Origin of the sequence: Janthinobacterium goodfellowi (assembly GCF_051380695.1) — a bacterium.
In the GTDB taxonomy this organism is placed as follows: domain Bacteria; phylum Pseudomonadota; class Gammaproteobacteria; order Burkholderiales; family Burkholderiaceae_D; genus Janthinobacterium.
The window spans coordinates 724131-778344 of sequence record NZ_JBNYXN010000002.1 but is presented as its reverse complement, the minus strand read 5'-3'; the positions used below and the strand labels follow the sequence as shown (position 1 = coordinate 778344).

General features: G+C 62.9%; 55 protein-coding genes (1 of these 55 running past the window's edge). 24 read left to right on the top strand and 31 right to left on the bottom strand.

The window, feature by feature from the left end; translation table 11 throughout:
* Positions 1-47, top strand: partial view of a DNA polymerase III subunit delta' gene (locus ACQ4WQ_RS11535; RefSeq protein ID WP_070218347.1) — the final stretch only. The gene continues 982 nt to the left of window position 1, outside the view; 47 of the gene's 1029 nt are visible here — the last part of the coding sequence; its start codon lies beyond the left edge, outside the window; its stop codon occupies positions 45-47.
* Between the two features lie 59 nt (positions 48-106).
* On the opposite strand, the gene ACQ4WQ_RS11530 is transcribed toward ACQ4WQ_RS11535, so the two are convergent.
* Positions 107-460, bottom strand: coding sequence for a hypothetical protein (locus tag ACQ4WQ_RS11530; RefSeq protein WP_436497126.1), 354 nt, complete (start codon positions 458-460; stop codon positions 107-109).
* Between the two features lie 153 nt (positions 461-613).
* Between ACQ4WQ_RS11530 and ACQ4WQ_RS11525 the strand changes: the two genes are divergently transcribed.
* From ACQ4WQ_RS11525 to ACQ4WQ_RS11495, 7 genes are all read left to right on the top strand, one after another.
* Positions 614-1000: a VOC family protein gene (locus tag ACQ4WQ_RS11525; RefSeq protein WP_436497124.1), complete on the top strand. Its 387-nt coding sequence runs from the start codon at positions 614-616 to the stop codon at positions 998-1000.
* 57 nt (positions 1001-1057) lie between these two features.
* Positions 1058-1690, top strand: a complete 633-nt coding sequence (locus tag ACQ4WQ_RS11520; protein WP_436497122.1) for a carbonic anhydrase — start codon at positions 1058-1060, stop codon at positions 1688-1690.
* A gap of 92 nt (positions 1691-1782) precedes the next feature.
* The gene (locus tag ACQ4WQ_RS11515) at positions 1783-2562 is read left to right on the top strand and encodes a TatD family hydrolase (protein ID WP_436497120.1); all 780 of its coding nucleotides are present in this window, start codon (positions 1783-1785) and stop codon (positions 2560-2562) included.
* 16 nt (positions 2563-2578) lie between these two features.
* On the top strand, positions 2579-3229 hold the full coding sequence (locus ACQ4WQ_RS11510) for an ankyrin repeat domain-containing protein (RefSeq protein ID WP_436497118.1): 651 nt from the start codon (positions 2579-2581) through the stop codon (positions 3227-3229).
* A 254-nt stretch (positions 3230-3483) separates the two neighbouring features.
* Entirely contained in the window at positions 3484-4407 is a 924-nt protein-coding gene (locus ACQ4WQ_RS11505) for a class I SAM-dependent methyltransferase (protein ID WP_326457420.1), read from the top strand.
* Between the two features lie 100 nt (positions 4408-4507).
* Positions 4508-4756: a hypothetical protein gene (locus tag ACQ4WQ_RS11500; protein ID WP_086136860.1), complete on the top strand. Its 249-nt coding sequence runs from the start codon at positions 4508-4510 to the stop codon at positions 4754-4756.
* Positions 4757-4908: 152 nt separating this feature from the next.
* On the top strand, positions 4909-5106 hold the full coding sequence (locus ACQ4WQ_RS11495) for a hypothetical protein (RefSeq protein WP_070218341.1): 198 nt from the start codon (positions 4909-4911) through the stop codon (positions 5104-5106).
* Between the two features lie 66 nt (positions 5107-5172).
* Here ACQ4WQ_RS11495 and ACQ4WQ_RS11490 read toward each other — a convergent pair whose 3' ends face one another.
* Positions 5173-6291: a phospholipase A gene (locus ACQ4WQ_RS11490; protein ID WP_436497115.1), complete on the bottom strand. Its 1119-nt coding sequence runs from the start codon at positions 6289-6291 to the stop codon at positions 5173-5175.
* A gap of 299 nt (positions 6292-6590) precedes the next feature.
* On the opposite strand from ACQ4WQ_RS11490, the gene fusA reads away from it, so the two are divergent.
* The gene (gene fusA / locus ACQ4WQ_RS11485) at positions 6591-8699 is read left to right on the top strand and encodes an elongation factor G (RefSeq protein ID WP_436497113.1); all 2109 of its coding nucleotides are present in this window, start codon (positions 6591-6593) and stop codon (positions 8697-8699) included.
* 54 nt (positions 8700-8753) lie between these two features.
* Here the strand turns inward: fusA and ACQ4WQ_RS11480 are convergent, their stop codons facing one another.
* The 4 genes from ACQ4WQ_RS11480 to ACQ4WQ_RS11465 are packed head-to-tail and all read right to left on the bottom strand — an operon-like array spanning position 8754 to position 13404.
* Positions 8754-9926, bottom strand: coding sequence for an HlyD family secretion protein (locus tag ACQ4WQ_RS11480; RefSeq protein ID WP_436497111.1), 1173 nt, complete (start codon positions 9924-9926; stop codon positions 8754-8756).
* Between the two features lie 21 nt (positions 9927-9947).
* Positions 9948-11393 (bottom strand): efflux transporter outer membrane subunit, encoded by a 1446-nt coding sequence (locus ACQ4WQ_RS11475; protein WP_436497109.1) that lies wholly within the window; start codon positions 11391-11393, stop codon positions 9948-9950.
* Positions 11394-11398: 5 nt separating this feature from the next.
* A complete protein-coding gene (locus tag ACQ4WQ_RS11470; protein WP_436497107.1) occupies positions 11399-12973 on the bottom strand; it encodes a DHA2 family efflux MFS transporter permease subunit in 1575 nt (524 codons plus the stop codon).
* A complete protein-coding gene (locus tag ACQ4WQ_RS11465; protein WP_436497105.1) occupies positions 12970-13404 on the bottom strand; it encodes a MarR family winged helix-turn-helix transcriptional regulator in 435 nt (144 codons plus the stop codon). The genes ACQ4WQ_RS11470 and ACQ4WQ_RS11465 overlap by 4 nt, the downstream gene beginning before the upstream one ends.
* A gap of 130 nt (positions 13405-13534) precedes the next feature.
* On the opposite strand from ACQ4WQ_RS11465, the gene ACQ4WQ_RS11460 reads away from it, so the two are divergent.
* Entirely contained in the window at positions 13535-14065 is a 531-nt protein-coding gene (locus ACQ4WQ_RS11460) for an SRPBCC family protein (protein ID WP_099374433.1), read from the top strand.
* Positions 14066-15286: 1221 nt separating this feature from the next.
* On the opposite strand, the gene ACQ4WQ_RS11455 is transcribed toward ACQ4WQ_RS11460, so the two are convergent.
* The 4 genes from ACQ4WQ_RS11455 to ACQ4WQ_RS11440 all read right to left on the bottom strand — a co-directional run bounded on the left by ACQ4WQ_RS11455 (position 15287) and on the right by ACQ4WQ_RS11440 (position 17618).
* Positions 15287-15580, bottom strand: a complete 294-nt coding sequence (locus tag ACQ4WQ_RS11455) for a YrhB domain-containing protein (RefSeq protein ID WP_436497103.1) — start codon at positions 15578-15580, stop codon at positions 15287-15289.
* A gap of 89 nt (positions 15581-15669) precedes the next feature.
* Positions 15670-16110, bottom strand: a complete 441-nt coding sequence (locus ACQ4WQ_RS11450) for a hypothetical protein (protein WP_436497101.1) — start codon at positions 16108-16110, stop codon at positions 15670-15672.
* A gap of 59 nt (positions 16111-16169) precedes the next feature.
* The gene (locus ACQ4WQ_RS11445) at positions 16170-16691 is read right to left on the bottom strand and encodes a demethoxyubiquinone hydroxylase family protein (RefSeq protein ID WP_436497099.1); all 522 of its coding nucleotides are present in this window, start codon (positions 16689-16691) and stop codon (positions 16170-16172) included.
* Between the two features lie 12 nt (positions 16692-16703).
* Positions 16704-17618 (bottom strand): alpha/beta hydrolase, encoded by a 915-nt coding sequence (locus ACQ4WQ_RS11440; RefSeq protein WP_436497097.1) that lies wholly within the window; start codon positions 17616-17618, stop codon positions 16704-16706.
* Positions 17619-17758: 140 nt separating this feature from the next.
* On the opposite strand from ACQ4WQ_RS11440, the gene ACQ4WQ_RS11435 reads away from it, so the two are divergent.
* Positions 17759-20959, top strand: a complete 3201-nt coding sequence (locus tag ACQ4WQ_RS11435; protein ID WP_436497095.1) for a PAS domain-containing protein — start codon at positions 17759-17761, stop codon at positions 20957-20959.
* On the opposite strand, the gene ACQ4WQ_RS11430 is transcribed toward ACQ4WQ_RS11435, so the two are convergent.
* The 4 genes from ACQ4WQ_RS11430 to ACQ4WQ_RS11415 are packed head-to-tail and all read right to left on the bottom strand — an operon-like array spanning position 20953 to position 29412.
* The gene (locus ACQ4WQ_RS11430; protein ID WP_436497093.1) at positions 20953-23832 is read right to left on the bottom strand and encodes a hybrid sensor histidine kinase/response regulator; all 2880 of its coding nucleotides are present in this window, start codon (positions 23830-23832) and stop codon (positions 20953-20955) included. The genes ACQ4WQ_RS11435 and ACQ4WQ_RS11430 overlap by 7 nt on opposite strands.
* A gap of 7 nt (positions 23833-23839) precedes the next feature.
* A complete protein-coding gene (locus ACQ4WQ_RS11425) occupies positions 23840-25030 on the bottom strand; it encodes a hybrid sensor histidine kinase/response regulator (protein WP_436497091.1) in 1191 nt (396 codons plus the stop codon).
* Positions 25020-25901: a CheR family methyltransferase gene (locus ACQ4WQ_RS11420; protein ID WP_436497089.1), complete on the bottom strand. Its 882-nt coding sequence runs from the start codon at positions 25899-25901 to the stop codon at positions 25020-25022. Before ACQ4WQ_RS11420 ends, ACQ4WQ_RS11425 begins: the two co-directional genes overlap by 11 nt.
* 28 nt (positions 25902-25929) lie before the next feature.
* Positions 25930-29412, bottom strand: coding sequence for a response regulator (locus ACQ4WQ_RS11415; protein ID WP_436497413.1), 3483 nt, complete (start codon positions 29410-29412; stop codon positions 25930-25932).
* Positions 29413-29693: 281 nt separating this feature from the next.
* Between ACQ4WQ_RS11415 and ACQ4WQ_RS11410 the strand changes: the two genes are divergently transcribed.
* On the top strand, positions 29694-30146 hold the full coding sequence (locus ACQ4WQ_RS11410) for an Hsp20/alpha crystallin family protein (RefSeq protein WP_326457405.1): 453 nt from the start codon (positions 29694-29696) through the stop codon (positions 30144-30146).
* Positions 30147-30246: 100 nt separating this feature from the next.
* On the opposite strand, the gene ACQ4WQ_RS11405 is transcribed toward ACQ4WQ_RS11410, so the two are convergent.
* Positions 30247-31593, bottom strand: a complete 1347-nt coding sequence (locus ACQ4WQ_RS11405) for an MFS transporter (RefSeq protein ID WP_326457404.1) — start codon at positions 31591-31593, stop codon at positions 30247-30249.
* 217 nt (positions 31594-31810) lie between these two features.
* On the opposite strand from ACQ4WQ_RS11405, the gene cyoA reads away from it, so the two are divergent.
* From cyoA to ACQ4WQ_RS11370, 7 genes are all read left to right on the top strand, one after another.
* A complete protein-coding gene (gene cyoA, locus ACQ4WQ_RS11400; protein WP_326457403.1) occupies positions 31811-32794 on the top strand; it encodes a ubiquinol oxidase subunit II in 984 nt (327 codons plus the stop codon).
* Between the two features lie 84 nt (positions 32795-32878).
* Positions 32879-34882, top strand: coding sequence for a cytochrome o ubiquinol oxidase subunit I (gene cyoB / locus ACQ4WQ_RS11395; RefSeq protein WP_326457402.1), 2004 nt, complete (start codon positions 32879-32881; stop codon positions 34880-34882).
* Positions 34875-35513, top strand: coding sequence for a cytochrome o ubiquinol oxidase subunit III (cyoC, locus tag ACQ4WQ_RS11390; RefSeq protein ID WP_086144570.1), 639 nt, complete (start codon positions 34875-34877; stop codon positions 35511-35513). The genes cyoB and cyoC overlap by 8 nt, the downstream gene beginning before the upstream one ends.
* Positions 35510-35896, top strand: a complete 387-nt coding sequence (gene cyoD, locus ACQ4WQ_RS11385) for a cytochrome o ubiquinol oxidase subunit IV (RefSeq protein ID WP_071323579.1) — start codon at positions 35510-35512, stop codon at positions 35894-35896. The genes cyoC and cyoD overlap by 4 nt, the downstream gene beginning before the upstream one ends.
* Entirely contained in the window at positions 35893-36726 is an 834-nt protein-coding gene (locus ACQ4WQ_RS11380; RefSeq protein WP_436497085.1) for an SURF1 family protein, read from the top strand. The genes cyoD and ACQ4WQ_RS11380 overlap by 4 nt, the downstream gene beginning before the upstream one ends.
* The gene (locus tag ACQ4WQ_RS11375) at positions 36710-38059 is read left to right on the top strand and encodes an ATP-binding protein (protein ID WP_436497083.1); all 1350 of its coding nucleotides are present in this window, start codon (positions 36710-36712) and stop codon (positions 38057-38059) included. The genes ACQ4WQ_RS11380 and ACQ4WQ_RS11375 overlap by 17 nt, the downstream gene beginning before the upstream one ends.
* On the top strand, positions 38049-38585 hold the full coding sequence (locus tag ACQ4WQ_RS11370) for a response regulator transcription factor (RefSeq protein WP_034788474.1): 537 nt from the start codon (positions 38049-38051) through the stop codon (positions 38583-38585). The genes ACQ4WQ_RS11375 and ACQ4WQ_RS11370 overlap by 11 nt, the downstream gene beginning before the upstream one ends.
* Positions 38586-38674: 89 nt before the next feature.
* Here ACQ4WQ_RS11370 and ACQ4WQ_RS11365 read toward each other — a convergent pair whose 3' ends face one another.
* The 14 genes from ACQ4WQ_RS11365 to ACQ4WQ_RS11300 all read right to left on the bottom strand — a co-directional run bounded on the left by ACQ4WQ_RS11365 (position 38675) and on the right by ACQ4WQ_RS11300 (position 48861).
* Positions 38675-39073, bottom strand: coding sequence for a hypothetical protein (locus ACQ4WQ_RS11365; RefSeq protein WP_436497081.1), 399 nt, complete (start codon positions 39071-39073; stop codon positions 38675-38677).
* Between the two features lie 38 nt (positions 39074-39111).
* On the bottom strand, positions 39112-39552 hold the full coding sequence (locus ACQ4WQ_RS11360; protein ID WP_436497079.1) for a hypothetical protein: 441 nt from the start codon (positions 39550-39552) through the stop codon (positions 39112-39114).
* A gap of 66 nt (positions 39553-39618) precedes the next feature.
* Positions 39619-39753, bottom strand: coding sequence for a hypothetical protein (locus tag ACQ4WQ_RS11355; RefSeq protein WP_436497077.1), 135 nt, complete (start codon positions 39751-39753; stop codon positions 39619-39621).
* A gap of 33 nt (positions 39754-39786) precedes the next feature.
* Positions 39787-40272 carry a GNAT family N-acetyltransferase gene (locus ACQ4WQ_RS11350; protein WP_436497075.1) on the bottom strand — a complete coding sequence of 162 codons (486 nt, stop codon included), beginning with the start codon at positions 40270-40272 and terminating at the stop codon, positions 39787-39789.
* Positions 40273-40295: 23 nt separating this feature from the next.
* Positions 40296-40646, bottom strand: coding sequence for a hypothetical protein (locus ACQ4WQ_RS11345; protein ID WP_436497073.1), 351 nt, complete (start codon positions 40644-40646; stop codon positions 40296-40298).
* Between the two features lie 239 nt (positions 40647-40885).
* On the bottom strand, positions 40886-41527 hold the full coding sequence (locus tag ACQ4WQ_RS11340; protein WP_436497071.1) for a putative DNA-mimic protein: 642 nt from the start codon (positions 41525-41527) through the stop codon (positions 40886-40888).
* A 57-nt stretch (positions 41528-41584) separates the two neighbouring features.
* A complete protein-coding gene (locus tag ACQ4WQ_RS11335; RefSeq protein WP_436497069.1) occupies positions 41585-41950 on the bottom strand; it encodes a hypothetical protein in 366 nt (121 codons plus the stop codon).
* A 25-nt stretch (positions 41951-41975) separates the two neighbouring features.
* Entirely contained in the window at positions 41976-42776 is an 801-nt protein-coding gene (phnE, locus tag ACQ4WQ_RS11330) for a phosphonate ABC transporter, permease protein PhnE (RefSeq protein ID WP_436497067.1), read from the bottom strand.
* Entirely contained in the window at positions 42773-43585 is an 813-nt protein-coding gene (locus ACQ4WQ_RS11325) for a PhnE/PtxC family ABC transporter permease (protein WP_436497411.1), read from the bottom strand. The genes phnE and ACQ4WQ_RS11325 overlap by 4 nt, the downstream gene beginning before the upstream one ends.
* A gap of 17 nt (positions 43586-43602) precedes the next feature.
* The gene (locus ACQ4WQ_RS11320) at positions 43603-44415 is read right to left on the bottom strand and encodes a phosphonate ABC transporter ATP-binding protein (protein WP_436497065.1); all 813 of its coding nucleotides are present in this window, start codon (positions 44413-44415) and stop codon (positions 43603-43605) included.
* Between the two features lie 125 nt (positions 44416-44540).
* Positions 44541-45410, bottom strand: a complete 870-nt coding sequence (locus ACQ4WQ_RS11315; protein ID WP_436497063.1) for a putative selenate ABC transporter substrate-binding protein — start codon at positions 45408-45410, stop codon at positions 44541-44543.
* A 26-nt stretch (positions 45411-45436) separates the two neighbouring features.
* Positions 45437-46501 carry a selenide, water dikinase SelD gene (selD, locus tag ACQ4WQ_RS11310; RefSeq protein WP_436497061.1) on the bottom strand — a complete coding sequence of 355 codons (1065 nt, stop codon included), beginning with the start codon at positions 46499-46501 and terminating at the stop codon, positions 45437-45439.
* 46 nt (positions 46502-46547) lie between these two features.
* Entirely contained in the window at positions 46548-47639 is a 1092-nt protein-coding gene (mnmH, locus tag ACQ4WQ_RS11305; RefSeq protein ID WP_436497059.1) for a tRNA 2-selenouridine(34) synthase MnmH, read from the bottom strand.
* Between the two features lie 79 nt (positions 47640-47718).
* Entirely contained in the window at positions 47719-48861 is a 1143-nt protein-coding gene (locus ACQ4WQ_RS11300; protein WP_436497057.1) for an FAD-dependent oxidoreductase, read from the bottom strand.
* An 89-nt stretch (positions 48862-48950) separates the two neighbouring features.
* Here ACQ4WQ_RS11300 and ACQ4WQ_RS11295 point away from each other — a divergent pair, with 89 nt between their 5' ends.
* Positions 48951-49634 (top strand): TetR/AcrR family transcriptional regulator, encoded by a 684-nt coding sequence (locus ACQ4WQ_RS11295; protein ID WP_436497055.1) that lies wholly within the window; start codon positions 48951-48953, stop codon positions 49632-49634.
* On the opposite strand, the gene ACQ4WQ_RS11290 is transcribed toward ACQ4WQ_RS11295, so the two are convergent.
* Both ACQ4WQ_RS11290 and ACQ4WQ_RS11285 read right to left on the bottom strand, forming a co-directional pair.
* Positions 49631-50320, bottom strand: a complete 690-nt coding sequence (locus tag ACQ4WQ_RS11290; protein WP_070288450.1) for an LrgB family protein — start codon at positions 50318-50320, stop codon at positions 49631-49633. The genes ACQ4WQ_RS11295 and ACQ4WQ_RS11290 overlap by 4 nt on opposite strands.
* The gene (locus tag ACQ4WQ_RS11285) at positions 50317-50775 is read right to left on the bottom strand and encodes a CidA/LrgA family protein (protein WP_436497052.1); all 459 of its coding nucleotides are present in this window, start codon (positions 50773-50775) and stop codon (positions 50317-50319) included. Before ACQ4WQ_RS11285 ends, ACQ4WQ_RS11290 begins: the two co-directional genes overlap by 4 nt.
* Positions 50776-50877: 102 nt before the next feature.
* Here ACQ4WQ_RS11285 and ACQ4WQ_RS11280 point away from each other — a divergent pair, with 102 nt between their 5' ends.
* The 4 genes from ACQ4WQ_RS11280 (at position 50878) to ACQ4WQ_RS11265 (ending at position 54211) form a co-directional block, all read left to right on the top strand.
* The gene (locus ACQ4WQ_RS11280) at positions 50878-51786 is read left to right on the top strand and encodes a LysR family transcriptional regulator (RefSeq protein WP_436497050.1); all 909 of its coding nucleotides are present in this window, start codon (positions 50878-50880) and stop codon (positions 51784-51786) included.
* Positions 51787-51812: 26 nt separating this feature from the next.
* The gene (locus ACQ4WQ_RS11275; RefSeq protein WP_326457382.1) at positions 51813-52631 is read left to right on the top strand and encodes a glutaminyl-peptide cyclotransferase; all 819 of its coding nucleotides are present in this window, start codon (positions 51813-51815) and stop codon (positions 52629-52631) included.
* Positions 52632-52712: 81 nt separating this feature from the next.
* On the top strand, positions 52713-53567 hold the full coding sequence (locus tag ACQ4WQ_RS11270; protein WP_436497048.1) for a hypothetical protein: 855 nt from the start codon (positions 52713-52715) through the stop codon (positions 53565-53567).
* Positions 53564-54211, top strand: coding sequence for a hypothetical protein (locus ACQ4WQ_RS11265; protein WP_436497046.1), 648 nt, complete (start codon positions 53564-53566; stop codon positions 54209-54211). The genes ACQ4WQ_RS11270 and ACQ4WQ_RS11265 overlap by 4 nt, the downstream gene beginning before the upstream one ends.
* The last annotated feature ends 3 nt before the right edge of the window (positions 54212-54214 follow it).

Below are 54214 nucleotides of genomic sequence, written 5' to 3'. Positions count from 1 at the left end.
TGTTCCTGGAAGACATGCTGCTCGACTACGCATCAAGCTGCCAATAAAATCAAGGGCTTACGTTACCAAGCTAATCCAGATTCTTTGATCTGGCGCGATTCGGGACTTAGCCGCAGGCGCGCGTGCAGCTGCGGTATTGCACTTCGCACGCTTGCTGGCGTTCGGCGCGCCGGGCGCGGAAGGCCTGGGCTTCGGTGGGGCGCAGCTGCTCCGCTTGCGCGTCGACATTCCTGCCAGCCGCGACGTAGGGATTGCTGCTGGGCTTCATCGACAAGATGGGGCTGGTATCGTTTTCCGTCGCGCCTTGCGCTTGCGCCCGGCAATCCTGGCGTGCCGACGCACACACGGGCGCGCACAGGCCAGCCTCGGGGATGGCTTTGGGCGTGTCGCGCTTGTCTTGCGCATGCGCTGTGAGGGTCAGGCAGGACAGCAGTATCAAAGGGCCTGTAACTTTCAGCATGAACTATCTCCAGGTAGCCGCGCGCAACCCCATGGTTGCGCTCCGGCAAGTCACTATATATCTTGATAAGGTTTTTGCCTACCGTTCATGTCCGATTGCCACGTTCCGACCCCGGTGTTACAGTCAAGGCACTGGACAGCAACGGAGGCGTGCATGCAACGAGTCACTGGCATTGGCGGTATCTTTTTCCAGGCGCAAGACCCGGCCGCGCTGCGTGCCTGGTACCAGCGCCACCTGGGCCTGGACGTGCAGCCCTGGGGCGGCGCCGCCTTCACCTGGACGGATAGCGCTGGCCAGCCCACTGGCGGCACCACGATCTGGTCCGTGGCGGCCAAGGACAGCGAGCAGTTCGCGCCCGGCAAGGCGTCCTTCATGATCAATTACCGGGTCGACGACCTCGATACGCTGCTGCAAGCGCTGCGCGACGAAGGCTGTAATGTGCTGGACAAGGCGCCGGACTCGGAATACGGCCAGTTCGGCTGGGTCATCGATCCCGAGGGCAACAAGGTGGAACTGTGGCAGCCGCCCGAAGGGCAATAGGCAATGCAGGCGCCAGATCAGCGATAATACGTGTTCGGCTAACCATTTCATTTACTTATGCGCGACATTATTGCTGGATTCCTACGTTTCCAAAAAGAGGTTTTTCCCGCGCGCCGCGAGTTGTTCAAGACCCTGGCCACGGGACAAACCCCGAAGGCCCTGTTCATTTCCTGCTCGGACAGCCGCATGGTGCCCGAACTGGTGACGCAGCGCGAGCCGGGCGAACTCTTCGTGATCCGCAACGCGGGCAACATCGTGCCCTCGTACGGGCCGGAGCCGGGCGGCGTGAGCGCCACGGTGGAGTTTGCCGTGTCGGCCCTGAACGTGACCGACATCGTCATTTGCGGCCATTCCGATTGCGGCGCGATGAAGGCGATCGCCACCTGCGCCTGCCTCGATCACATGCCGGCCGTGCGCAGCTGGCTGCACCATGCGGACGCGGCGCGCATGATCAACGAATCGGTCGACCATCCGACGGAACAGTCGCGCATCGACGGCATGGTACGCGCCAACGTGGTGGCGCAACTGAATAACCTGCGCACCCATCCCTCGGTGGCGCTGGCCATGGCGCAACATCGTCTGACCCTGCATGGCTGGGTGTACGACATCGAAAACGGCTCGCTCGACGCGCTCGACGAATCGACCGGCAACTTCGTTCCGCTGGCCGAACACCCGGCCTCGCAGATGTAATCGGCTGCCAGTATCCGAACCGCCCCGGCAGGGGACGCGCGCCGCCGCCGTTCCCCTGCCAGTTTTTGCTCCCTCCGGTACAATCCCGCCTTATGTATATCGATTCCCATTGCCATATCAATTTCCCCGAGCTGGCCGCTCGTATGCCCGAGATCCTCGCCAAGATGGCGGAGAACAAGGTGACGCACGCGCTGTGCGTGTCCGTCGACCTGCCGGACTTCCCGCAGGTGCTGGCCCTGGCCGAGCAGTATCCGCATATTTTCGCGTCCGTCGGCGTGCATCCCGACTACGAGGACACGCCTGAACCGTCGGTGGAAGACCTGGTGCGCCTGGCCGACCACCCGAAGATCATCGCCATCGGCGAGACCGGTCTCGACTATTTCCGCCTGACGGGCGACCTGGAGTGGCAGCGCGAGCGGTTCCGCACTCACATCAAAGCTTCAAGAATCACGCGCAAGCCCTTGATTATTCACACAAGAGCAGCCAGCGAAGACACGCTGCGCATCATGCGCGAAGAGGGCGCTGGCGTGGCCGACGGCGGCGTGGCCGGCGTCATGCATTGCTTTACGGAATCGCTGGAAGTGGCGCGCGCCGCCATCGACATGGGTTTCTACATTTCGTTCTCCGGCATCGTCACGTTCAAGAGCGCCAAGGATTTGCAGGCCGTGGCACTGGAAGTGCCGCTCGAGCGCATCCTGATCGAGACGGATTCGCCGTATCTGGCGCCTGTACCGTTCCGTGGCCGCATGAACGAACCGGGCTACGTGGCCCACGTGGCGGAATACCTGTCGGCCCTGAAAGGCATCCCTCTGGCCCAAGTAGCGCAGCAGACGACAGACAACTTCTTCAAATTATTCAATCAGTTGCCATAACTTCTTAAGGTAAAGCATGATGAAAAAACTCGCGCTGGCGATGTTGCTGTGCTGTGCCGCCGCCAGCCAGGCGGCGCCGGAACCGGACGCCTTCTTCCGCGCCGTGTCCGTCAACAACGCCAGCGGCGTGCGCGGCATGCTGGTTGAGGGCATGAATCCGAACCAGCCTGACGCGCAGCGCGGCGACATACCGCTCGTGCTGGCCTTGCGCGACGATGCGGACCGGGTTTTCCAGGTGCTGCTCGACGCTCCCGGCATCGATATCGAGGCGCGTTCGGCCAACGGCAACACGGCGCTGATGATGGCCGCCTACAAGCACAAGCTGGACGCGGTGAACGCCTTGCTGGCCAAGGGCGCCAAGGTCAACCAGAGCGGCTGGACGGCGCTCCACTATGCGGCCTCGGCGGGCGACTTGCCCATCATGAAGATTTTGCTCGACCGCGACGCCGTGGTCGATGCGCGCGCGCCCGCCAATGTCACGCCGCTGATGTTTGCCGCCCGCGAAGGACAGGAGGGCGCCGTCAAGCTGCTGCTGTCCTGGGGCGCGGACGCCAGCCTGAAGAGCGACCATGGCTGGACGGCCGCGCAGTTCGCCCAGGCCGGCGACAAGCCGGGCGTGGTGGCCATCATCGAAGCGGCCCAGAAGGCGCGCGCTGCCCGTAAATAGTCGTTCTGATAATATTTTCCATGCCAGCGCCAAAACTGGCATGGAATTGCCTCTCACCTCAGCCCTTTGTTCTCCTTGGCGATTAACGATAATGATCGTGTCGCATTAATCAGGAGATTTTTCGCATGGGCCATTCCACCACCGTCAGGCGCCGGCTGTATTGTCGCCGCCCCTCGCGCAGCCCGTGCGACATCACTGCTTTCTGGAATGACAAAACCGATCGGCCATCGGAGCCAGACTCCAAGAGGACAGACATGCTGAATGAACGAGAAATCGAGAGTTGTTACCTGGGGCAATTTATCCCCGTCCATTACCACCACAATATGCTGATGGACCAGAACCGCATGCACGGGTTCAAGTCGGCGATCGATTACGCGGTGAAACCCGGCATGAAGGTGCTGGAACTGGGCGGCGGCACGGGCGTGCTGTCGTGGTTTGCGGCCGCGCGCGCCGACAAGGTCTGGTGCGTGGAGTTCAATCCGGACATGGTCAAGGAAGCGCGCAAGATGCTGGCGCTCAACCCGAACGGTGAAAAAGTGGAAGTCGTCCACGCGGACGCCTTCGAATACCTGCCGCCCGAGCCCGTCGACGTGGTCATCTGCGAAATGATCCATGTGGGCATGCTGCGCGAAAAGCAGGTGGAAGTGATCGAATCGTTCAAGCGCCGCTACCTGGCCCGCTTCGGCGGCCCGCTGCCCATCTTCCTGCCCGAAGCCGTCATCATGGCCGTGCAGCCGATGCAGCAGGAATACGATTTCGAGGGTTTTTATGCGCCCATCGTGCAATTCCAGGAAACCACGGCCATCCACCCGGGCGTGCAGGAACTGGCGCCGCCGTCCGTCTACAGCATCATCGACTTCAGCCAGCCGACGGACAGCGTGTTCGGCTTCGACGGCAAGTTCGTCGTCGAGCGCAGCGGCACCCTGAACGCCTTGCGTTTCGTCACCAAGAACATCCTGGCCGTCGTGCCCGAGCGCTCGACCACCATCGACTGGCTGAACCACTACATGTGCCTGCCGCTGGCCGCGCCGGTGGCCGTGAAGGCGGGCGATGTGCTGCAGGTGAGTTTCCAGTACCGCGCCGGCGGCTCGATTCCTTCGCTGGAAGCGTCGATCCGCGCGCAGGTGATTTACGATGTCAACCTGCAGCCAGTGACGCAGAATCCTGTCTACGCCTGAGTATCATTGATTTAAAGATAACGCCGCAGCGATTTCATCCTGCGGCGTTTGTCCATTCAGGGTATATTCCGTCTTTTACCCACTGGACAGCTTTATTATCATGGAACAGATCGATCAGCGTTACCTCGTGCAACAGAACAAAATCAGCGATGGCGAGACCAGGCCACCCGTGTTTGCCAAGGTAATGCGCAGCAAGGAAGGCGTGTTTGAAGGCGTGTCCTTCATCAAGTCGAAGGACAAGGCTTCCGTCCTGACCATCGAAGAGGCCAACCAGGCCATCAAATGGGCCACCAGCAAGAAGCCGAACGCGCATGAATACATCACGAAAGTGATTTGCGTCGGCCAGTAAGTCCCCGTTCATTCCCGTTTTTGTACCGTTCATCCCCGTAGCAAGCAGTTCATCGCACGGCCGTTGCCGCCCCCGCGGCGCTTGGCTATAGTGCCGTCACGGTAGCGGGGCAAGCGCGGCTTGCTCCGCACATTTCATTCGAGGGGAACGCGATGCTGGGATTCGTGCTGTGGCTGCTGCTCTTGCTGGTGTGCTGGCCCCTGGCCTTGCTGGCCCTCGTGCTGTATCCGTTGGCCTGGCTGCTGTTGCTGCCATTCCGCCTGATCGGCATCGGCGTGGAAGGCGTGTTCGAATTGCTGCGCGCCATCGTCATGCTGCCGGCCCGCGTGCTCGGTGGCGGGCGGCACTGAACTGGATTTCCCATAAAAAAATGGCGCCGTCGGCGCCATTTTTTATGCATGTACCGTTTACACCGCTTACAGGTCGACCATGAAACCGGCGCCGATCGATTTCTGCGAATAGTTATAGTCGATCAGGCTCTGGCCGTAGCCGGAGAACAGCTGCAGATAGCCTTTCAGGTTGGCTTTCAGCGGGAAAGCCCAGCTTGCCTGCATCGAGCCATGCTTCTTGCTGAAATTGCGGCGCGCCGTCACCGCGTATTCATGGCCCTTGTTGCGGTAGCTCACGCGCAAGTCGCCATGGCCCATGTAATCGGTGATGTCGATATTGTCGTTGTCGGTCGCACTATTGTCGAGGCGGTGCCAGACGCGGCCCGTGATCGCCAGGTTGTCTTTTTCCACGCCCAGTTCCGCATACACGCGGTTCCAGCTGCGCGACAGGGTCGACGTCTGGCCATTCGACTGGTGCACGAGGCCCAGGTTCAGGTAATTGAATTCCAGGCCCGCGAAATTCTTGTTGATCGGCAAGATCAGCATCAGTTCAGGCTGGTAATTGGTCTCGCGGAAGGGGCTCGATGCCTTGCGGTTATACGCCTGCCAGAAACTTTGCTGCGTGTAGCCGAACCACATGTCGATGGGCGTGCCGGCGATGTCTTCCAGCAGCTTCATCTTGAAACTCAGCTGGAACGTCAATTCCACGTGCTGGCTTTTGATGCCGGCCGGCGTGAAGTCCTGGAACGGTTCGTCGTTCGAAGCGTCGCTGTAGTTGGCCAGCAGCAGATAGGTGTCGCGGTGCGGGCGGAAGTTGAACAGGCCCCGTTTCGAGGCATCGTTCAGTTCCCACGATTGCTGGGTGCGCGAAATCGGTGCTTCCGGCGGTGCCGCACCCGCCTGCGCGATGGCGGGAATGGCGGCGTTGACGGCTTCCGGCGTGGCCACGCCAGGCGGGCTGACGGGCGTGATGGGGGCGACCTCGGCGGCTGCCGCCAGGGTGACGGCAGCCGTGGCAGGGTCGCCGCCGGCGGCGATGGTGGCTTTTTCCGCCGCCTTGGCCAGGGTGTCGAAGCAGCCCAGGCGGGCACTGGCGTCACCGAGCACGGCGCAACGCTGCATTTGCTGTTCCAGTTCGCCGGCCATGGCCAGCGCCGGCGACGCCAGCAGGGAGGAGAGGATTATTTTTCTTAGTCGGATAGTCATAGGCTGAGTGGGGCATGTCATTCGGTGCGCACCTGGGCTGGCATGCCGGCGGCGTCGCCTTGCACGATAATTTACGGTGCGTATTGATTTTTATTAATCTTTGTTGAATTAAAGTTCAAAAATTAAAGTCCGGGAAGTATAGCTGAATCCGCAATTAGCCTCCGTGCGCCTGACGTGTGCGCGACGGCAAGTGTTGTACGCGTGGTAAACGGCCCGCTGCCGTGCCGCTCAAATCGATGTCTGCTACACTGGAAAACCGGTGCAAACACTGGCGCGCCGGGCTAGCCATGGAGATTGTGATGACCCGCAAAACACCTATCGAGCGCTACCGCAATATTGGCATCAGCGCCCATATCGACGCCGGCAAGACCACCACCACCGAGCGCATCCTGTTTTATACGGGGGTCAATCACAAGATCGGCGAAGTGCACAACGGCGCCGCCACCATGGACTGGATGGAGCAGGAGCAGGAACGGGGCATCACCATCACCTCGGCCGCCACCACCGCCTTCTGGAAGGGCATGGCTGGCAACTTCCCCGAACACCGCATCAACATCATCGACACGCCCGGCCACGTGGATTTCACGATCGAGGTGGAGCGCTCGATGCGCGTGCTTGACGGCGCCGTGATGGTCTACGATGCCGTCGGCGGCGTGCAGCCGCAGTCCGAGACCGTCTGGCGGCAAGCCAACAAATACCATGTGCCGCGCATCGCCTTCATCAACAAGATGGACCGGGTGGGCGCGGATTTCCTGCGCGTGCGCAAGCAGATCGCCGAGCGCCTGAAAGGCGTGGCCGTGCCCATCCAGCTGCCCATCGGCGCCGAAGAGCACTTCACGGGCGTCATCGACCTGCTGAAAATGCGCGCCATCACCTGGGACGACGCCAGCCAGGGCGTGCAGTTCAGCTATGGCGAGATTCCCGCCAGCTTGCTGCCGCAGGCGCAGGAATGGCATGAGCACCTGGTCGAACAGGCGGCTGAAGCGAGCCTCGACATGACGGAGCGCTACCTGAATGGCGACACGTTCACGGAAGCGGAACTGAAACAGGCTTTGCGTGCGCGCACCATCCGCAACGAAATCGTGCCCATGCTGTGCGGCAGCGCCTTCAAGAACAAGGGCGTGCAGGCCATGCTCGACGCCGTCATCGAATACCTGCCGTCGCCGCTGGAAGTGCCGCCCATCATGGGCCACGACGAGCACGACAACGAGGTGGAGCGCCATCCGGCCGACGACGAGCACTTTTCGGCCCTGGCCTTCAAGATCATGACGGACCCGTTCGTGGGGCAACTGACCTTCTTCCGCGTGTATTCGGGCGTGGTGAACTCGGGCGACATGGTCTACAACCCCACCAAGAGCGCGCGCGAACGGCTGGGGCGCATCCTGCAGATGCATGCGAACGAGCGCAAGGAAATCAAGGAAGTGTATGCGGGCGACATCGCCGCCGCCGTGGGCCTGAAAGCCGTCACCACGGGCGACACCCTGTGCGCCATCGACCACATCATCGTGCTGGAAAAAATGATCTTCCCGGAACCCGTGATTTCCCAGGCCGTCGAACCGAAGACCAAGCCGGACCAGGAAAAGATGGGCATCGCCCTGAACCGCCTGGCGCAGGAAGACCCGTCGTTCAGGGTGCATACGGACGAGGAATCGGGCCAGACCATCATGTCGGGCATGGGCGAGCTGCACCTGGAAATTCTGGTCGACCGCATGCGGCGCGAATTCGGCGTGGAAGCCAATGTCGGCAAGCCCCAGGTGGCCTACCGTGAAACCATTACGCGCGCGGTGGAAGACGTCGAGGGCAAGTTCGTCAAGCAATCGGGCGGCCGGGGCCAGTACGGCCACGTGGTGCTGAAACTCGAACCGCTGGAGCCGGGCACGGGCTATCAGTTCGTCGACGCCATCAAGGGCGGCGTGGTGCCGCGCGAATTCATCCCCGCCGTCGACAAGGGCATCATCGAAACCCTCAAATCGGGCGTGCTGGCCGGCTACCCCGTAGTGGACGTCAAGGCGACATTGACGTTCGGCTCCTACCACGACGTCGATTCCAACGAAAACGCGTTCCGCATGGCCGGCTCCATCGCCTTCAAGGATGGCATGCGCAAGGCGTCGCCCGTGCTGCTGGAACCGATGATGCAGGTGGAGGCGGAAACGCCGGAAGAGTTCATGGGCAACGTCATGGGCGACTTGACGGCCCGGCGCGGCATGGTGCAGGGCGTCGACGACATCCCCGGCGGCGCGGGGCGCATCGTCAAGGCCCTGGTGCCGCTGGCGGAAATGTTCGGCTATTCCACCACCCTGCGTTCGCTGACCCAGGGCCGCGCCACCTACACGATGGAATTCAAGCATTATGCGGCCGTGCCCAAGCATATCCTCGACCAGGTGGCGGCGGCGGGCAAGGCGAAGTGATACGGGTAGGTCGGATTAGCGCGCAAGCGCGTAATCCGACAGCATCGTTACATCTCAATTCAGAAGATTCTGCGCAATAATCGCATCGGCCATCTTCTCCGCCTCGCCCACGGGTTGCTCCAACACCTTGGTCGAGTAGACGGTGGACGCCACCATCGGCTGGTCCAGGGTCGCCCCTTCGCCGTGGCTGGTATCGACCGTCACCGTGGTCGACAGGCCGATGCGCAGCGGGTGGGCGGCCAGTTCCTTCGGATCGAGCGTGATGCGCACGGGCACGCGCTGCACCACCTTGATCCAGTTGCCTGTGGCGTTTTGCGCCGGCAGCAGGGAAAACGCGCTGCCCGTGCCGGCCGACATGCCCAGCACCTTGCCGTGGTAGACCACCTTGCTGCCGTACAAATCCGTTTCGATGGTTGCCGCCTGGCCCACGCGGATATTGCGCAATTCGGACTCCTTGAAGTTCGCGTCGACCCATAACTGGTCGAGCGGCACGATGGACATCAGGGGCGTGCCTGGCGTCACGTGCGTGCCCAACTGCACGCTGCGCTTGGCCACATAGCCCGAGACGGGCGCGACCACGGCGTTGCGCCGCACGGCCAGCCACGCCTGCAGCACGTCGCCCCTGGCCGACAGCACGGCCGGATGGCTGGCCAGGTTGACGCCGGTCACGCCCGCTTTGGCGGACTCGGCCTGGCGCTGGGCCACGATCAAGGCCGCTTTGGCGTCGTCGACGGCCTGTTTCGCATGAACAAGATCTTCGCCCGAGATCGTGTGATCCGCCGCCAGCGGCGCGCGGCGCGCCAGGTTGCCCTGCGCCGTTGCCAGTGCCAGGCGGCGTTGCTCGATGACGGCGTCGTACTGTCCCACGCTGGCATAACGCTCGCGTTCCTGGCGCACGACGTTGCCCAACCGCGCCTGCGCCTGGCTCAGGGCCAGGTCCGCATCGATGGCGTTCAGGGTGATCAGCGGTGCGCCCGCTTTCACCATTTGCGTTTCGTCGGCGCGGATGGCGTCGACATTGCCCGTCACTTGCGCGGACAGGGTGACCAGGTTGCCGCCCACGTAGGCGTTGTCCGTCACTTCTTCCCTGGACAGCACCAGTTGATAGTAGGCGGTCCAGGCGGCGCCGGCCACGAGAAAGGCGGCCGTGATGGCGATCAGGACGGCCTTGCGCTTGCCCGGCTGTTCGGTGGAGGAGGAGGTGGTGGCTGTGGTTTCGCTGCTCATGATGTGTTCCGTAATCGATCGTTATTGTTTAGTCGTCGTGGCGGCAAAGTCGCTGCTGCCCCGGTAGCCGCCGCCCAGCGCCACGGTCAGGTTGATTTCCGCGTTCTGGCGCTGGTTTTGCAGCTGCATGCCCAGGTCCACCTGGCCGCGCACGGTCATTTCCGCATTCAGCTGGGTGGCGCGGTCGGCCAGCCCCTGTTTCAGGCGCGCATTCGCGTTGCGCAGCTGCGCTTCGCTGGCGCGCAGGTTTTCCTGCTGCAGCCGCAGCTGGTTTTCCACGCCCTGCACCCGGGCGCCGGCCTGCGCCACGTCGCGCACGACATTGAAGACGTTCTGGTTGTAGTCGGCGATGATTTCATTGCGTTCGCTGCGCGCGCCGGCAAGCTGCGCCTGCAGGCGGCCGCTGTCGAACAGGGGCAGCGACAGGGCCGGGCCGATGAACAGGGTGCGGCTGCCGGACTGCAGCAGCTTGCCCAGTTTGATCGCATCGAGGCCGAACGAGGCGCCCAGGTCGATATCGGGGTAGAACGATGCCTGCGCCGCCTCGATCTTGCTCATCGATGCCTGTACCCGCCAGCGCGCCGCCTGCAAGTCGGGCCGGCGCGCCAGCAATTCCATGCCCAGCTTGCCGGGCAGGGCGTGCGGCAGCGCCTGGGCAACTTTTGGCTGCAGGCTGGCCAGCGCCGAGCTGTCGCCGCCGAGCAGGGCGCGCAAGGCTTCCCGTTCCGTGACGACCTGCGTCTCCAGCAGGGCAATTTGTTGCTGCAGCAAGCTCAAACGCGTTTGCGCGGACAGATGGTCGTCGCTGACGCCGAGGCCATTGGCGATGCGCTTTTCCTTGTCGACCACCAGTTGCTGCTGCAGGGCCACCAGCGCATGCAGGTTGTCCATGCGGGTCCAGCCGTTTTGCATGCTGAAGTAGTGGCGGGCAATCTCGGCGGCCAGCATCTGTTCCGCCATCGCGTATTCGGCGCGGCGGGCATTGACTTCACCGAGGCTGGCCGCGATCTGCGCCTTGTGCCTGCCCCACCAGTCCAGGTCGTAATGGGCTTGCACGCCCACCGTGACCTCATTGTAGTAATTGCCGCCGATGGGGGCGGGCATCAGGCCGTTGCCCGAATAGCGCTGGCGGCTGGCGTTCGCGCCCAGGTCCAGCCTGGGACCGCGCTCCGCGTGTTGCGCGTCGAACGCGGCAAGGGCCGAGCCGATGCGGGCATTCGCCACCGCCAGGTTCGGGCTGGCGGACAGCGCCTGTTCGATCAGCTGGTCCAGCTGCTCGTCCCGGAACTGGCGCCACCACTGGGCGGCGGGCCAGCCTTCGCTGGCCAGGTGGATGTCGGCCGCCAATTGCACGGTGGCCAGGTCTTGCTGCGGCAACTGTTGCGTGTCGGGCGCAATGCTGGCGCAGCCGGCCAGGGATAAACTGAGCGCCAGGACGCTCAGGGAGAGTTTCATCGGTGTGTGCATGAGGGTTACTCCATGGCCGCGTGGTCGACCACGACGGGCGCATTTTTCTTCGGTGGTTTAATCAGGAGCAAAAGCGGCAGCACAAGGATGGTCAGCCACATCATCAGCCAGAAGTCGTCGAGGTAGGCGATCATCGACGCCTGCCGCGTGATTTCGCCATTCAGCGCCGCCATGCCCGTGCTCGTGCCCAGGTCGAACACCTGGGCGATGCCGGGGTCATGCAGGGCCGGGTTGGCGATAGTGATGTGTTCCGTCAGGGACGCATGGGCGATCTGCGTATTGCGCACCAACAAGGTTTGCACGAGGGCGATGCCGATGCTGCTGCCGATATTGCGCACCAGGCTGTAGATGGCCGTGCCTTCCGCCCGCATCTGCGGCGACAGGGTGGCGAACGTGGCCGCGCTCAGGGGCACGAAGACGAGGCCCAGGCCGATGCCCTGGATGATGCCGTTCCATACGACCGTCTTCGGCACGAGGTCCAGGGTGAAATTGGCCATTTGCCACAGCGAAAATGCGGTAATCGAAAAGCCCACGCCCAGCAGGATGCGCGTATCGATCTTGCCCGTCAGCCTGCCGACGATCAGCATGGCCAGCATCGTGCCCAGGCCGCTGGGCGCCGTCACCAGGCCGGCAATGGCTGCCGGGTAATTCATCAAGCCTTGCAGCATCGACGGCGTCAGCGCGCGGGTGGCGAACAGCACCATGCCGACGATGAAGATGAACAGCAAGCCGCTCACATAGTTCGAGTTTTTCAGCAGGCGGTAATCGAGGAAGGACTTGCCGGCCGGGCGCAGCGCCGTGTGGGCGATGAAATAACACAGGCTCATGGCCAGCACGATGGCTTCGATCCACGTTTCCGTGGAGGAAAACCAGTCGTTCTGCTCGCCCCGGTCCAGCAGCATCTGCAGCGCGCCGATGGACAGGCTGAGCGTCGCAAAGCCGAACATGTCAAAGTTCATGCGGCGGTTGGGAGGGTCCTTGCGGATGTAGCGCCAGATGCCATAGAAGGCCATGGCGCCGATGGGAATGTTGATGAAGAAGACCCAGCGCCAGCTGTAGCTGTCCGTCAGCCAGCCGCCCAGGGTCGGACCGAGGATGGGGCCGATCATCACGCCCATGCCCCAGATGGCCATGGCCGAACCGTGTTTTTCGCGTGGATTGATGTCGAGCAAGACCGCCTGTGACAGCGGCACGAGGGCCGCGCCGAACACGCCCTGCAGCAAACGGGCGGCAACGATCTCGGACAGGGTGCCGGACAGACCGCACAGCACGGAGGCGAGCGTAAAGCCGGCAACAGACACGAGAAAGGTGTTTTTCTGGCCGAAACGGTCGCACAGCCAGCCCGTCAGGGGCGTGGCGATGGCGGCGGCGACGATGAACGAGGTCAGCACCCAGGTGATCTGGTCTTGCGAGGCGGACAGGCTGCCCTGCATGTGGGGCAGGGCGACGTTGGCGATGGTGCCGTCGAGCGCCTGGATGATGGTGGCGAGCATGATCGAAATCGTGATCATGCGCCGGTTCAGGGTCGGGTCCTGTGAAGCGGGCAGCGCCGGCGTGGCGCCGGCTGTGGCCGAACTCATGCGGATTTCTCCGTGGCCGCCTGTAGGGCTTCCAGCAGTTCGGTGGCGGCCCGCAGCTGAGCGGGATCAATGCCCTGTAACAGTTCCTTGCGGAAGCCGTCCGCTTCCTTGCGCACGGTCTCATAGACCTGCATGCCCGCCTCGGTCAGCACGACGAGTTTCACGCGGCGGTCCGTTTCCGACGGCTGGCGCTGCACGAAGCCCGATTTCACGAGGCGGTCCAGCATCGACACCATGGTGGGGTTTTCCACGCCCAGTTGATGGGCCAGCTCGCTTTGCGAGGGCGGCTGCGGCGATTTGGCGATCATGGCGATGCACATCCAGCTCGCTTGCCCCAGGTCCAGGTCTTTCAGGCGCCGGTCGATCGCATGGCGCCAGCCGCGCGCCGTCTTGTGGAGCGCGGCGGAAAAGCGCTCTTCGATAGAAATCATAAGGTGAGTCGTCTAATGGTTAGGTGTCTAACTAATATTCTAGCATGCTGGTTTGACAGGCGTACAGGCCTTTTCGTTTGTCGGCGCCGCTGGTACATTAACAGTCAGCCCACCACCATCAGGAGACAGCATGACGACGGAAAAACAGAAGCAGGACGGACAGCACCGCGACAGCAGCGACTTTGTCATCACGCAAACCTTCGACGCGCCGCGCGAGCTGGTGTTCCAGTCGTGGGTGGAGCCCGAGCGCCTGGCCCAATGGTGGGGTCCCGTCGGCTTCGAATTGAGCGTGCTGGCGCTGGACTTGCGGCCGGGCGGCGTCTTCCACTACGGCATGCGCGCCGACAATGGCTATGAGATGTGGGGCAAGTTCACCTACCAGGCCATCGAGGCGCCGGAAAAGATCGTCTCGATTTTGTCATTCGCCGACAAGCAGGGCAATGCCGTGCAGCACCCGGTCAGCGCGACTTGGCCTTTGGAATCGTTCAATGTCATGACGCTTACCGAGGAAAACGGCAAGACGACGATGACCTTGCGGTCGACGCCGCACAAGGCCACCGAGGAGCAGCATGAGACGTTCAAGCAGGGGTTTGAGTCGATGAAGGAGGGGTTTAAGGCTACTTTCGGCCAGCTGGCACAGTACCTTGCGCGTGTTCAGTGAGCGTATTGTTTTGAACGGCGGGCCAGAGCCGCGGGCCTGAGAAAATGGCCATGGCTGCGTTGCTTGGGCTCGCCGTACATGCGTACTGTCTTCGCCCGCGCGCCTTGCCCTGGCCATTTTTCAGGCTCGCTGGGCCCGGGGCGCCTGGGTTGAGTGGGCGGGCTTATTCTTCTTGCTTTTGCCAGTTCGCGGTGAGGGGCGTCCGCTGTCGCCCCAAAGCGGCCGCTTACAGATGTTGATCCCGCTCTATTCGCCAAATCTCATGACCAATGTCGCGAGCTACCGACATCTCAAGGTCGAAAACACCCATTATCAAAAGGAGGCATTCGCGTCGTTTGAATCCATCTTCCCGGGCCTTCCGATATACCTCCTCGGCAGAAGCGCCGCGCTGCTTCATCGCTAGGTAGGGAGATGGATCTTGGTTCATGTTACGAGTTTAATCCGAGGGAAAGTATAGGTGGTACGTCTGCTTCTGGCCGGTAGCGGCTGATGTGAACCTAACTACTCGATTCTACCCAAATCGACTTTCCAGGATGATGCTCTCTTATGGTGTCAATCGCGCGCTGAAGTACTGCCTAGGTTACACCTTCAAGTGGATACGTGAAGCGAGATATATTGATATCTGTCTGCTCAGCGAAATCAGCATCCGTCACCGCGTCACAACCACACCATACGACTGCCCCAATGTCGCTTGCAACTTTGTAAATTTCACGAAATCCATTGGCGCTAATTGCAAGATAAATCATAAATCCTCGTGTAAATGAATGCCCGCTTCCGGCCGGTTGCCGCCGTTGCCAGGTTCCGCGTGCGGCCATTCACCCCGCTGCAAGCACTATAAATCTTAGAGGCCCATAACAGCCTCGAAGAGATGACGAAGCCAATTTCTAAACGCGAGGCGTTTGGACTCTCGTTGCCTCAGCCGATGCATCAACAACCACGTTGTATACAAGGCGATCATAACGGCGCACGCTGCACTGATGATGGCTGTGAAGATCTGTATAGCTGGAAGCATAACCATCTGTCCTCATTCTCACTACGTCCGCTTGTGGCCCAGGCTGTGTAAAAACGTGAGGAAAAACCGCGAACAAAAAAATCGGCCTCTCAAAACGCTCGCTATGCGATTTTCTCAGGGTCGGGAAGGGTAACCCTACCCATGAAAATTTCAAGTTTTTGCGTTTTTACACAGCCTGGGCCGGCTGCTGGCGTTGGTGGCTTCCACCCCTAAGCGGACCTTTCAATGATGACCTCGAACTCGCGAACATAGTGTTCGGTAGGAAGAGCAGTTCCTGCTTCCTTGATCTCCCCAGTCAACTTGCTCACCATGAGCGGTCCATTGCCTGCTAGCGCATAGATATAGTCACCTGTAGCGACGAAACTCGCCGTGTTATAACCGTAAGCGAGAGTACCTGATGTCTCAAGTGGTTCAGGTATCAGCACTAATTCTTCTCCCCACTGTCGTGCCAACTTGAGCAAATACTGCTCGGCAAGAGCGCGGCACTCTACATTGCTAAGCATTTTGGGCTCCTTGTGAATGACTGCTTCTGGCCGAAGGCTGCCGTTAGCAAGCTACGCTCCGGCGCAGACTTTAGCAGAAAATGTCATGGTCACGGCCAGCTGTCAAGATCCGCCTTTGACGGGTCAAAGTTATCCTCCTCAATTTCCAGGATAAACTCATATGGTGATGAGGGCGCGAATTCGGAACGAAGAAAAACACAATCGCCCACGAGTGCTTTATCCAGGCGAGCTTCCATCAGTTGCGCTAACTGATGGATTTCACTGATGGGTCCGGCTATCCAGTGGTCAGTAATTTCTGTGGTCGGCCAAGTTCCAATTTCAAGATATTTGTACGGTCCGAAGTGTTCGTGTTCCGAAACAATCCTATTACGTGGGTTGGCGGCATATGCGCGTATCGCCTCGGCGAATTGTCGAAGTCCAGCTTTGTGGCCTCGCAATCGCCATTCTTTGAGATCGTCATCTCTCTCATAGAAAAAACCAAGCTCAAGCCATTCGCGCTGGGTCATTGCATTGATTTTTGTGCTTGGCATATCATTCCTATGAGACGGCTCCTGGCCGCTTTCCGCCTGGGCCAATAATAGCAGTATGACTAAAGGCGCATCCCCAGCCAGATCACCGATTCCGTGGCGCCGGATACTACAGCGCTCAGCATGCGTCCGAACATCCCGCTGCCTTGCGCATGGATTAATGCCTGCTCGTGATGTTCCTGCTCGTCCTTGAGGATTGCTTTAATGGCGCCAGCCGCATCATCGTCGTCGCTTAACATAGTGAGCTGGTGCCGCAGGTGCTGGAGGACCACCCGTTCGACGGCCACGGTGGTCAGCGAGATTGCGCGCGCACCGCACAGCCCCGTGGCGATGCCCAGCGCATAGCCACCCGCCGCACACAGGGAATAGCTGCGGCAGCGCGGCAAGCCACGGCGTTCGAGAACGTCGTGAAATAGCGTCCTGTGCTCCCGCTCATGCGCCCTGAAGGCCCGCAGTTCCGGCACGAGGTGGCTTGCGGTCAAACGGGCCACGAAGATCTGGCCGGTATAAATGCCGATAGCTCCTTGCTCTCCCGCATGGTTTACCTTCATTGCCCGGTTCGAAAACTGCGTATTCGCATGCATTAATTGCCTGCCTTATTGGTTCTTGTCGCGCGTCATCCCCAGCATCTCCCGCACCACCGGCAAAATCATCCCCCAAGCATTCGACGTCGCCGCAATCTCGTCATAATGGCTGGCCCCGGGCAAGATCAGCACTTCCGCATGGTCGCCGGCTTTGATTGCCTTGGCCGCATAGTCGTGCGCGACGCGGGGTGGGGAGATGGTGTCGAGCTCTCCGGTTGCCAGGACTGTGCGGCTGCCGTTGGGGATCAGGTCGGCGGCGTTGGTGTCGCTGTAGATGTCGGGGCGCTCGGTGCTGGCGCTGCCTGCCAGTTGCGCGATGTCGCGCTCGCAGCTGGTCTTGATCAATTCCTTTTCATGGCGCAGGTCGGCCAGGCCGCCCAGGCTGACGATGTTTTTTACCGGCAGGTAGGTGTCGCGGTACAGAGGGCTGGTCTTGGGCAGCTTTTCCCGTCCGGCGATCCATTGCACCAGCTGGCCGCCGGCCGAGTGGCCCATGGCGACGATGCGGCTCGTGTCGATCTGGTACTGGGGCGCGTGCTGCTGCAGGCTGTCGAGCGCCGCGTGCATGTCTTCATACGTGCCTGGGTAGCCGCCGCCCGGCTCATCGACGCGGCGGTACTCGACGTTCCATACGGCGATGCCTTGCGCGACGAGGGCGCCGGCCACGTTGCGCATCTGTTTGATGCCGCCGAAGGCCACCGTCCAGCAGCCGCCATGGACGAGCACGACCACGGGGAACGGTCCGCTGCCTTCGGGCCGGAACAGCTGCGCGTATTGCGACGGCGCGGGGCCATACGCGAGCTGCACCGTGGGGGCGGGGCCGTTCAGGGCCAGGTAGTCTTCGAGGCGCATGGGGGCGGCGACGGCGCCGTGGACGGAGGCGAGCAGGGCGGTGGCGATCAGTGTGGACGGCAATGAAGTAGGCATGCTGGGATTCGCTTGAGAAGAGAGCAACACTTTAGCATAGGGCCGCGTGGCCGCGGAGATCAAGCAACGCGCTGTTTTCCTCCTGCAAGAACGTTGCCCCATGGTATATTTCGGGCATCAGTTTTCCCCTTATCGACACGGTGCACGCAAACAACATTCTTTCCTTGCTGGACGCCGAGCACAGTGCGCTGGGCAGCATCGCGGCAGGCGCCGACCTGGCCCACGCATTGGAGCATTTGTTGCTGGCGCTGCAAGACCTGGCCGAGGGCGGCGCGCACGCCTGCCTCATGCTCATCGATGAGGCCGACCGCTTTTGCGGCTTGTCCGCGCCCAGCCTGCCGCAAGACCTGTGCCTGGCCCTGCGCCATGGCGGCGAACAGCCGTCCCCGTTCGGCACGGCGGCCTTTTCCGGCGCGCCCGTGTATTGCGGCGACATCACGCGCGACGTGCACTGGAGCGCGGGGCGCAAGGAAGCCATGCTGCACGGCTATCGCGCCTGCTGGGTCGCCCCCGTCTTCGGCGCCAAGGGGCATATCCTGGGCGTGCTGGGCCTGTTTTTCCAGGCGCCATGCCATCCCACGCAACCGGAGATCGAACTGCTGGCGCTGGCCGCGCGCGTGGCCGCGCATGTCATCGAGCGGGGCCAACTGGAACAGGCGCTGCACGACAGCCGCGAACACTTTCATTACGCGATAGAACTGAACACGCAAGTGCTGTGGACGGCCGACGTCGACGGCAAGCTCGACTATGTGGCGCAGCGCTGGCGCGAATGGACGGGCGGCAGCGGCCTCGGCACCAGCTGGCTCGATGCCATCCACCCCGAGGACGTGCCCCATTCCCTGGCGGCCTGGAGCGAAGCGGTGGGCAGTTGCCAGCCTTTTGACGCGGAAATGCGCGTGCGCCGGCAGGATGGCCTGTACCGCTGGGTGCATTCGCGCGCGTACTGCCGGCTCGACGAGCGGGGCAATCCCGTGAAATGGTATGGCTCGTGCGAGGATATCGACGAGCACTGGCAGGCGCGCAATGCCTTGCTCGACAGCGAAGCGCAGTTCCGTTCGCTCGCCTCGACCATGCCCAACCAGGCCTGGCTCGCGCATGGCAGCGGCGCCACCTACTGGGTCAACGAACAGGTGTGCGAATACACGGGGCAATCGATGAAGTCGCTCGTATCGAGCGGCTTTCGCCACTGCGTGCATCCGGACGACGTGCAGGCCACGCAGGTCAGCTGGGAACGGGCCGTCGCCACCGCCAGCGCCTACGAACACGAATTCCGCATGCGCCGCGCCAGCGACGGCGCTTACCGCTGGTTCCTGGCGCGCGCCTTGCCCCTGTTCGACGAGGCGGGCACGGTGCTGCGCTGGGTGGGCACGAATACGGACGTGCAGGAACAGAAGAACGTGCTGGAAAAGATGGCCTATCTGAATTCCTCGCTGGAACTGGAAATGGCCAACCGCACGGCCGACCGCGACCGCATGTGGCGGCTGTCGACCGATATCATGCTGGTGGCGGACCTGGCCGGCATGATCATCGCCGTCAATCCCGCCTGGAGCAAGATCCTCGAGCGGCCGGAAATCGAGTCGCTGGGCATGGATTTCATCAGCCTCGTGCATCCCGACGACCGCATGGCGGCCTTGCAGGACTTGTCGCGCCTGGCCCATGGCGCGCCCACCTTGCGCATGGAGAACCGCTACCGCCGGCGCGATGGCGGCTACCGCTGGATTTCCTGGACGGCCGTGCCGGCGCAAAAGCTGATCCACGCCATCGGCCGCGACGTCACCGATGAAAAAGAGGCGCGTCTGGCGCTGGTGCGCAGCGAGCAAGCCTTGTTGCAGGCGCAAAAGCTGGAATCGATCGGCAAGCTGACGGGCGGCGTGGCCCACGATTTCAACAATGTGCTGCAAATTATCTCGGGCAATCTGCAGTTGCTGAAACTGACGGTGGCCGACAATCCGCAGGCGGCCAGGCGCCTCGATTCGGCGGCTTCGGCCGTCGAGCGGGGCGCCAAGCTGTCGTCGCAACTGCTGGCCTTTGCGCGGCGCCAGCCATTGAAACCGCTGGTGACGGACCTGGGCCGCCTGCTGCGCCGCATGCACGAGCTGATCCGCCGCGCCCTGGGCGAGGCGGTGACCGAGGAAACCTTCATCAGCGAAGGCTTGTGGCATACCCTGGTCGACCCGAACCAGATGGAAAACGTGCTGCTGAACATGGCCATCAACGCGCGCGACGCGATGGACAAGGGCGGCCGCCTCACGTTTACCTTGAGCAATGTCACGCTCGACGCGGCCTATGCCAGCCTGCATGCCGATGTGCTGGAGGGGCAATACGTGCTGCTGACCATCACGGATACGGGCCACGGCATGGAGCGCGACGTAATCGACCAGATCTTCGAGCCCTTCTTCACGACGAAGAAGGAAGGCGAGGGCACGGGCCTGGGCCTGTCCATGGCCTACGGCTTCATCCGCCAGAGCGCGGGCCACATCAAGGTGCACAGCGCGCCCGGTGCGGGCACGACTTTTAAAATTTATCTGCCCCGCTCGCTGGAAAAGCTGGCCGAGCCGCCGCCTAGCCTGACGGGCCCCGTGCTGGGCGGCGGCGAGACCATCCTCGTGGTGGAAGACGATGCGCCCGTGCAGCATACGGTGGTCGACATGCTGCGCGGCCTTGGCTACGACGTGCTGCATGCGGACGACGGCGCCTCGGCGCTGGCCCTGCTGAGCACGGGCGTGGCCATCGACCTGCTGTTTACGGACGTCGTCATGCCCGGTCCCGTCAGCAGCAAGGAGCTGGCGCAGCAGGCGAGATTGCTGCTGCCGGACCTGGCCGTGCTGTTTACGTCGGGCTATACGCATAACGCCATCATGCGGGGCGGGCGGCTGGACGCGGGCGTGGAACTGCTGAGTAAACCCTACCAGCGCGAAGACCTGGCGCGGCGCATCCGCCATGTGCTGGCCGACCGCCGCCTGGTGGGCGCGCCCGACCCGTCCGGGCGGCGCATCCTGCTGGTGGAAGACAATGACGATGCGCGCGAAATGACCACCGAGATGCTCAATATGCTGGGGCACACCGTGCACGGCGTGGCCAGCGCGGAAGCGGCCATGCCGCTGCTGGCCATGCCGGGTCTGGACGTGCTGGTGACGGATATCAGCCTGCCCACCATGTCCGGCCTGGAACTGGCGCGCCATGCGCGCGCGCACTGGCCGCAGCTGGACGTCGTGTTTGCTTCCGGGCACGACTGGGGCGCCAGCCTGATGCAGGACGCCAGCGCGCGCTTCCTGCGCAAGCCGTTTGGCCTGGAGGAGCTGGCCAACGCGCTGAAGGCGCGCCAGCTCGACGTCTACTGACCTGGCGGCAGCAAGGCCCGCTGCAATTGCTTGACGGTAAATGGTTTCACGAGGAAGCGTGCCTGCGGGTCCAGCACGCCGGAATTGGCGGGCGCATGGCCGGTGGAAAACACCACTTCCAGCTGCGGCTGCTCGCGGGCGGCCAGTTCGGCCAGCTCGGCGCCCGACATCTGCGGCAGGCTGATATCGGTCAGCAATAGTTCCAGTCCTGGCGTGGCCAGCAGGGGCAGGGCTTCCTCGGCCGTGCCCACGGCCAGCACCGTGTGGCCGAGCATGGCCAGCAGTTCGCTCGTCATGGCGCGCGCATCGGCATTGTCTTCCACCAGCAGGATATGCCTTCCTTCCGGCTGCGCCGGCGCAGGCTGCGGCGCCAGCTGCGCGCGGTACTGGTGCAGGGCCGTCACGTGGCGGCCATTGGCCAGCAGGTGGCGGATGCGCCGCGCCAGGTCCTCGCGCCGGTAGGGCTTGCTCAGAAGCTCCACGCCCGGTTCCAGCCGGCCGCCCTGCATGATGGCGTCCTGCGTGTAGCCCGAGGTAAACAAGACGGCCAGTTGCGGCAGCAGCAACCGGGCCTGGCGCGCCAGTTCCGTGCTCGCTACCTTGCCCGGCATCACCACGTCCGTAAACAGCAGGTCGATGGGCACGCCGCTGCCGACGATGGCCAGCGCGCTTTCGCCGTCGCTGGCACGCAGCACGACGTAGCCGAGGCCGCGCAGCATGTCCACCACCGTCGTCTGCACCTGCACGTCGTCTTCCACCACGAGGATGGTTTCCTTGCCGCCCAGCACCGGTCCGCCCAGCTGCAGCGGCAGTTCCGTTTCCGCTTCGAGCGAGCGCGGCAGGTAGATGCGGAAGGTGCTGCCGTGGCCCGGCATACTGTCCACCGTCAGGTGGCCGCCGCTCTGGCGCAGGAAGCCGTACGCCATGGACAGGCCCAGACCCGTGCCTTCGCCTTTGGTCGTGAAGAACGGTTCGAAAATCTTGTCCAGCAGTTCGGCGGGAATGCCCGTGCCCGTATCCGAGACGGCCAGCTGCACGTAGTCGCCGGGCGCCACGTCCGCATGGCGGGCCGCATAGTCGCTGCCCAGCACGATGTTGCTCAGTTCGATGGTCAGCTGGCCCTGACCGGCCATGGCGTCGCGCGCGTTGATGGCCAGGTTGAGGATGACGTTTTCCAGCTGGTGCGGGTCGACCAGCGCGCGCCAGCAGTCGTCGGCCAGCAGCAGGCGCGTCTCGATGCTTTCGCCCGTGGCGCGCCGCAGCAGCTCTTCCGTCGAACGCAGCAGCTGTGCCAGGTCCGTCACCAGCGGTTTCAACGGTTGACGCCGCGCAAAGGCCAGCAGCTGGGCCGACAGCTTGGCGCCCCGTTCCACGGCGGACGAGGCGCTGGCGATGCGCTTGGCGGCCAGCGGGTCGCCGTCCAGGGTCATCTGCAGCAGTTGCAGATTGCCCGAGATAATTTGCAGGACGTTATTGAAATCATGGGCCACGCCGCCCGTCAGCTTGCCCAGCGCTTCGAGCTTTTGCGATTGCAGCAGGGCCATCTCGCTGTGGCGCAACGATTCCTGCATGCTGCGCAAGGTGCTTTCCGCCTCCTTTTCCAGGGTGACGTGGCGCCCCGTGGCGAACACCAGGTCGCCTTCGGTCGCCGCCACCCACGACAGCCAGCGGTGGCCGCCATCGCGGTGCCGGTAGCGGTTTTCAAAGCTGGGCATGGCTTCCTGCGACACTTGGGCCAGCGCCTGGCGCGTGGCGGCGGCATCTTCGGGCAGCACGAAGTCGAACAGGCTGCGGCCCAGCATTTCCTCTGGCAGCCAGCCCAGGATCGCGCTGGCGGCCGGGTTGACGGCGGTAAAGCAGCCTTCGGCATCGATGGCGACCATCAGGTCTTGCGCGCTGCGCCACAGCCGTTCGCGCTCGCTGTTGCGCGCGGCCAGGTCCGCTTCCAGCTTCTTTTCCACGGTAATGTCGCGCGCGCTGCAATACACTTTCTCGCCCTCGGGCACGGCCACCCACGACAGCCAGTGCCAGCCGCCGAGCTTGTGGCGGTAACGGTTTTCGAAGCGCAGCGCCGGCTGGCCCTGGTTGGCCGCTTCCCAGGCCGCATAGGTGCGCGTCAAGTCTTCGGGATGGATCAGTTCAAAAAATTTCGTCGTGCGGATTTCTTCCGCCGACCAGCCCAGGGTGGCTTGCCAGGCGGGGTTCGAGTGCTCGAAATAGCCGTCGAGGTTGAGCACGCCCAGCAAGTCGGGGCTGACGTTCCAGGTGCGGCCGAACTCGCGCGTGCGCTCGGCCACCTGCGTCTCCATGGTGGCGCTGAGGGCGCGCAAACGCGATTCCGCCTGGGCCCGCAAGATGGTCGACCAGACCCGTTCCGACACTTGCACGGCCAGTTCGATCTCGTCCGCATGCCACAGGCGCGCCGCGCTGCTGTGCACGACGAACAGGGCGGCCAGCCGGCCTTCCTTGGCAATGGGAATGTTCAGGAAGGCACGGATGCCCAGGCGCGAGAACGTGGCCAGCGCGGCCGGCATGGCCGTGCGCGGGTCGCTCGCCACATCGCTGACGGCCAGCGCCTGGCCGGCGGCCAGCGCATCGGCCAGGCGGGCGGCATAATCGCCGAGGAAATATTCGCCGGTGGCGCCCGGTGCCAGGCCGTCGCTCCACGCATGCTGCAGGGTAGGGCATTGCAGGGTCTGGTCGATATCGAAACAGGCCACTTGCTGGGCGCCCAGGCGCTGTCCCAGCAGCTGCGCCGACAGGGACAGGATCTCGCCCGTGTCCTGCAGCAGGCGCAGCCGGCGTTCCAGTTGCAGCAAGAAGGCGACGCCGCTGGCGCCGGCCTGGCTGCGGGGGGCGGGTGTGCTGCTCATGCGGGCCTCAGCTGCCGGCCAGCGGCAGGGTGACGCTGAACAGGGCGCCGTTGCCGGGCTGGCTTTGCAGGGTGATGGCGCCGCCATGCGCATCGACCAGTTGCTTGGTGATAAACAGGCCCAGGCCCAGGCCGCCCGTGCGGTCCTGGTGCATGACGCGCTCGAAGGCGTCGAAGATGCGTTCCTGGTCGCGCGCATTGATGCCGATGCCATGGTCGCGCACTTCGATGACGGCGCTGTTCTGCGTGTGCGCCAGGCTGATTTCGACGGGCTGGCCCTGGCCGTAACGCACGGCATTGCTGATCAGGTTGACAACGATCTGCTCGACGCGGAAGGCATCCCAGTACCCCTGGATGGGTTCGAAGGCCAGCACTTCCAGCACGCTGCCCGTGGCGGCCGCGTACGGGCCCAGGTCGTCGGCCACGCGGCGCACCAGGCTGGTCAGGTCGACCGCTTCGCGGCGGATCGACAGCTTGCCGCTGGTGATGCGCGACACGTCGAGCATGTCGTCAATCAGGCGCACCATGCTGCGGATCTGCCGCCCGTCGCGCGCCACCATCTTGCCCAGCTTTTCCGGTTCGAAGGCGGCCAGGTTGCCCCGCTCGAGGTTGACGGTGCGCATCTGCGTTTCCAGGAACAACGTGTTCAGCGGCGTGCGCAGCTCGTGCGCCACCATGGACATGAATTCGTCGCGCAGGCGTAGCGAGCGCTGCAGTTCCGCCTGGGTGGCGCGCAATTCTTTCAGCAATGCTTCCTGCTGCTGGCGGCTGTGCTCGAGCGCCTGCACCTGGCGCCGCGTCTCGCTGCGCTGCTGGTGCAGGGCAACAAAAACGTTGACCTTGCTTTGCACGGCATTGATGTCGAGCGGCTTGTGCAGGAAGTCGACGGCGCCGCTTTCATAGCCCTGGAAGGCGAAATTCATTTCCTTGCCGGCCGCCGTGACGAAGACGATGGGGATGTGGCGCGTCTTTTCCGTGCCGCGCATCAGTTGCGCCAGCTCAAAGCCATCCATTTCCGGCATTTGCACGTCGAGGATGGCCAGCGCGAAATCGTGTTCCAGCAGCAAGGCCAGCGCTTCTTCGCCCGACGATGCCTGGTAGACGCTGCGGTCGCTCTCGCGGATCAGCGCATTGAGCGCGCGCAAGTTTTCGGGCAAGTCGTCGACGATCAAGAGTTTGGTGCTTATTTCATTCATCATGTTTCATTCCTGGCATGTGCCGTCCAGCGTAATGGGAAGCGGCGTGCGACGGCGCACGCTTGCGGTAGAGCTTTTCGGGACCCGGCAAGGGTTCGAAGTCGGCGGCAAAGCGCGTGAAATGCGTGCTTTCCTTGCTGCCCAGGCCGAGGAAACCCCGGTGGCACAGCGAGTCGTGGAACAGGCCCAGGGCCCGCTCCTGCAAGGTTTTGTTGAAGTAAATCAGCACGTTACGGCAGCAAATCAATTGCGTTTCGATAAAAACGCTGTCCGTGGACAGGCTGTGGTCGGCAAAATTGATCCTGTCGAGCAGGCGCTGCTGGAAACGCGCCGTGGCATGCTCGACCGTGTAGTACTCGGCCAGCCGGCCCAGGCCGCCCGCGGCCACGTAGTTGGCGCCATAGTCCTCGAGCCGGTGCAGCGGATACACGCCGCGCGCGGCCGTGGCCAGCGCTTGCGGATTGATGTCCGTGGCGTAGATCGTGCTGCGTTCGAGCAAGCCTTCCTCGTGCAGCACGATGGCCAGCGACAGCGCTTCTTCGCCCGTGCAGCAGCCGGCCACCCAGATGGTCGGCGACGGGTAGGTTTTCAGCACGGGCACGACGTGCTCGCGCAAGGCGAGGAAAAAGGCCGGGTCGCGGAACATTTGCGTGACGGGCACGGTCAAAATCTGCAGCAGCCTGCCAAAGGCGGTCCCGTCGTCCAGCACCATCTGCTGCAAGGCAGGCAAGTCGGCGCAATGGAAGCGCTCCAGCGCCTGGTTCAGGCGCCGGCGCTGCGAGGGCAGGGAATAGTCGCGAAAGTCGTAACTGTAGCGCTGATAGATCGCTTCCATCAGCGCTTGCAGTTGCGCGTCCGTGTAGCGCGGGGACATCAGCGGCTGTCCATCGGGTGGCGTGGCATCAGATGCGTTCCATCTTCGGCATCCACACGCGCAGCAGCGAATACAGACGGTCCAGGTCGATCGGCTTGGCCAGGTAATCGGACGCGCCCGCCTGCAGGCATTCTTCCTGGTCATTCTTCATGGCCTTGGCCGTAATCGCAATGATGGGCAGCTTGTTGTAGCGGCCATCGGCGCGGATCAGGCGCGTCGCTTCCAGGCCATCCATGCCCGGCATCATGACGTCCATCAGCACCAGGTCGATATCGTCCACGCTGTTGAGCTTGCTGATGGCTTCGAAGCCGTTGCGGCCAATTTCCACCACCACGCCTTTCTGTTCCAGCGCATTCGTCAGGGCAAAGATGTTGCGCACGTCGTCATCCACCAGCAAGATCTTGCGTCCTTCAAACACGCGCTCGCGGCTGCGCACCTGCTGCAGCATGCCCTGGCGCTCGCTCGACAGCTCCGATTCCACCTTGTGCAGGAAGAGGGTCACTTCGTCGAGCAGGCGTTCGGGCGAGCGGGCGCCCTTGATGATGATCGAGCGCGAATACTTCATCAGGTCCGCTTCTTCCTCGCGGCTCAGGTTGCGGCCCGTGTAGACGATGACGGGCGGGAACGAGCACAGCTCTTCATGCTCCATGCGTTCGAGCAATTCGTTGCCCTGGATATCGGGCAGCTTCAAGTCGATGATCATGCAGTCGAAAATCTGTGTCTTCAGCAATTCCAGCGCCTGTTCGCCCAACGCGACGGCCGTGATTTCCACGTCGTTGTCGCTGATCAGGTGCACCACGCTTTCGCGCTGGCGTTCGTCGTCCTCGACCAGCAGGATGCGCTTCATCTGCTGCGTGAATTTCGATTCGAGCTTGCGGAACACTTCCTTCAGCTGCTCGCGCGTGCGCGGCTTGGTGGCGTAGCCGATGGCGCCCAGCTGCATGGCTTCCTGTATCTGGTCGTTGCCGGAGACGATGTGCACGGGAATGTGGCGCGTCAGCGGGTTTTCCTTCAATTGCTGCAAGACCAGCAAGCCCGGGCGGTCCGGCAAGCCCATGTCGAGCAGGATGGCGTCGGGCAGGAATTCTTCGGCCAGGCGCAAGCCTTCGTCGGCGCCGTGCGCCACCAGACAGCGGTATTGCATTTCATGCGCGAGGTCGAACAGGATGCCGGCAAACGACGGCTCATCCTCGATCACCAGCACGGAACGCTGGCCCGTCTTGGCCGGGGGCACGCTATCGCGGTCATCCTGGAACGTGGGCAGCGGCACGGGCTTGGCGGCGGGGGCCGCCTTCGGCGCGGCGGCTGCGGCTTTGGCGGGCGCTTGCGGCGCGGCGTGGGGCACTGCCGCCGCTTCCACCGCCCGTTCCGGCATGACGGCCGGCAGCACCAAGGTAAACGTGCTGCCCTGGCCTGGCGTGCTGGCCAGTTCGATGCTGCCGCCCAGCAAGGCGGCCAGGTCGCGCGAGATCGACAGGCCCAGGCCCGTGCCGCCATAGCGGCGGCTGGTGGTGCCGTCGGCCTGGTGGAAGGCGTCGAAAATCTTGTGCTGCTGGTCGTCGGCGATGCCGATGCCCGAATCCTGCACCTGGAAGCGCACTTGGCCGGCCGCATCGGCGCTCACGTGCAGGGACACCGTGCCCGCATCGGTAAACTTGATGGCGTTCGACAGCAGGTTTTTCAGGATCTGCTCCAGGCGCTGGCGGTCGCTGACGAAGGATGGCGGCGTATCCGGCGCCACCTTGACGTCAAACACCAGTTTCTTTTGCTGCGCCTGGGCGCCGAACAGCATTTTCATGCTGCTGAGCAGCTCGTCGAAAGGCACGGCGTCCGGCGTCAATTCCAGCTTGCCCGCCTCGACCTTGGAAATGTCGAGGATGTCGTTGATGAGGGTCAACAGGTCGTTGCCGGCCGAATAAATGGTTTGCGCAAACGTCACTTGTTCCGGCGTCAGGTTGCCGCTGCTGTTGTCCGACAGCAGCTTCGACAGGATGAGCGAGCTGTTCAGCGGCGTGCGCAGCTCATGCGACATATTCGCCAGGAATTCGGATTTGTAGCGGCTGGCCCGCTGCAGTTCTTCCGCGCGCGCTTCCAGCTGGGCGTGCGCCTGGCTGATCGCCATGTTCTTCTGGTCCAGCGACAGCGCCTGCACGGCCAGCTGCTCGTTCGACTGTTCCAGCGCCGCCTTTTGCTCTTCCAGGTGGGCTTGCGACTGTTCCAGCACGCGCGACTGCTCGCCCAGCTCTTCATTGGCCGTGCGCAGCTCTTCCTGCTGCACTTCCAGTTCTTCATTCAATTGCTGCGTTTCTTCCAGGACATTTTGCAGGCGCTGGCGGTACAGGGCCGCTTCCAGCGACGTGCCGATATTGCTGCCAATCAGGTTCAGCCATTCCTTGGCGCGGGCGCTGACGGGATGTGTAAAGCCCAGCTCGATGACGCCGTTGACGAGGCCTTCATTGTTGACGGGCACCAACACCAGTTCCAGCGGCGCGCCGCTGCCCAGGCTCGACGTCACGGTCAGATAATTCTCGGGCACTTGCTGCACGTGCTTGAGGCGCTTTTCGCGCGCCGTCTCGCCCACCAGGCCTTCGCCCAGCTTGAACACCTGTTTTTCCTTCACGCCCTGCTCGTTGAAACCGTACACGGCCGTGCGGCGCAGGCTGCCATCCTCGTCGACCACGTACAGGGTGGCGACGGCCACGTCGAGGCGGTGCGCCAGGAAGTCCAGCACGTGCCGTCCCAGCTGCGGCAGGCCCAGCTGGCCGCTCGTGTGGGCGGCCAGTTCCGTCTGTCCCGTGCGCAGCCACGCTTGCTCCTGCAACACGTCGTTGTCCTTGCCGCGCTGCTCGAGCGCATCGTTATAGATATCGGACAGGCGCAGCAATTCGCGACGTCCCAGGTAGGCGAGCAAGCCGGACATGCCCAGGCTGAGGATCAGGAATACCACCACGGCCAGCATGGTGCGGCCCTCGGCCGAGTCGGCCCGCTCCTGGCGCAAGCGCTGTTCCATGGACAGGAAGGTGAGGAATTCGCGGCGGATTTCGTCGAATTCCAGCTTGCCTTCGCCCTGGCGCACGCGCGCGAGGAATTCCTGGTTGTTGCGGCGCTGGGCGATCACGGCTTCCGCGTACTCCATCCACTGGCTTTGCAGCGCGCGGATGCGGCGCAGCCGGTCCACCTGGATGGAGCTGTCGGATACGAGTTCAAGCAGGGTGCTCATTTCCACGGCGATCTTAGCCTTGCCCGATTTATACGGCGCCAAAAACGTTTCATCGCCCGTCAGCAGGTAGCCGCGCATGCCTGTTTCCAGGTCGACGGACAGCTTCATGACCTCGTTGGCGTTGCCGATCACCCGTTCGGAATGCTCGACCGAGCGCAGGGCCGAGAGCAGGTAGGCGATCAGGCCGACAAAGACGAGGGCCGTGACGACCCCGATAACCAGCGGCAAGGTGACGTTGCGGGCGAGGATGCGGCGAAAGCTGAAGGAGTCGATCGGGGTCTTGGTATTCATCATGTCCGTGTAAGGCTGTCGCGAAAAAGTCAATTTTAATTGAAATGCAAGGTTTCTGGTGACCAAGCATAGCGTGCGCTAGCATAACAGCCTTGCGGTCAATTGCCGACTCGCAAGCCCGTGCAAAGCGGGGTAGCGCACAGATCAAAGCAGAGGGAAAATCAAGCTGGCCGCGATTGAGGCAGATCAAAGAGATACGCGGTTTGCATCCTAAGATGCAGGAGGTGGCGGCGTCCCTGCGACGACCGCCGTGTGCCAACCAACCCATGCAGGAGGACATCATGGCCAATCAATTGATGCGTCGCGATCCGCAAAACCCGCTGGCACGTTTCGACCCGTTCAGCGATATGGAAGATTTCATGCATGACTTTTTCGCACCCGCCTTGCGCTTGCGCGATGTGGGGTCGTCACGCATGCGTGTCGACATTTCCGAAACCGAGCAAGCCTATCAGGTGCAGGCAGACATTCCAGGCGTCAACAAGGACGATATCAAGGTTTCCATCGATGGCAACCGCGTCTCCATCAGTGCCGAACTCAAGGATGAAAGGGTGACGCGCGACGGCGGCGGCAAGACCGTGCGCAGCGAACGCGAGTATGGTCAGCAATACCGCAGCTTCGTGCTGCCGCACGAGGTGGACGAGGCCGGCGCACAGGCGCGCTATGAAAATGGCGTGCTGCTGCTGGACTTGCCGAAGAAAGAGGGGACGGGCGGGCGGCAACTGGCGATACAGTAAGCCGGTCCGGGGCATAAAAAAACGCCGGACGGTGCCGGCGTTTCTTGGGTATCGTCGGGTGGCAGCGCGCTGCCGCCCGATTTGCCTGTATATATATATGTCAGTCGCGGATTTCCAGCGCCCGGTTCAGGCTCAGCGCGGCCAGCGAGGCGACGGCGCCCGACAGCAGGTAGAAGCTGACATAGGCGAGGCCGAAGTTGGCCGACAGGCCCAGCGCCACCAGCGGGGCGAAGCCGGCACCGACCAGCCAGGCCAGGTCGGACGTCAGGGCCGCGCCCGTGTAGCGGAAGCGGGCAGGGAAGTTGGCCGTCACGGCGCCGGCAGCCTGGCCGTAGGACAGGCCCAGCAGGCTGAAGCCCACGAGGATGAACACGTCCTGGCCCGTATTGCCGCCGCCCATCAGGGTCGGCACGAAGGCGCTGAAGATGGCGATCAGCACGGCCAGCACGCCCAGGGTAGTGCGGCGGCCCACTTTATCGGCCAGCAAGCCGGAAATCACCACGCCGACGGCGGCCAGCACGGCGCCGACCATCTGGATTTGCAGGAAGTCGGGGGCAGAACGCGTCTGGTAGACGGAAATCCACGACAGCGGGAACACGGTGACCAGGTGGAACAGGGCGTAGCTGGCCAGCGCGGCCAGGGCGCCGATCAGCACGTTGCGGCCCTGGCCGCGGCTCATTTCAAACACGCTCACGGGCTGCAGTTCGCGTTCGTCGAGCAGGCGCGCATATTCATTCGTCGACACCAGGCGCAAGCGGGCAAACAGGGCCACGACGTTGATGGCGAACGCGACATAGAACGGATAGCGCCAGCCCCAGTCGAGGAAATCTTCATCCGTCAGGTTGGTCAGCATGAACCAGAACAGGCCGGCGGCGATCAGGAAGCCGGCGGGCGCGCCCAGCTGGCCCAGCATGGCGTACCAGCCGCGCTTGTTTTCCGGCGCGTTCAGGGCCAGCAGCGATGGCAAGCCATCCCAGGAACCGCCCAGGGCGACGCCCTGGCCGATGCGCAGCACGGACAGCCAGATGATGGCGGCAAAGCCCAGGTGGGAGTAGGTCGGCAGGAAGGCGATGCCGGCCGTCGACACGCCCAGGAGGAAGAGGGCGAACGTCAGCTTGGCGCTGCGTCCCATGCGGCGCTGGATTTCCATGAAGATCACGGTGCCGAACGGACGGGCGATGAAGGCGAACGAGAAAATCAGGAACGCATATAAAGTCCCTTCCAGGCGTTCTTCGAACGGGAAGAAGACGCGCGGAAACACCAGCACCGAGGCGATGGCGTAAACAAAGAAGTCAAAGTATTCGGAAGCGCGGCCGATGATCACGCCGACGGCGATCTCACCGGGGTCGATATGCGATTCGACCGTGCCGGCCCCGCGTGCGTCGCGCAGGGAGTGGGGGGAAAAGTCGGCGGGTACATCCCCGCTGTGTGTGCGCGTGCTGGACATGATGATCGTCTCCAATATCGTTTCGAGTTCGGCCAACGCGTAACTTACCCCGGGTGTCTCACGCCCGGAGCAGGACTATTCATTAGATAGTTGTAGGAAAAGTCCTCGTCTACCAAGTGAAAGTCCGAGCAAGGGGTAGGACAAAACGTCCAATTGCCAGTGCGCTCCAGTAAGAATACAGTACCATATCTTCATCCCCTGTACTGGACTTTCCTGTATGTTTTCATTAAAAGTTCGTCGCGGACTGCTTCTTTTACCTCTCGCATTGTTGGCTGGTTGCAATACGGTGGTACTGAATCCGTCTGGCGACATCGCAGTTCAGCAAGGCAATCTGATTGTCATCTCGACATTGCTGATGCTGTTGATTATCGTTCCGGTAATCGCCCTGACCCTGCTGTTCGCATGGCGCTATAGAAAAAACAACACCGCGGCCAAATACGAGCCGGACTGGGACCACTCGACTCGCCTCGAGCTGATTATCTGGGGCGCGCCCCTGTTGATCATCATCGTGCTGGGCCTGCTGACCTGGATCAGCACCCACACCCTCGATCCATACCGCCCATTGAGCCGTATCGACGCCAACCGTCCCATTCCCGCCAGCCACAAGCCGATGATCGTCGAAGTCGTGGCCATGGACTGGAAATGGCTGTTCATCTACCCGGAGCAAGGCATCGCTTCCGTGAATGAACTGTACGCGCCCGTCGATCGTCCGATCCGCTTCAAGATCACCGCGTCGTCCGTCATGAACTCGTTCTTCATTCCCGCACTGGCAGGTCAGATCTACGCCATGCCGGGCATGGAAACGCAGTTGAATGCCGTCATCAACAAGCCGGGTGTCTATAAAGGCTTCTCCGCGAACTACAGCGGTGCCGGTTTCTCGGGCATGCGCTTCAAGTTCCACGGCGTCAATGATGCGGACTTCGACAAATGGGTGGAATCGGCACGTGCCGGTGGCGGCGCGTTGAACCGCGACGACTACCTGTCGCTGGCCCAGCCTAGCGAACGCGACCCGGTGCGCCGCTACAGCGCCGTACCTAGCGATCTGTACAAGGCAATTCTGAACCGCACCATCGTTTCCGACGCCCTGTGCGTGACGCCGGTCGAGCCATACAAATTGACGATGGCAAAAAGCCCGGTAGCGGCCGTAACGGCAGTAGTCGCTAGCGATGCAGTGGTTGAAAAGGGCGTTCAAGCCAAGTAACGACTGCATGAATCCCGCAGCGCATTGCGCTGCAGATACTGGCGCCGCTTGCCTGGCGCCTCCCTTTTTTCTCTGAGAGTAACAATGCTAGACCATATTGATCTGACGAAGCTTATATTCGGCCGTCTGACTTGGGATGCAATTCCATTTCACGAACCTATCCTGCTGGCGACCTTTGCAATGGTCGCCCTGGGCGGTATCGCACTCGTTGCGGCACTGACGTATTTCCGCGTCTGGGGTACCCTGTGGCGCGACTGGATCACCAGTATCGACCATAAAAAAATCGGTATCATGTACATGATCCTGGGCCTGGTCATGCTGTTGCGCGGCTTTGCCGACGCGCTCATGATGCGTACCCAGCAGGCGATCGCCTTTGGCGACAATGCCGGCTTCCTGCCACCGCATCACTACGACCAGATCTTCACCGCCCACGGCGTGATCATGATCTTCTTCGTCGCGATGCCTTTCGTGACGGGTCTGATGAACTACGTGGTGCCGCTGCAGATCGGCGCGCGCGACGTGGCTTTCCCATTCCTCAACAACTTCAGCTTCTGGATGACCACCATGGGCGCCGCCCTGGTCATGGCTTCGCTGTTCGTCGGCGAATTCGCCCGCACGGGCTGGCTCGCCTATCCGCCGCTGTCGGGCATCGTCGGCAGTCCGGACGTGGGGGTAGACTATTACATCTGGTCCTTGCAGATTGCCGGGGTCGGGACGCTATTGTCCGGTGTCAACCTGATCGCCACCATCGTCAAGATGCGCGCGCCTGGCATGACCTGGATGAAAATGCCTGTCTTCACCTGGACCGCACTGTGCACCAACATCCTGATCGTCGCCGCCTTCCCGGTGCTGACGGCTGTATTGGCCATGCTGTCGCTGGACCGCGTCGCCGGCTTTAACTTCTTCACGACGGAACTGGGCGGCAACGCCATGATGTACGTCAACCTGATCTGGATCTGGGGTCACCCGGAAGTCTACATTCTGATCCTGCCGCTGTTCGGCGTGTTCTCGGAAGTGGTCGCCACGTTCAGCAGCAAGCGTTTGTTCGGCTACGCCTCGATGGTGTACGCCACTTGCGTCATCATGATCCTGTCCTACCTGGTATGGCTGCATCACTTCTTCACCATGGGTTCGGGCGCCAGCGTCAACTCCTTCTTCGGCATCACGACGATGATCATTTCGATCCCGACGGGCGCGAAGATCTTCAACTGGCTGTTTACCATGTACCGCGGCCGTATCCGTTTTGAGTTGCCCATGCTGTGGACGATCGGCTTCATGGTCACCTTCACCATCGGCGGCATGACCGGCGTCTTGCTGGCCGTACCGCCAGCGGACTTCGTCCTGCATAACAGCCTGTTCCTGATCGCCCACTTCCATAACGTGATTATCGGCGGCGTGGTGTTCGGTGTATTTGCTGCGATCAACTACTGGTACCCGAAAGCCTTCGGCTACAAGCTCGACGCGTTCTGGGGCAAGTGCTCGTTCTGGTTCTGGTTCGTCGGCTTCTACCTGGCCTTCATGCCGCTGTACGTGCTGGGCCTGATGGGCGTGACCCGCCGTGTCAACCACTTTGAAGATCCATCGCTGCAAATCTGGACCATCATCGCCTGGTTTGGCGCCGTCTCGATCGCGCTGGGCATCGGTTCCCTGCTGATGCAGTTCTATGTGAGTTTCCGCAACCGTCACGCCCTGCGCGACGTCACCGGCGACCCATGGGGCGGCCGTACGCTGGAATGGTCGACGTCGTCGCCACCGCCAGACTATAATTTCGCCTTCACGCCACAAGTGCACGAACTCGATGCATGGACCGACATGAAGAAACACGGTTACCAGCGTCCGACGTCCGGTTTCACGAAGATCCACATGCCGAAGAACACCTGGGCCGGTTTCGTGATCGCCGCACTGTCCGCACTGGTTGGTTTTGGCCTGATCTGGCAAATGTGGCTCGTCGCCGGCATTGGCTTTGCGGTCATGATGATTACGATCATCGTCCATACCTTTAACTACAAGCGCGATTACTACATTCCTGCGGAAGAAGTGGTCCGTACCGAAGACGCTTATACTAAATTGCTGAGCAGCCATGTCTGATACCATCGCCCATAACACCGGCGCCGCTGGCGCCGCACCAAGCACGCGCAGCTACTTTGTGCGCGAGCACCACCCGGAAAACGGCAGTTTGCTCGGTTTCTGGCTCTACCTGATGAGCGATTGCCTGATCTTCGCCTGTCTGTTCGCCACGTACGCCGTGGTCGGCCGCAGCTACGCGGACGGCCCGACGGGCGCCGCGCTGTTCGACCTGCCGCTGGTGGCCGTCAACACGGCCATGCTGCTGTTGTCGTCGATCACCTACGGCTTCGCCATGCTGACCATGCAGCGCAAGCAATTGCGCAGCACCCTGGTCTGGCTGGGCATCACGGGCCTGTTCGGCCTGGCCTTCCTGTCGCTGGAAATGTATGAATTCATTCATCTGATCCACGAAGGCGCCGGTCCGCAGCGCAGCGCGTTCCTGTCGTCGTTCTTCGCCCTGGTCGGTACCCACGGCTTGCACGTGACGTTCGGCGTGATCTGGCTCGTGACCCTGATGTTCCAGTTGAACAAGCATGGCCTGACCCCGGAAAACGGCCGCCGCATGATGTGCCTGTCGCTGTTCTGGCACTTCCTGGACGTCATCTGGATCGGCGTCTTCACCTTTGTCTACCTGATGGGAGTGCTGCCATGAGCGACCACCACACACACGGCGATAGCCACCACCATGACCACCACGATCATGGCAGCCTGAAAAGCTACGCGATCGGTTTCATCCTGTCGGTGATCCTGACGGCCATTCCGTTCTGGCTGGTGATGACGAAAGCCATCACCAACTCGGGCACCATGGGTCTGGTCCTGCTGGCGTTCGCGGCGGTTCAAGTGGTGGTGCACATGGTGTACTTCCTGCACATGAACACCAAGTCCGAAGGCGGCTGGAACATGATGGCGCTGATCTTCACGATCATGATCGTGGGCATCGCCATGGCCGGTTCCCTGTGGGTCATGTACCACATGAACCACAACATGATGCCGGATCTGATGCCTGAGTACATGCATACGAAAACGGCTCCATGATGAGTAATACGCGCCCAAGCAACACCGGGCGCGCCCCTGGCGCCGCATCGCAAGATGCCGCGCCAGGCCCACGCGGCATGGCTGTGCGATATGCACTGGCCTTGCTGGCGGGGATCTTGTTTGCCGGTTTCTGTGTCCTGGGAACCTGGCAAGTCAAGCGCCTGTTCTGGAAGCTTGACCTGATCGAGCGCGTCGAACAACGCGTACATGCGCCCGCAACGGACGCACCTGGACCCGCAGCCTGGGCCAGCATCACGCCGCAAACGGATGAATACCGCCATGTGCGACTCTCCGGTACTTATCTCCCCCTATTCAATACCCTGGTGCAGGCAACGACGGCACTGGGCAGCGGTTATTGGTTAATCACGCCATTGCGCCTGGCCGATGGCAGCACCGTGCTCATCAACCGCGGCTTCGTGCCGAAACGCGCCAGCATCGGCGCCGGCACGCCGGCCGGCATCGTCGAGGTCGACGGCTTGCTGCGCATCAGCGAGACGGGCGGCGGTTTCCTGCGCGAAAACAGTCCTGCCACGCAGCACTGGTATTCGCGCGACGTGGCCGCCATCGCCGCCTCGCACATGCTAAGCAACGTGGCGCCATATTTCGTCGATGCGAAAGAGAAATCGGAAACGGCCAGTGACGCCCCCGTCGGCGGCCTGACCGTGATCTCGTTCCACAACAACCACCTCGTATATGCGCTGACCTGGTTCGCGCTGGCCCTGATGGTGGCCGGCATTACGTGGTGGATCGTGCGCGAAGACAAACGCCGCCGCGCGCGCAAGGCGGACAACGCCCATCGCCAGGAAAGCGACCATGCCGGGCAGGATTGAAATCCTGCCCAACCGCGAAGTGCTAGAGCGCGGCGCGGTGGCGGCCGAGATGGAACATCCGGCCGGCCACCAGAACATGAAGCTGCTGATCCAGCTGCGCTGGCTGGCCGTGATCGGCCAGATTAGCACCATCTTCGGCGTGGGCGTGGGACTGGGCATCGCCTTGCCCGTGCCCTACATGCTCGAAGTGCTGTCCTGCCTGATCGCTTTTAACTTAGCCAGCCTGCTGCGCTGGCATGAACGCCAGCCCGTTTCCAACACGGCGCTGTTTCTTGCCCTGCTGGTCGACGTCACCGTGCTGACGGCCCAGCTCTACCTGAGCGGCGGCATCAGCAACCCGTTTTCCTTCCTGTATTTATTGCAAGTCATCCTCAGCGCCGTGCTGCTGGAAGTGTGGTCGACCTGGATCATGGTGGCCATCACCAGCCTGTGCCTGGCTGGCCTGGCCTTGCTGCCCGGCCCCTTGATCCTGCCGATCGACCCCGAGCGCGGCTTTTCCAGCCTGTACGTGCAGGGCTTGCTGATCTGTTTCATCCTGAATGCCGCCTTGCTGGTGGTGTTCATCACGCGCATCAACCGCAACCAGCGGGCCGGCGACGCCAAGGTGGCTGACTTGCGCCAACGCGCGGCGGAAGAGGAGCATATCATCCGCATGGGCTTGCTGGCCTCGGGTGCCGCGCACGAGCTGGGCACGCCGCTGGCAACCCTGTCCGTCATCCTCGGCGACTGGCGCCGCATGCCGGAACTGAGCAAGAACAGCGAACTGCTGGAAGAAATCACGGAAATGCAGGCGCAATTGCAGCGCTGCAAGAGCATCGTCAGCGGCATCTTATTGTCGGCGGGCGAGGCGCGCGGGGAATCTTCCGTGAAAACGACGATCAATACCTTCCTCAACGACCTGGTCGACGAGTGGCGCAGCAGCCGCCCGATCCAGGATTTCGAGTACGATAACCGCATCGAGCACGACGTGCCCGTCGTCTTCGATTCGACCCTGAAGCAAACCATCTGCAATGTGCTCGACAATGCGCTGGAAGCGTCGCCCGAATGGCTGCGTTTTGAAGCGACGCGCGAAGCGGACGCCTTGCACCTGGTCGTTACCGATGCGGGCCCCGGCTTCGAGCCGTCGATGCTGACGCACCTGGGTAAACCATATCAAAGCAGCAAGGGCAAGCCCGGCGGCGGCCTGGGCCTGTTCCTGGTGGTGAATGTCGCGCGTACTTTAGGTGGTACGGTAACGGCGCGCAACCGGGTGCAGGGCGGGGCGGTGGTGCACCTGGCCTTGCCGCTGGCGGCCATCAAACTGGAAAGAGAAAGCGACCACCATGCAGGATGACCGTCTGTTACTGATCGTGGAAGACGATGCCGCGTTTGCCCGCACCCTGGGCCGCTCGTTCGAACGGCGCGGCTATCAGGTCATTCTGGCCACGAATTTCGACGAGGCGAGCGCCTTGCTGGAGCAGCATTGCCCCGACTACGCCGTCGTCGATTTGAAGCTCAATGGCAATACCTCGGGCCTGGCCTGCGTGCAGATGCTGCACCAGCACGACCCGGAAATGCTGATCGTCGTGCTGACGGGCTACGCCAGCATCGGCACGGCCGTCGAAGCGATCAAGCTGGGCGCCTGCCAATACCTGGCGAAACCGTCGAACACGGACGACATCGAAGCGGCCTTCGGCCATGTGGCCGGCAACGCCGACATCGAACTGACGAATCGCGCCACCAACATCAAGACCCTGGAATGGGAACGCATCCACGAAATGCTGGCCGAGACGGATTTCAATATTTCCGAAACGGCGCGACGACTGGGCATGCACCGGCGCACGCTGGCGCGCAAGCTGGAAAAGCAGCGGGTGAAATAACTGCTGAAATTGTTGACCTGGCTGGTGGCGAACGAATGGGAAAGCGTCGTCGCCGCGCTATGCCAGGACAGTGGATAAGGTGCACGGCCTTAAAATCTGAAGCAGTGTGCCTGCTGGCCTTCGCTGCGCATAAATGGCACGGTCAGCAGCAGCGAAGTCTCGCGCTGGCAGGCCAGTAGCGCACCCTTTGCGTTATCCACCCCTTTTTCTATAAAGCTTCGTTTCCACGCGCGCGCCAATGCCATGGACAGCGCTGTTTCGGATGCCGCTAAATTGACTTCAACTGTCGTGAATGCCGGAACTTTGCCGTCGGATGGAATTTGTAATACATCAGGCAACTCTTTTTGGATGGCGCGAACCAACGATGCGCCGTCCGATGCCATGCATTGTTCGATATCATCGATACCGCAATTGGCCGTCTTGCCAGTCCGGGCGATTGAAGGCGACATGATGCCGATCACGATTGCAAAGAATATGATGCTTCTCATTTTCAATATGATGCCCGTATTTTTTCGTGGCGGCCAGGCTAATCATTGTCGAACGTCAGTTCGAGCACGCTGTCATCGCTCCAGTCCTGCTCCCGCAGCGGCGGCGTGAACGACGCGCCGTTGAAGGGCACGGGCGCGCTTTTCCCGTTGAAGCTGATCGTCGCGGCCGTGATGCGCCGCGCTTCCGAAAAGCTGTAGGTTCCCTTTTGCGACACGAAATTGCACGGCCCGCCCAGCGCTCCCATCGCCGTACGCATGGCGAAAGGCAGGGTGTCCTTGTCGATGGCCCAATGGACCTCGCACGCCAGCCGCAGGTCGCCCAGGCGGCGCAGCGTATCGCTGGTCGCCGCGCTCCTGACGTACGGTATCCACCTGACCGAGCCCGCCTTGCGGTTCACGGTCAGCTCGGCCTTCTCATACAGCGGCCCCTGTTCGACGGGCAGGGTGAAGATATTGCCTTCCCCCAGCGGTATCGCCATGCCCGCCTCGTCGCTTTCCAGCAGGGCAACGGCAAAGCGATTGTGGGGCCGCCCCTTTGCTGGCGGTTAGCGCCCCAGCGTGAGTAGCCGCAGCATTGCCCAGCCCGGCCAATAGAACAGCTTTTCAATGACGGTGCCTAACACACCATACATCAACAGGCGAACGATCCAGACGATGGCGTCAAAAATCCAGTCAAGCACGGTTCATCTTTTGGCTGTGCCAACGGAGTTGGCTCATGCCGCCGCCCGCCATTCCATCTTCTGCACCTGGATATGCGGATGGCTTTCCAGCGCTTCCCATTCCGGCAAGAAGACGAAGCCCTGTTTCCGGTAAAACGCGGCCGCGCGGGTGTTCTCGGGGGCCACGTCGAGCACCAGGCGAGGATGGCCGTTGTCCATGGCGCAGCGTTTGACGGCATCGACCAGTCCTTGCGCCACGGCCAGGCCCCGATAGTCGGGATGTACCCACATGGCGATCAGGTGGCATACACCAACGGCGGCCACCGCTTGCGCGGCCAGGCCGATCGGCTGCTCTCCATCGAAGGCAAGGAAAAACGTGCGTTGCGGCGTGCTGACGGCCCGTTGTTGCCAGTCCATATCGGAAAAGCCAGCCGCGCTGGCGTGGCTGGCGCCGAAGGCCGTGGGGGCGTCGAGCAGGGCGGCCAGACGCGTCGCTTTCAGGGCTTGCCAGTCGCCGGCGGTGGTGGGGCGAATAATCATATTCTTCAAATCTGCGACATTCCTTAACTGGTCGGCGCGGCCGTGGAGGACGAAATCTTCTTGTACGCTTCCGCCAGCATCGTGACGGTCGCCACGTCGTTCACGCTGCGCGCTTCGATGATGGTCTCGCCGGCCTGGATGGTGACATCACCGTTCGCGTAGGTGGCGGGAAAGCGCCGCTCGGTGATCTTGTTGGTGACGACATTGCGTGCGTAGCGCAGCGCGACGAGCTGCTCGCCTTCCTGCTTGATGACGACATAATTCGGCACGGTGGTGCGTTCCAGTTTCCACGTGCCGATAAAGTCTTCGACAGGGGCGGCGCTGGCGTGCAGCGCACAGCACGTGGCGAGGGCGCCCAGTAGCGGTTTTTTCATGGTGTTGACAGCCTATGCAAGAGTGGCCTGCTGTGCAGGAAAATACGTCACATATGCTTGAATGGCCTGGCGCTTGTCCATGGGGCAGCGCCAGTCATTTAAGTATTTAGCAATATTAACAGGGTCGTCGACGTGTTTGCCGCCGTTTCCGCAATTTTGCTCAGGCCGTGTTGTATGTGCGCCCTGACAGTGCCAGTAGCGCCTTGGCCTGGCCTATTGCCAGCATGCCGGCAGCATGCTCAGTTGAAGACGATTGCCGTCTTGTGTTCGATACTGAGCCGGCATGCCTCGTACGCGGCCAGCCAGGCGATCAGTTCGCGCTCGAGGCCGTCTTCGTCGTCGATACGCGCATTGATGCGCGCCGCCTCTTCATCGCTCAGCTCGTCGCCGAGCAGGAAAATGCCCAGCGCGGGCGCCACCGTGACCAGTTCGGCGCGCAGGCTGTACGAGGAGCCGAGCATGCCGCCCAGCAGTGCATTTTCCTCATCGGCAAAAATAACGTCCTCGAAGACGAGGGGGAAATAAAAGCCTTCGCAATCGGAATGACAGATCAGGTGGCTATTCAGGTCATCCTGCGCTGCTTCCAGCAGTGGATCCTCGCTTGGATCCTCGCCTTCGGCCAGCGGCGTGGCCCGCCATTGCCCATCCTGGACCGCATGCGCATACGCGCGGCGCAGATAATGCAGGTAGCTGTACGGAAAGGCATCAAGCGCTGCGCGCGACTGCAGTTGCGGCAAGGCCAGCGGTTCGCCATGCTGCGGCAAGCCCGCTTTTTGCAGCAGGGCGTTCGCTTGCGCCAGGGAATCGTGCAGCCATTGCGCACCTTCCGGGTCTTCTTCGTGCAGGTCGGCGAGAGCGCCGACTGTTATTGCCAATCCCATGCATGGCCTCCTATATTTTTCAGCTGCGAGTGTAAATCATTTGCCTCTGGTCATCATTTACGATTGGTCCCACACTTCAATCGTCAGCAGCTGCCCGGGTTCGCACGCGGTGATGCGCTGCGGATGCACGGTGATGCTGCCAGGCCAGCCCGTCAACGTATCTTGCGGAAATTCACCTTCCTGCGCTTCGGCGATGCCCGCCAGCAGCAGGGGCGCGATGACGTCCGCCGAGGCCGTGTAGCGGTTGGGGAAGCCGTTGAACGTCAGCTGGGTCGCCTTGCCTTGCTGGCACAGTTGCGCGATCCAGTCCGCGCCGAACAGGCCCGCTTCCCAGCTGGCGAGAAACGCTTCCTTGTTGACTTTCGTCATATCGGCCATTTGCTCCGGCGTTTCCGTCGAGATAATCGTCCACCAGCCTGACATGGGCATTCCTTGTGAAAAGTGAAAATTAACGGGTCATGGTGCGGCGCAGCAGGTAGCTGAGGCCATCGACGGCCGCCACCATCAGCAGCATGGCGACGATGACGGTGGCGGCGCTCTGCATCTGGAACAGCGACAGATGGTATTTCAGCATCTGCCCCAGGCCGCCCGCGCCGACGACGCCGAGGATGGCGGCGGCGCGGATATTGTTTTCCCAGCGGTACAAGGTGTAGGACATCATCTGCGGCCCGCACTGCGGCAAAGTGGCGTACAGGAAAGCCACGGCGGGGCGGGCGCCATTGATGCGCAAGGTGGCGGCCGGCAAGGGCGGGCAATTTTCAAAGGCGTCGGCAAACAATCGGCCCAGCACGCCCACCGTGTGCAGGGCCAGGGCCAGGGTGCCCGCGAACGGGCCCAGGCCGGCGGCGATCAGCAAAATCGACGCCCACACCAGTTCGGGAATGGAGCGCAACACGTTCAAGACGCCGCGCGTGGCATTGCGCGCCACGTTGCCGAAGCGCCCGCTGGCGGGCAGGGCCAGCAACGCGCCCAGGAGAGCGGCGATCACCGTGCCGATGGCCGACATGGCCAGGGTCTCGAACGTGGCGATGCCCACTTTCATCAGGAAGGGGCTGGACAGCTCGGGCGGGGCGAAGCCGTGCAGGAAGTCGGCCGTCGTGCGCACGGCGTCGGCACTGAAGAATTCTCCCCATTTCAGGGGCAGGGTGGCGAAACTGGCGATGACCAGCAGCAGCAAACCGGCCAGCAAGGCCCAGGTGGACCAGCGCACGCGAGGGGAAACCGGCAGCATGGAGGTATCGTCCTTCATGCCAGCCTCCGGCGCAGCATGGCGGACACGGCGTCGGCGCCCGCCACCAGCAGCACGAACACCATCAGCATGGTGGCCAATTCATTGCCTGCCATCATCTTCATCGATTCATCCATGCGCTGGCCCAGGCCGCCCGCGCCGACAAAACCCATGACGACGGAGCCGCGGATCGCGCATTCCCAGCGGTAAATCGTGTATGACACGAGTTCGGCAGCCGATTCGGGCAGGGCGCCGTACAGCAAGGCCTGCAGGCGGCCGCTGCCGTTGTGCAATAAGGCGTTGCAGGCGGACGCATCCGACGATTCGAGGATTTCCGCATACACCTTGCCCAGCATGCCGCAATAGGTGAGGGCGATGGCGATCACGCCGGCCGTCGGCCCCAGGCCGACGATGCGCACCAGCAATAATGCCCAGACCAGTTCCGGCACGCTGCGCAGCAGCACCAGCAGCGCACGGACTGCGTGGCGCACGGCGGCGGCCAGCGGCGACACCTGGCCGGAACCGATGCGCGAGATCGACAAACGCTCCGTCACCAGCAGGGTCAAGGGGATGGCGCCCAGCATGGCCAGCGCCATGCCGGCCGTGGCCATGGCGATGGTTTCCCAGCTGGAAATGGCCACCAGCTGCAAAAATTCCAGCGAGTGGGCGGGCGGCACGAAGCTGGCGATGAATTGCCAGGTGGCTGCCAGGCTTTGCGTATCCCAGAGTATCCACGGCTTGAACTCGGCTTGCACCAGCATCGGCCACAGCACGAGCAGCACGATGGCCGCCCCGGTCAGGCGGCCGCGCCAGGCGGGGTCGCGCGGCATGGCGGCGTCGGCGCTCTTCAGCAAAGGGGCCTCGCGGCGTCCAGGTTCGCCTCCACCGATTCGAACTGGGGCGCGGCGTCGGCCTTGTTGCGGTACAGCTCGGCGATCATGGCGTCGCTGACCTCGGCGCCAGGCAAGTCGAAGACGATCTGGCCGTCGCGCAGGGCGACGATGCGCGTAAAGCAGGCGCGCGCGATCTCGACCTGGTGCAGGCTGCAGATCAGGGTGGCGTTGCGTTTAGTCGCTTCCGCCTGCAGCACATGGATCGTTTGCAAGGCAAGCGTGGGGTCGAGCGCGGACAGCGGTTCGTCGACGAGGAACACTTGCGCATCCGACACGAGCGCGCGCGCCATGCCGCAGCGCTGGCGTTCGCCGCCGGAGAGGCGGTCGACCCTGGCGTACAGTTTATCCTGCAGGTTGAATTTACCGAGCGCTTCCCATGCGGCGCGCGGGTCGACGGGCGCCAGCAGCGAGCGCATCGCCGTCCACAAACTCCATTGCGGCAAGCGTCCCGCCAGCACGGCGTTGACGACGCGCTGGCGCGGCGGCAGCGGCGGCGTTTGCGGCGCCAGGAATAAACGAGCGCGCAAGGCGTGGCGTTCGCCGCTGCCGACTTGCCAGGGCGACGTGCCAAGGATGTGCAATGTGCCCGATGCGGGGCGCAGCGCGCAAGCCAGCGTGTGCAGCAGGCTGGTCTTGCCGGCGCCGGAGGGACCGATCAGGGCGATCTGTTCGCCCTGGGCCACGTCCAGGTCCACGTCGCGCAGGGCCAGCGCATTGCCGGCGGCGCCCGCGTGGTGGATGCAGACCTTGTGAAGTTGGAATGTCATGCGATGTTCGGTATGGGGGCGTTGGTGTGTCGGATTACGCGGCTGCGCCGCTAATCCGACCTACGCCATGCGACGGCAGCGTAGGTCGGATTAGGCCGGAGGCCGTAATCCGACAGATTCAGCAATTACTTCAACAGCTTCGCGTCGCGCGCGGCCGCTTCGATATCCTTGTAGTTCTCGGCCTTGGTCGGGATGAATTTGGTCGCGCGCTGCAGTTCGAGGATTTCCTTGCCTTCCGGCGTGGAAGCATCGAGCGCGAGGAAGGCATCCGTCAGCTTCTTGCGCACGACGGGATTCATGTCGGCACGCACGCTCCAGTTGTAATCGTAGTAGCCAGGTGTCGTGTAGAACACGCGCACCTTGCTTGGGTCGACCTTTTTCGCTTCGACCAGCTTTTCCCAAACCGAAATGTTCAAGGTGCCCGCATCGACCTTGCCGCCGGCCACTGCCGCCACGGTGGCGTCATGCGCGCCCGAAAACGCGATGCGCTTCATGTCCGTGTCCGGATTGATCTTGGCAGCCAGCAAGTAGTAACGGGGCATCAAATGGCCCGAGGTCGACGATTCCGAGCCGAACGTGAAGTTCTTGCCTTTCAGGTCCGACAATTGATTGATGTCCTTGCTGGTGGTCACGAACACGGAGCGGAACTTCGTGTCTTCCTCGCGCTGCACCAGCGGCACGATCTTGCCGCCGCTGCGCACGTTGGCTTGTACAAACGTGAAACCGCCGAACCAGACCATGTCGAGCTTGTGATTGATCAAGCCTTCCACGGACGCCGCGTAATCGGTGACGGGCGTAAATTCCACCTTCATGCCCAGCTTTTTCTCCAGATAGCTGCCCAGCGGCTTGAACTTGCGCTGCAACTCCGTCGGCGCTTCGTCGGGGATGGCGGACACGCGCAACACTTGCTGCGCCTGCGCCAGGCCGCTGTGGATGGCCAGGGTGGCGGCGACGGTGGCCAGAATGGCGGGGAATTTGTTGGAGAACGTGGTCATGGGACTGCCTTTGCAAAAAATATTCATTAGATTACGGAAACCCCGGTACTGCCATCCTGCATCTCGCCGATGACGACGGCGTCGCCAAAGCCTTCGGCGCGGAAAATCGCCAGCACTTGCTCGACGGCTTCCGGCGCGCAGGCCACCAGCAGGGGGCCGGCCGTCTGCGGGTCCGTCAGGATCGCCTTGTCGATGGCGCTTAAATTGTCGGCCAGCGCCACTTGCGCGCCGTAACCCTGCCAGTTGCGGCCGGAGGCGCCCGTGATGTTGCCATTCTGCGCCAGTTGCTGCACTTGCGGCAGCAGCGGCACGTCAGCCATGGCGATACGCGCCTGCAACTTGGCGCCGCGCGCCAGTTCCAGGGTGTGGCCCAGCAAGCCGAAGCCCGTCACGTCCGTCAGCGCATGCACGCCGTCGAGCAGGGCCAGTTTCTTGCCCGGGGTATTCAATTTGGTGGTGTTGGCTATCAGCGAGGCGTAGCCATCCGCATCGAGCGCATTCTTCTTCAGCGCGGCCGACAGGATGCCCACGCCGATCGGCTTGCCCAATACCAGCTTGTCGCCGGCGCGCGCGCCCGCGTTGCGCTTCACTTGCGACGGGTGGACGAGGCCCAGCACGACGAGACCGTAGATCGGCTCGACGGAATCGATGGTGTGGCCGCCCGCGATGGGGATGCCGGCCTGGGCGCAGATGGTTTCGCCGCCCTTCAATATGAGGCCGATGGTTTCCACGGGCAGCTTGTTGATCGGCATGCCGACCAGGGCCAGGGCCATGATGGGCGTGCCGCCCATGGCGTACACGTCGGAAATGGCGTTGGTGGCGGCGATGCGGCCGAAGTCGAACGGATCGTCGACGATGGGCATGAAGAAATCCGTCGTGGCGATCAGCGCCTGCTCGTCGTTGAGCTGGTAGACGGCCGCGTCATCGGAGGTTTCTATGCCGACCAGCAATTCCTTCGGCAGGGGAAAGCCGCCGCTGCCCTTTAAGATGTCGGCCAGCACGCCGGGCGCAATCTTGCAGCCGCAGCCGCCACCATGGGCAAATTCGGTCAATCGGATGGGTGTATTGGATGTTGCTGCGCTATCGGACATGGTCGTCATCCTGCTGAAAAAAGGTCACTAAAAGCTGCGCCGGCGCTTACGCGGCGCTGGCGGTGCGGGGTTCGCCGACGATAGCACATAATGCGCGCGCGGCTTGCTCAAAGGCATGTTCTGAAATATCAGGCAAGACCAGCGGCGTCGCCTGGGCGTAGCGGCTGAAGTTGCGGGCGATCGATTGCCGGTAGACGGGGTCGTAATGCTGGACCAGCAGCTCTTCCACCAGCTCGGCCATCTGGCCCGCCGTGGCCAGCTGCTGCCAATGGGCGATTTTCTCCTTGCCGTGCAGCTGAGTCAACAGGGCCAGCTGCACGTTCAGGCGGGCCGGATCGCCGACGAAATGTTCATAGTCTTGCATCAGCAATTGCACGCGCTGGTCCGTGGCCAGCCGCACGTCCGTGCAGGCGGCCGCGCGCATCTTGTCCATCAGCGCGTCGGGCACGCGCACGCGGCCCACTTTCTTGCTTTCCGATTCGATGAACACGGGCAGCGCCGGGTCGAACTGGCGCAACTGCTGCCACAGCGCGCTTTCAAACGCTTTTTGCGACGGCTGCTCTGCCTCGGGCAAGCCGCCCAGCACGGAGCCGCGGTGCGCCGCCAATCGCTCCAGGTCGATCACCTGCGCGCCTTGCTTGTCCAGCACCTGCAGCAAGCGGCTCTTGCCGCTGCCCGTGGGGCCGCACAGCACGTTGATGAAGTCGAAGCGCTCGGGCAGGGTGGCCAGCTCGGCATTCACGTGGCGCCGGTAATCCTTGTAGCCGCCGTCGAGCTGCGTGACGGGCCAGCCGATGCGCGCCAGGATGTGCGCCATGGCGCCGCTGCGGTTGCCGCCGCGCCAGCAGTAGACAAGCGGCTTCCATTCGTGCGGATGAGCGAGGAAACCGTCTTCGATATGCCGCGCGATATTTTTTGCTACCAGCGCCGCGCCCAGCTTCTTCGCCTCGAAAGCGCTGGTCTGTTTATATAAAATACCGACGCGCACGCGCTGCTCGTCGTCGAGCACGGGCAGGTTGATGGCGCCCGGCAAGTGGTCTTCCGCGAACTCGGACGGGCTGCGTACGTCGATGATGGCGTCGAATTCATGCAGGCGCGGCAGGATGTCGCGGAAGGGAAGGACTGCAGGGTATTTCATCGTGGCGCGGCTGCTAGCAATGGGGAAAGACGTATTATCCCCGATAAAGGCCGCTGGCGTGGGGCTTTGGCGCCGCCTTTCACACTGCGCGTGCCGGGCCGGCGTCCCGCATGCCCGTGAAGAACCGCACCAGGCTATGCGGCGCGTCGTCGTCAAAGCACAGGCGCAGGATGCGTTCGGACTCCGCCGCGGCCGCGCCGCTGCGCGCAAACAGCGCCGTTTCATAGGCCAGCAGGGCTGCATCCATGTCGCTTGGCTGCGCGGCGAGCGCCTGCGCCAGCTCGGCGCCGTCCAGCATGGCCAGGTTGGCGCCTTCGCCGGCCGGCGCCATCAAATGGGCCGCGTCGCCCAGCAAGGTCACGCCCGCCACGCGCTGCCAGCGGTGGTCGACGGGCAGCAGGTGTACGGGACGGGGCACGGGCGGCGTGTCCGCATCCGTGATCAGGGCCGTGAGCGCCGGCGCCCAGCCGGCAAACTGGGCGGCGATGGCTGCCCGGGCGGCGGCCGGGTCGGCAAAATCGATGCCGGCCAGCCAGCTTTCGGGCTTGCGCAAGGCCACATACGCATGCAGCACGCCATCGGCTTCGCGGTGGGCCTGGATGCCCTTGCCTGGCGCCAGCGCGAACAGGGCGCCCGCGCCCACGGCTTGCGCGCTGGCCGGATGGCGGCGGTCGCTGTCGAACAGATACGTTTCAATGAAGGCAATGCCGCTGTAGGCGGGCTGCGCGCTGGAGAGCAGCGGCCGCACCCGGGACCAGGCGCCGTCCGCGCCCACCAGCAGCTCGCTGGTCACCGTGGCGCCATGCGCAAAGTGCAAAAGATGCTGGCCGCCGCCCAGTGTTGCGGCGCTGGCCAGCTTGTGGCCCCAGCGCACGCAGCCGTCAGGCAAGGCATCGAGCAGCAGGCGGCGCAGTTCGCCGCGCGGCACTTCGGGACGGCCGCCCGTGCCGTCGTCGCCCTCGTCGTGCAGGATCGTGCCATGCTGGTCGAGCACGCGGCTCGCTTCGCCGCCCGCATGGATGAGGGCGCGGAAGGCGTCGTGCAGGCCGGCGGCGCGCAGCGCTTGCTGGCCCGTTTCCTCGTGGATATCGAGCATGCCGCCCTGACGGCGCGCCTGCGGCGATGCATCCGCTTCATACACGGTGGCGGCGATGCCGTGGACGTGCAGCACGCGGGCGAGCATCAGCCCGCCCAGGCCCGCGCCGATGATGGCGATACGCATGGTGATCCTTGAGGTGGTGTTTAAAATGGAAATGGAACGGCGTTCCATAAGAATTTTGCGGCAAGCCGCCATCTGTGTCAAGATAAGCGATGCCCCATACCGTAGCGAACCCACCACGACGCGCCGACTCGCTGACGCGCGACTCCATCATCGACGCCGCCATTGCCCTGCTCGACACAGCGGGCGAGGGCGGCCTGACCTTCCGCGCCCTGGCCGCGCGCCTGGCGACGGGGGCGGGGGCCATCTACTGGCACGTGGCGGACAAGGATGATTTGTTCACGGCCGCCAGCGACGCCATCGTCGCCCGCGCCATGGAGGCCGCCCCGCACGGCGATACGCCGCAGGCGGGCATCGGCGCCGTGGCGCTGGCCATGTTCGAGGCGATGGATGCGCATCCATGGCTGGGCTCGGCCCTGTCGCGCGCGCCGGGCCAGCTGCCCACCGTGCGCATCCTGGAACGCCTGGGCCGGCAAGTCGATGCGCTGGGCGTGCCGCAGGAGCGGCAGTGGATGGCGGCATGCGCCTTGCTCAATTATCTGCTGGGCGTGAGCGGGCAGAATGCGGCCAATGCCGTCATCGCCCGGGAACAGGGCCTGGAGCGCGCGCATTTCCTCGACACCCTGGCGGGCGCGTGGTCACGCCTCGATGCGCAGGCATTTCCATTTGCGCGCAAGGTGGCGGGCCAGTTGCGCGCGCACGACGACCGCCAGGATTTTTTGGCGGGCATCGACCTGATCGTGCATGGCATGCAGGCGCTGCAAGCGGGCCGCTAGCCCAGCAAATGTCCCAGCAGTGGCGCCAGCAGCACCGTCACGACACCTGAGAAAATCATCGTCAGGCTGGCCACGGCGCCTTCTTCCGTGCCCACGCGGCGCGCCACGGATAAGCCAAAGCCGTGCGCGGCCGCGCCATACGGGGCGCCACGGGCGATGCGCATGCGCAAGGGCAGCAGTTTTAACAGCGGCTTGCCCAGCATCAAGCCGAACAAGCCCGTCATCACCACGAAGATGCCCGTCAGCTGCGCCGAGCCGCCCATGTGGCGCGACGCTTCCAGCGCGAACGGCGTCGACACGGAACGGGCCAGCAGGCTGCGCGCCATGTCGCCGTGCACGCCAAATACCCGGTCCAGCAGCAGGGTGGCCGCCACGGAGGCGACGATGCCGGCGCAGCTGCCCAGCGACAGGGCCAGCCAGTGCTTGCGGATCAGCTTGCGCTCCTGGAAGATGGGCAGCGCAAACGCGATGGTGGCAGGGCCCAGCAGCCACGGCAGCCAGCGCGTCTCGCCGAAATACGTGGCGAACGGCGTCGACGTGGCCTGCACGATGACGATCAATATCGCCGAGGTGCAGATGGCGGGCGTGAGCAGGAAATGCGGGTGGCGGCGGTGCACGGCCTGGTTGGCGTAGAACAGCACCAGGGTCAGCAGCAAAAACAGCAGGGACAGCAGCAGGGTGCTCATGCTTGCTCCCTGGCTGCGCGCTGGCGCAGCAGCTTATTCAGACGCAGCTTGCGTTCATAGCGGCACACCCATTCCACCGTCAGCGCCGTGGCCAGCATCACGCTGGCAAAGCCCAGGCCGATATTTACGAACAGCATCAAGCCCTGCGACTTCAACAGTTGCGTAAATTGCACCACGGATACGACCAGCGGTATAAAAAACAGCAGCATATTGGCCAGCAGCCAGTTCGCGCCCAGTTCGATGGCGCTGGGGCGCACCCAGCCCGCCAGCAGCAGGGCCACCAGCACGAACAGGCCCACGACGCCGCCGGAAAACGGCAAGTGCAGGGCGGCCGCGGCCGCGTCGGCCAGCCACCAGGCGGCAATCAACATGCCCACTTGCCACACGGTCTGTGCGGGCTGGCGCCAGGCAGCGATGGAGAGTGGGGCGGTGGTGGAGCAAGGAACGGCTTTCACGGCGGGCTTTCAAACGGATGGGGAGGTTTTCATTGTAGTGAGCCCACATCAAAAGATAAAATGACTTAAACTCATGATTATCATTCGATATTGGAATGCATCATGGATATCCGCTCCCTGCGCTACTTCGTCGAAGTGGTCGAGCAAGCCAGTTTTACGCGCGCGGCCGCCAGGCTGCACGTGACGCAGCCCACCGTCAGCAAGATGGTGCAACAGCTGGAGCAATCGCTGGACCTGGCCCTTCTGGACCGCGCCGGCAAGCGTTTTACGCTGACGGACGCGGGCAAGGTGGTGCTGTCGCGCGCGCATGAGCTGCTGGCCCTGCACGCGGAACTGAAGGTGGAATTGCGCGACCTGCAACATCTGGAGCGGGGAGAATTGCGGGTCGGCGTGTCGCCGCAGACGCACTCCACCCTGGCGCCATGGCTGGCCGAATACCACCAGCGCTATCCGGGCATCGAATTGAAGATGTACGAAAGCGGCACACAGGCGATCGAGCGCGACTTGCGCACCGGCACGGTGGAACTGGGCACCATGCTCGACTACCCGGGCAATGCGGCCACCTGGCAGGATTTCGAAGCCTTGCCCCTCGTGCGCTCGCCGCTGTGCCTGCTGGCAGCGCCCGGCTCGCCGTGGCAGGGGCGCGCTGCCGTGGCCCTGGCCGAGCTGGCCGACAGCCCCTTCATCTTCTACGGCGCCGCGTTCGCCCTGAACGACATCGTGCTCGATGCTTGCCAGCGCGCCGGTTTCGCGCCGCGCATCACGGGCCGCAGCGGCCAGTGGGATTTCATTGCCTCGCTGGTGCGGCTGGGCGTGGGCATCTGCCTGCTGCCGAAGATGTATTGCGACACCTTGGAGCCGGCGCATTTTGACGTGATTCCCCTGGACGGCCCGCCCGTGGAGTGGAATTTGATGCTGGCCTGGCGCCGGGGCGGGCGGCTGTCGTTCGCCGCGCGCGCCTGGCTGGAGCTCGTCAGGGCGCGCATGGCGGACGCGGCACGTTTACAATAGATGCTCGCCAACTTCCGCCCGACCCGATGAATATCAACGTCAATACCAGACTCAAACGCACGGCCGGCTCATTGCTGCTGGGATTGTTATGCACCGTGGGCCTGATGAGCGAAATGGGCTACGCCCAGGCCGCCTTGCCCGTATATGGCTATTTCGTCAAGAACACTTACCCGCACGACCCCCAGGCTTTCACGCAGGGCTTGCTGTTCAAGGATGGGCACCTGTATGAAAGCACGGGCCAGAACGGCCAGTCGTCCTTGCGCAAGGTGGAGCTGACGACGGGCAAGGTGCTGCAGAAAAGCATGCTCGACAAGAATGTGTTCGGCGAAGGCATCACGGACGTGGGCGATGAAATCCTGGGCCTGACGTGGATTTCGCAGACGGGCTATGTCTTCGACCTGAAAACCTTCAAATTGAAACGCAAGTTCAGCTACCAGGGCGAAGGCTGGGGCCTGGCCAGCGACAATCAATTCGTCTACATGAGCGACGGCACGTCCGCCATCCGCGTGCTCAATCCGAAAACCCTGGCCGAAGTGCGCCGCTTCGAGGTGAAGGCCGAGGGCCGCCCCATCGACCGGCTGAACGAATTGGAAATGGTCGACGGACAACTGTTTGCCAATGTGTGGGGCGCGGATGTGATCGCCCGCATCGACCCGGCCAGCGGTAAAGTTGTCGGCTGGATCGACCTGACGGGCTTGCTGCCGCCCGAGCAGCGGGGCACGGCCAATCCCGACGCCGTGCTCAACGGCATCGCCTGGGATGCACGGGGCAAGCGTCTGTTTGTCACGGGCAAACTGTGGCCCAAGCTGTTCGAGATCGAACTGATCGAAATCCAGCGCCGATGATGTTTTCTATTGGACAGTATTGCTGGCGATGAATCGTTTATGATGGCGTTCCTTCGCCCGGTGCGACCTTTACGGGATGCCATGCTGTTCTTTCCTTTACACCGCCTGGCGGCCGCCGCCACCCTGGCCGCCGCCATCGTGCCCGCCGCGCAGGCGCAAACATCATACGTGCCGGTGATGCAGCAATACGGCGACTTCGTCGTCACGCGTGACCGCCACGACGCGCTCGTCACCTTGTCCTTTCGCCAGCACGGCTATTGGCCCGGCGGCGCGCGCGAAGTGGTGGAGGTGCGTCCGCTAAAAGCGACGCGCGAAGGCCAGCCCATGCTGCTGGCATTCACCAAGGGCTACACGGGCCAGGGTACCATCCTCATCGGCGTGCAGAATGGCGAACCGCTGATGCGCCCCATCAGCCCCCTGCAGCGCGACAGCATGGTGCGCACGGAGCGCGACCCCGAATGGGGCGTGCCGCAGCCGGGCCGTCCCGAGATGCTGCTGTTTCCCCGCGACGGCCGCGCGCTCGACACGCTCTCGGGCGAGCTGCTGTGGTTTGACGTGCCGGGCGGCGTCACCGGCGATTACGCGCCCGCCGTGCTGGTCTCCGTCTCGCCCGACGGGCGGCGCGGCGCGTATCTGACGAATGCGCTGACGAAGGTGGGGATCATCGTCGCCACGCGCGACGACGGCGTGGCCGGCGTGCTGGCCTTGCCGCCCGACACGTATCAGCGTTGGCTGAAGCCCTTGTCGGAGGCCGCTTCCGCGCAGGCGGGCGCCGCCATCAAGGCGCGCCAGGGCCGCACGGATAGCAACCGCATCCGGCGCGAGCTGGAACTGGCCTGGTTCGGCCAGCAATTTCAATGGAAACAAGGCAAGGGCGGCTGGCAAGTGACGGGCTTGGGCCTCAGTTCTGCGCCCCCGGAAGGAAAACAGCCATGAGCTACCCTCAACTTATCGCCGGCTGCCTCGCCGCATCGTTGCTGGCCGGCTGCGTGCACAGCGAGATCGCCCCCAGGGATTATCTGGCGCAAGACATCGACAAGAGCCAGGCCCTGGTGGAAGTGGACGTCGTCTTCGGGCAAGCGCCCGACGACAAGCTGACGTCGCGCATGACGGCGCGCAACAGCGTGGAATACGGGGGCGCGCCGCATATCGTCGTGCCGTTCTACCAGAAGGGCCTGGGCTTCGACCAGGGTTTCGCGGGCACGTATATGTTTGCCGTCGTGTATCCGGTCGCCAAGGTCGAGACGGCCACGGCCAGCAGCCGGGTCTTCGGCCAAAAGCTCGAGGGCCAGCAGCCGGGCAGCCCGCGCTACCGCTTCCGCGTGCCGGGCAAGGCGCAGTGGAACAGCAATGAAACCTTCATGCTGAGCTTTGCGCGCAAGGGTCGCCGCGAAGAAATCACTTTCCGCTTCAGCAACGAGCAAAGCTGCCCGTCCGCTTTCCTTGCCACCACGCCACTGTATGGCTTTCCCATCAAGGTCGTCGCCACGTTCAAGGGCAATCAAGGCTGCCTGAAAGTGTGTGACAGCCGCGAGCAGTGGCCCGGTTTTTGCGCCTTCCAGCCGCCGCCGGCTGCGTAACTA

What these genes read in the sequence shown, in the direction of transcription:
- ACQ4WQ_RS11530 (WP_436497126.1), bottom strand. Translation starts at nt 460, where the DNA reads ATGCTGAAAGTTACAGGCCCTTTGATACTGCTGTCCTGCCTGACCCTC.
- ACQ4WQ_RS11525 (WP_436497124.1), top strand. Translation starts at nt 614, where the DNA reads ATGCAACGAGTCACTGGCATTGGCGGTATCTTTTTCCAGGCGCAAGAC.
- ACQ4WQ_RS11520 (WP_436497122.1), top strand. Translation starts at nt 1,058, where the DNA reads ATGCGCGACATTATTGCTGGATTCCTACGTTTCCAAAAAGAGGTTTTT.
- ACQ4WQ_RS11515 (WP_436497120.1), top strand. Translation starts at nt 1,783, where the DNA reads ATGTATATCGATTCCCATTGCCATATCAATTTCCCCGAGCTGGCCGCT.
- ACQ4WQ_RS11510 (WP_436497118.1), top strand. Translation starts at nt 2,579, where the DNA reads ATGATGAAAAAACTCGCGCTGGCGATGTTGCTGTGCTGTGCCGCCGCC.
- ACQ4WQ_RS11505 (WP_326457420.1), top strand. Translation starts at nt 3,484, where the DNA reads ATGCTGAATGAACGAGAAATCGAGAGTTGTTACCTGGGGCAATTTATC.
- ACQ4WQ_RS11500 (WP_086136860.1), top strand. Translation starts at nt 4,508, where the DNA reads ATGGAACAGATCGATCAGCGTTACCTCGTGCAACAGAACAAAATCAGC.
- ACQ4WQ_RS11495 (WP_070218341.1), top strand. Translation starts at nt 4,909, where the DNA reads ATGCTGGGATTCGTGCTGTGGCTGCTGCTCTTGCTGGTGTGCTGGCCC.
- ACQ4WQ_RS11490 (WP_436497115.1), bottom strand. Translation starts at nt 6,291, where the DNA reads ATGACTATCCGACTAAGAAAAATAATCCTCTCCTCCCTGCTGGCGTCG.
- fusA (WP_436497113.1), top strand. Translation starts at nt 6,591, where the DNA reads ATGACCCGCAAAACACCTATCGAGCGCTACCGCAATATTGGCATCAGC.
- ACQ4WQ_RS11480 (WP_436497111.1), bottom strand. Translation starts at nt 9,926, where the DNA reads ATGAGCAGCGAAACCACAGCCACCACCTCCTCCTCCACCGAACAGCCG.
- ACQ4WQ_RS11475 (WP_436497109.1), bottom strand. Translation starts at nt 11,393, where the DNA reads ATGCACACACCGATGAAACTCTCCCTGAGCGTCCTGGCGCTCAGTTTA.
- ACQ4WQ_RS11470 (WP_436497107.1), bottom strand. Translation starts at nt 12,973, where the DNA reads ATGAGTTCGGCCACAGCCGGCGCCACGCCGGCGCTGCCCGCTTCACAG.
- ACQ4WQ_RS11465 (WP_436497105.1), bottom strand. Translation starts at nt 13,404, where the DNA reads ATGATTTCTATCGAAGAGCGCTTTTCCGCCGCGCTCCACAAGACGGCG.
- ACQ4WQ_RS11460 (WP_099374433.1), top strand. Translation starts at nt 13,535, where the DNA reads ATGACGACGGAAAAACAGAAGCAGGACGGACAGCACCGCGACAGCAGC.
- ACQ4WQ_RS11455 (WP_436497103.1), bottom strand. Translation starts at nt 15,580, where the DNA reads ATGCTTAGCAATGTAGAGTGCCGCGCTCTTGCCGAGCAGTATTTGCTC.
- ACQ4WQ_RS11450 (WP_436497101.1), bottom strand. Translation starts at nt 16,110, where the DNA reads ATGCCAAGCACAAAAATCAATGCAATGACCCAGCGCGAATGGCTTGAG.
- ACQ4WQ_RS11445 (WP_436497099.1), bottom strand. Translation starts at nt 16,691, where the DNA reads ATGCATGCGAATACGCAGTTTTCGAACCGGGCAATGAAGGTAAACCAT.
- ACQ4WQ_RS11440 (WP_436497097.1), bottom strand. Translation starts at nt 17,618, where the DNA reads ATGCCTACTTCATTGCCGTCCACACTGATCGCCACCGCCCTGCTCGCC.
- ACQ4WQ_RS11430 (WP_436497093.1), bottom strand. Translation starts at nt 23,832, where the DNA reads ATGAGCAGCACACCCGCCCCCCGCAGCCAGGCCGGCGCCAGCGGCGTC.
- ACQ4WQ_RS11425 (WP_436497091.1), bottom strand. Translation starts at nt 25,030, where the DNA reads ATGATGAATGAAATAAGCACCAAACTCTTGATCGTCGACGACTTGCCC.
- ACQ4WQ_RS11420 (WP_436497089.1), bottom strand. Translation starts at nt 25,901, where the DNA reads ATGTCCCCGCGCTACACGGACGCGCAACTGCAAGCGCTGATGGAAGCG.
- ACQ4WQ_RS11415 (WP_436497413.1), bottom strand. Translation starts at nt 29,412, where the DNA reads ATGAATACCAAGACCCCGATCGACTCCTTCAGCTTTCGCCGCATCCTC.
- ACQ4WQ_RS11410 (WP_326457405.1), top strand. Translation starts at nt 29,694, where the DNA reads ATGGCCAATCAATTGATGCGTCGCGATCCGCAAAACCCGCTGGCACGT.
- ACQ4WQ_RS11405 (WP_326457404.1), bottom strand. Translation starts at nt 31,593, where the DNA reads ATGTCCAGCACGCGCACACACAGCGGGGATGTACCCGCCGACTTTTCC.
- cyoA (WP_326457403.1), top strand. Translation starts at nt 31,811, where the DNA reads ATGTTTTCATTAAAAGTTCGTCGCGGACTGCTTCTTTTACCTCTCGCA.
- cyoB (WP_326457402.1), top strand. Translation starts at nt 32,879, where the DNA reads ATGCTAGACCATATTGATCTGACGAAGCTTATATTCGGCCGTCTGACT.
- cyoC (WP_086144570.1), top strand. Translation starts at nt 34,875, where the DNA reads ATGTCTGATACCATCGCCCATAACACCGGCGCCGCTGGCGCCGCACCA.
- cyoD (WP_071323579.1), top strand. Translation starts at nt 35,510, where the DNA reads ATGAGCGACCACCACACACACGGCGATAGCCACCACCATGACCACCAC.
- ACQ4WQ_RS11380 (WP_436497085.1), top strand. Translation starts at nt 35,893, where the DNA reads ATGATGAGTAATACGCGCCCAAGCAACACCGGGCGCGCCCCTGGCGCC.
- ACQ4WQ_RS11375 (WP_436497083.1), top strand. Translation starts at nt 36,710, where the DNA reads ATGCCGGGCAGGATTGAAATCCTGCCCAACCGCGAAGTGCTAGAGCGC.
- ACQ4WQ_RS11370 (WP_034788474.1), top strand. Translation starts at nt 38,049, where the DNA reads ATGCAGGATGACCGTCTGTTACTGATCGTGGAAGACGATGCCGCGTTT.
- ACQ4WQ_RS11365 (WP_436497081.1), bottom strand. Translation starts at nt 39,073, where the DNA reads ATGAGAAGCATCATATTCTTTGCAATCGTGATCGGCATCATGTCGCCT.
- ACQ4WQ_RS11360 (WP_436497079.1), bottom strand. Translation starts at nt 39,552, where the DNA reads ATGGCGATACCGCTGGGGGAAGGCAATATCTTCACCCTGCCCGTCGAA.
- ACQ4WQ_RS11350 (WP_436497075.1), bottom strand. Translation starts at nt 40,272, where the DNA reads ATGATTATTCGCCCCACCACCGCCGGCGACTGGCAAGCCCTGAAAGCG.
- ACQ4WQ_RS11345 (WP_436497073.1), bottom strand. Translation starts at nt 40,646, where the DNA reads ATGAAAAAACCGCTACTGGGCGCCCTCGCCACGTGCTGTGCGCTGCAC.
- ACQ4WQ_RS11340 (WP_436497071.1), bottom strand. Translation starts at nt 41,527, where the DNA reads ATGGGATTGGCAATAACAGTCGGCGCTCTCGCCGACCTGCACGAAGAA.
- ACQ4WQ_RS11335 (WP_436497069.1), bottom strand. Translation starts at nt 41,950, where the DNA reads ATGTCAGGCTGGTGGACGATTATCTCGACGGAAACGCCGGAGCAAATG.
- phnE (WP_436497067.1), bottom strand. Translation starts at nt 42,776, where the DNA reads ATGAAGGACGATACCTCCATGCTGCCGGTTTCCCCTCGCGTGCGCTGG.
- ACQ4WQ_RS11325 (WP_436497411.1), bottom strand. Translation starts at nt 43,585, where the DNA reads ATGCCGCGCGACCCCGCCTGGCGCGGCCGCCTGACCGGGGCGGCCATC.
- ACQ4WQ_RS11320 (WP_436497065.1), bottom strand. Translation starts at nt 44,415, where the DNA reads ATGACATTCCAACTTCACAAGGTCTGCATCCACCACGCGGGCGCCGCC.
- ACQ4WQ_RS11315 (WP_436497063.1), bottom strand. Translation starts at nt 45,410, where the DNA reads ATGACCACGTTCTCCAACAAATTCCCCGCCATTCTGGCCACCGTCGCC.
- selD (WP_436497061.1), bottom strand. Translation starts at nt 46,501, where the DNA reads ATGTCCGATAGCGCAGCAACATCCAATACACCCATCCGATTGACCGAA.
- mnmH (WP_436497059.1), bottom strand. Translation starts at nt 47,639, where the DNA reads ATGAAATACCCTGCAGTCCTTCCCTTCCGCGACATCCTGCCGCGCCTG.
- ACQ4WQ_RS11300 (WP_436497057.1), bottom strand. Translation starts at nt 48,861, where the DNA reads ATGCGTATCGCCATCATCGGCGCGGGCCTGGGCGGGCTGATGCTCGCC.
- ACQ4WQ_RS11295 (WP_436497055.1), top strand. Translation starts at nt 48,951, where the DNA reads ATGCCCCATACCGTAGCGAACCCACCACGACGCGCCGACTCGCTGACG.
- ACQ4WQ_RS11290 (WP_070288450.1), bottom strand. Translation starts at nt 50,320, where the DNA reads ATGAGCACCCTGCTGCTGTCCCTGCTGTTTTTGCTGCTGACCCTGGTG.
- ACQ4WQ_RS11280 (WP_436497050.1), top strand. Translation starts at nt 50,878, where the DNA reads ATGGATATCCGCTCCCTGCGCTACTTCGTCGAAGTGGTCGAGCAAGCC.
- ACQ4WQ_RS11275 (WP_326457382.1), top strand. Translation starts at nt 51,813, where the DNA reads ATGAATATCAACGTCAATACCAGACTCAAACGCACGGCCGGCTCATTG.
- ACQ4WQ_RS11270 (WP_436497048.1), top strand. Translation starts at nt 52,713, where the DNA reads ATGCTGTTCTTTCCTTTACACCGCCTGGCGGCCGCCGCCACCCTGGCC.
- ACQ4WQ_RS11265 (WP_436497046.1), top strand. Translation starts at nt 53,564, where the DNA reads ATGAGCTACCCTCAACTTATCGCCGGCTGCCTCGCCGCATCGTTGCTG.